49 protein-coding genes are annotated in these 57,671 nt (G+C 34.0%); all 49 read left to right on the plus strand.

Annotated features, from left to right (window positions below):
* Nucleotides 1–37 precede the first annotated feature (37 nt).
* The 49 genes from PHE88_06510 to PHE88_06750 all read left to right on the plus strand — a co-directional run bounded on the left by PHE88_06510 (nt 38) and on the right by PHE88_06750 (nt 57,607).
* Nucleotides 38–412: a GxxExxY protein gene (locus tag PHE88_06510; protein MDD5687465.1), complete on the plus strand. Its 375-nt coding sequence runs from the start codon at nt 38–40 to the stop codon at nt 410–412.
* A gap of 53 nt (nt 413–465) precedes the next feature.
* Nucleotides 466–1,611 (plus strand): DegT/DnrJ/EryC1/StrS family aminotransferase, encoded by a 1,146-nt coding sequence (locus PHE88_06515; protein ID MDD5687466.1) that lies wholly within the window; start codon nt 466–468, stop codon nt 1,609–1,611.
* A gap of 51 nt (nt 1,612–1,662) precedes the next feature.
* The gene (locus tag PHE88_06520) at nt 1,663–2,280 is read left to right on the plus strand and encodes an acyltransferase (protein ID MDD5687467.1); all 618 of its coding nucleotides are present in this window, start codon (nt 1,663–1,665) and stop codon (nt 2,278–2,280) included.
* Between the two features lie 52 nt (nt 2,281–2,332).
* A complete protein-coding gene (locus PHE88_06525; protein MDD5687468.1) occupies nt 2,333–3,139 on the plus strand; it encodes a Wzz/FepE/Etk N-terminal domain-containing protein in 807 nt (268 codons plus the stop codon).
* Between the two features lie 14 nt (nt 3,140–3,153).
* Entirely contained in the window at nt 3,154–3,906 is a 753-nt protein-coding gene (locus PHE88_06530; GenBank protein ID MDD5687469.1) for a C1 family peptidase, read from the plus strand.
* 17 nt (nt 3,907–3,923) lie between these two features.
* On the plus strand, nt 3,924–4,766 hold the full coding sequence (locus PHE88_06535) for a Wzz/FepE/Etk N-terminal domain-containing protein (GenBank protein MDD5687470.1): 843 nt from the start codon (nt 3,924–3,926) through the stop codon (nt 4,764–4,766).
* Nucleotides 4,767–4,886: 120 nt separating this feature from the next.
* The gene (locus PHE88_06540) at nt 4,887–5,474 is read left to right on the plus strand and encodes an SIS domain-containing protein (protein ID MDD5687471.1); all 588 of its coding nucleotides are present in this window, start codon (nt 4,887–4,889) and stop codon (nt 5,472–5,474) included.
* Between the two features lie 68 nt (nt 5,475–5,542).
* Nucleotides 5,543–6,544, plus strand: coding sequence for a GDP-mannose 4,6-dehydratase (locus tag PHE88_06545; protein ID MDD5687472.1), 1,002 nt, complete (start codon nt 5,543–5,545; stop codon nt 6,542–6,544).
* A gap of 38 nt (nt 6,545–6,582) precedes the next feature.
* Nucleotides 6,583–8,124, plus strand: a complete 1,542-nt coding sequence (locus PHE88_06550) for a PfkB family carbohydrate kinase (protein MDD5687473.1) — start codon at nt 6,583–6,585, stop codon at nt 8,122–8,124.
* Nucleotides 8,125–8,198: 74 nt separating this feature from the next.
* On the plus strand, nt 8,199–9,140 hold the full coding sequence (locus tag PHE88_06555) for an SDR family oxidoreductase (GenBank protein ID MDD5687474.1): 942 nt from the start codon (nt 8,199–8,201) through the stop codon (nt 9,138–9,140).
* A gap of 31 nt (nt 9,141–9,171) precedes the next feature.
* Complete coding sequence (locus tag PHE88_06560) at nt 9,172–10,143, plus strand: thiamine pyrophosphate-dependent dehydrogenase E1 component subunit alpha (GenBank protein MDD5687475.1); 972 nt, start codon at nt 9,172–9,174, stop codon at nt 10,141–10,143.
* 7 nt (nt 10,144–10,150) lie between these two features.
* Complete coding sequence (locus tag PHE88_06565; GenBank protein MDD5687476.1) at nt 10,151–11,212, plus strand: alpha-ketoacid dehydrogenase subunit beta; 1,062 nt, start codon at nt 10,151–10,153, stop codon at nt 11,210–11,212.
* 28 nt (nt 11,213–11,240) lie between these two features.
* Nucleotides 11,241–12,020: an SDR family oxidoreductase gene (locus PHE88_06570; protein MDD5687477.1), complete on the plus strand. Its 780-nt coding sequence runs from the start codon at nt 11,241–11,243 to the stop codon at nt 12,018–12,020.
* Between the two features lie 28 nt (nt 12,021–12,048).
* On the plus strand, nt 12,049–12,915 hold the full coding sequence (locus tag PHE88_06575) for an FkbM family methyltransferase (protein MDD5687478.1): 867 nt from the start codon (nt 12,049–12,051) through the stop codon (nt 12,913–12,915).
* 12 nt (nt 12,916–12,927) lie between these two features.
* Nucleotides 12,928–14,703, plus strand: coding sequence for a thiamine pyrophosphate-binding protein (locus PHE88_06580; protein MDD5687479.1), 1,776 nt, complete (start codon nt 12,928–12,930; stop codon nt 14,701–14,703).
* Nucleotides 14,703–15,704, plus strand: coding sequence for a hypothetical protein (locus tag PHE88_06585; GenBank protein MDD5687480.1), 1,002 nt, complete (start codon nt 14,703–14,705; stop codon nt 15,702–15,704). Before PHE88_06580 ends, PHE88_06585 begins: the two co-directional genes overlap by 1 nt.
* 6 nt (nt 15,705–15,710) lie before the next feature.
* Nucleotides 15,711–16,523 (plus strand): SDR family oxidoreductase, encoded by an 813-nt coding sequence (locus PHE88_06590; GenBank protein ID MDD5687481.1) that lies wholly within the window; start codon nt 15,711–15,713, stop codon nt 16,521–16,523.
* 1 nt (nt 16,524) lies between these two features.
* A complete protein-coding gene (locus PHE88_06595) occupies nt 16,525–17,472 on the plus strand; it encodes an aldo/keto reductase (GenBank protein MDD5687482.1) in 948 nt (315 codons plus the stop codon).
* A gap of 2 nt (nt 17,473–17,474) precedes the next feature.
* A complete protein-coding gene (locus PHE88_06600; GenBank protein MDD5687483.1) occupies nt 17,475–18,131 on the plus strand; it encodes a class I SAM-dependent methyltransferase in 657 nt (218 codons plus the stop codon).
* A gap of 15 nt (nt 18,132–18,146) precedes the next feature.
* On the plus strand, nt 18,147–20,234 hold the full coding sequence (locus PHE88_06605; protein MDD5687484.1) for a radical SAM protein: 2,088 nt from the start codon (nt 18,147–18,149) through the stop codon (nt 20,232–20,234).
* Nucleotides 20,231–21,280 carry a zinc-binding dehydrogenase gene (locus tag PHE88_06610; GenBank protein MDD5687485.1) on the plus strand — a complete coding sequence of 350 codons (1,050 nt, stop codon included), beginning with the start codon at nt 20,231–20,233 and terminating at the stop codon, nt 21,278–21,280. The genes PHE88_06605 and PHE88_06610 overlap by 4 nt, the downstream gene beginning before the upstream one ends.
* A complete protein-coding gene (locus tag PHE88_06615) occupies nt 21,267–22,658 on the plus strand; it encodes a hypothetical protein (GenBank protein MDD5687486.1) in 1,392 nt (463 codons plus the stop codon). Before PHE88_06610 ends, PHE88_06615 begins: the two co-directional genes overlap by 14 nt.
* A 53-nt stretch (nt 22,659–22,711) precedes the next feature.
* Nucleotides 22,712–23,929, plus strand: a complete 1,218-nt coding sequence (locus tag PHE88_06620) for a hypothetical protein (GenBank protein MDD5687487.1) — start codon at nt 22,712–22,714, stop codon at nt 23,927–23,929.
* 18 nt (nt 23,930–23,947) lie between these two features.
* A complete protein-coding gene (locus PHE88_06625; protein MDD5687488.1) occupies nt 23,948–25,105 on the plus strand; it encodes an acylneuraminate cytidylyltransferase in 1,158 nt (385 codons plus the stop codon).
* Between the two features lie 12 nt (nt 25,106–25,117).
* Nucleotides 25,118–25,798, plus strand: a complete 681-nt coding sequence (locus PHE88_06630; GenBank protein MDD5687489.1) for an SDR family oxidoreductase — start codon at nt 25,118–25,120, stop codon at nt 25,796–25,798.
* Nucleotides 25,799–25,847: 49 nt separating this feature from the next.
* Complete coding sequence (locus PHE88_06635) at nt 25,848–26,933, plus strand: SPASM domain-containing protein (protein ID MDD5687490.1); 1,086 nt, start codon at nt 25,848–25,850, stop codon at nt 26,931–26,933.
* A 19-nt stretch (nt 26,934–26,952) separates the two neighbouring features.
* A complete protein-coding gene (locus tag PHE88_06640) occupies nt 26,953–27,804 on the plus strand; it encodes an N-acetylneuraminate synthase family protein (protein ID MDD5687491.1) in 852 nt (283 codons plus the stop codon).
* A gap of 4 nt (nt 27,805–27,808) precedes the next feature.
* The gene (locus PHE88_06645) at nt 27,809–29,236 is read left to right on the plus strand and encodes a radical SAM protein (protein ID MDD5687492.1); all 1,428 of its coding nucleotides are present in this window, start codon (nt 27,809–27,811) and stop codon (nt 29,234–29,236) included.
* 45 nt (nt 29,237–29,281) lie between these two features.
* Complete coding sequence (locus tag PHE88_06650; protein ID MDD5687493.1) at nt 29,282–30,505, plus strand: class I SAM-dependent methyltransferase; 1,224 nt, start codon at nt 29,282–29,284, stop codon at nt 30,503–30,505.
* Between the two features lie 124 nt (nt 30,506–30,629).
* A complete protein-coding gene (locus PHE88_06655) occupies nt 30,630–31,004 on the plus strand; it encodes a cupin domain-containing protein (protein MDD5687494.1) in 375 nt (124 codons plus the stop codon).
* Between the two features lie 14 nt (nt 31,005–31,018).
* On the plus strand, nt 31,019–32,137 hold the full coding sequence (locus tag PHE88_06660) for a DegT/DnrJ/EryC1/StrS family aminotransferase (GenBank protein ID MDD5687495.1): 1,119 nt from the start codon (nt 31,019–31,021) through the stop codon (nt 32,135–32,137).
* Nucleotides 32,138–32,147: 10 nt separating this feature from the next.
* A complete protein-coding gene (locus tag PHE88_06665) occupies nt 32,148–32,987 on the plus strand; it encodes a class I SAM-dependent methyltransferase (protein ID MDD5687496.1) in 840 nt (279 codons plus the stop codon).
* Entirely contained in the window at nt 32,988–34,541 is a 1,554-nt protein-coding gene (locus PHE88_06670) for a CDP-glycerol glycerophosphotransferase family protein (protein ID MDD5687497.1), read from the plus strand. It begins immediately after the preceding gene.
* 1 nt (nt 34,542) lies between these two features.
* Nucleotides 34,543–35,682 (plus strand): glycosyltransferase family 1 protein, encoded by a 1,140-nt coding sequence (locus PHE88_06675; GenBank protein ID MDD5687498.1) that lies wholly within the window; start codon nt 34,543–34,545, stop codon nt 35,680–35,682.
* Nucleotides 35,657–39,490, plus strand: coding sequence for a DUF2723 domain-containing protein (locus tag PHE88_06680; GenBank protein MDD5687499.1), 3,834 nt, complete (start codon nt 35,657–35,659; stop codon nt 39,488–39,490). Before PHE88_06675 ends, PHE88_06680 begins: the two co-directional genes overlap by 26 nt.
* A gap of 21 nt (nt 39,491–39,511) precedes the next feature.
* Nucleotides 39,512–40,498 carry a glycosyltransferase family 2 protein gene (locus PHE88_06685; GenBank protein ID MDD5687500.1) on the plus strand — a complete coding sequence of 329 codons (987 nt, stop codon included), beginning with the start codon at nt 39,512–39,514 and terminating at the stop codon, nt 40,496–40,498.
* A 22-nt stretch (nt 40,499–40,520) separates the two neighbouring features.
* Nucleotides 40,521–41,516 carry a lysylphosphatidylglycerol synthase transmembrane domain-containing protein gene (locus tag PHE88_06690; protein ID MDD5687501.1) on the plus strand — a complete coding sequence of 332 codons (996 nt, stop codon included), beginning with the start codon at nt 40,521–40,523 and terminating at the stop codon, nt 41,514–41,516.
* 15 nt (nt 41,517–41,531) lie between these two features.
* Nucleotides 41,532–42,944, plus strand: a complete 1,413-nt coding sequence (locus PHE88_06695) for a radical SAM protein (protein MDD5687502.1) — start codon at nt 41,532–41,534, stop codon at nt 42,942–42,944.
* Nucleotides 42,945–42,951: 7 nt separating this feature from the next.
* Nucleotides 42,952–44,637, plus strand: coding sequence for a hypothetical protein (locus PHE88_06700; protein ID MDD5687503.1), 1,686 nt, complete (start codon nt 42,952–42,954; stop codon nt 44,635–44,637).
* Nucleotides 44,631–45,479: a class I SAM-dependent methyltransferase gene (locus PHE88_06705; protein MDD5687504.1), complete on the plus strand. Its 849-nt coding sequence runs from the start codon at nt 44,631–44,633 to the stop codon at nt 45,477–45,479. Before PHE88_06700 ends, PHE88_06705 begins: the two co-directional genes overlap by 7 nt.
* Nucleotides 45,480–45,560: 81 nt before the next feature.
* Nucleotides 45,561–47,378: a carbamoyltransferase C-terminal domain-containing protein gene (locus tag PHE88_06710; GenBank protein MDD5687505.1), complete on the plus strand. Its 1,818-nt coding sequence runs from the start codon at nt 45,561–45,563 to the stop codon at nt 47,376–47,378.
* The gene (wecB, locus tag PHE88_06715) at nt 47,375–48,502 is read left to right on the plus strand and encodes a UDP-N-acetylglucosamine 2-epimerase (non-hydrolyzing) (protein MDD5687506.1); all 1,128 of its coding nucleotides are present in this window, start codon (nt 47,375–47,377) and stop codon (nt 48,500–48,502) included. The genes PHE88_06710 and wecB (PHE88_06715) overlap by 4 nt, the downstream gene beginning before the upstream one ends.
* A 58-nt stretch (nt 48,503–48,560) precedes the next feature.
* Nucleotides 48,561–51,422 carry a DUF2723 domain-containing protein gene (locus PHE88_06720; GenBank protein MDD5687507.1) on the plus strand — a complete coding sequence of 954 codons (2,862 nt, stop codon included), beginning with the start codon at nt 48,561–48,563 and terminating at the stop codon, nt 51,420–51,422.
* Nucleotides 51,423–51,433: 11 nt separating this feature from the next.
* Entirely contained in the window at nt 51,434–52,315 is an 882-nt protein-coding gene (locus PHE88_06725) for a class I SAM-dependent methyltransferase (GenBank protein MDD5687508.1), read from the plus strand.
* A 34-nt stretch (nt 52,316–52,349) separates the two neighbouring features.
* Nucleotides 52,350–53,081, plus strand: a complete 732-nt coding sequence (locus PHE88_06730; protein MDD5687509.1) for a glycosyltransferase — start codon at nt 52,350–52,352, stop codon at nt 53,079–53,081.
* Between the two features lie 23 nt (nt 53,082–53,104).
* Complete coding sequence (locus tag PHE88_06735) at nt 53,105–54,382, plus strand: class I SAM-dependent methyltransferase (protein ID MDD5687510.1); 1,278 nt, start codon at nt 53,105–53,107, stop codon at nt 54,380–54,382.
* Complete coding sequence (locus PHE88_06740; GenBank protein ID MDD5687511.1) at nt 54,366–55,301, plus strand: sugar nucleotide-binding protein; 936 nt, start codon at nt 54,366–54,368, stop codon at nt 55,299–55,301. The genes PHE88_06735 and PHE88_06740 overlap by 17 nt, the downstream gene beginning before the upstream one ends.
* A complete protein-coding gene (gene wecB / locus PHE88_06745; GenBank protein ID MDD5687512.1) occupies nt 55,298–56,380 on the plus strand; it encodes a UDP-N-acetylglucosamine 2-epimerase (non-hydrolyzing) in 1,083 nt (360 codons plus the stop codon). Before PHE88_06740 ends, wecB (PHE88_06745) begins: the two co-directional genes overlap by 4 nt.
* Nucleotides 56,381–56,542: 162 nt before the next feature.
* Nucleotides 56,543–57,607 (plus strand): polysaccharide biosynthesis protein, encoded by a 1,065-nt coding sequence (locus PHE88_06750; GenBank protein MDD5687513.1) that lies wholly within the window; start codon nt 56,543–56,545, stop codon nt 57,605–57,607.
* Nucleotides 57,608–57,671 lie beyond the last annotated feature (64 nt).

Consider the following 57,671-nt stretch of genomic DNA (forward strand, 5'->3'; position numbering starts at 1 on the left):
ACAGAAATAGGACTAGACACCGAACTGACACGGAAATATGAGTAAGCTTTTATATGAACATGAGTCTTATATTATTCGTGGTATAGCATTTGATATTTATAAGAAATTTAGAAATAGGCATAAGGAAAAAATATATCAAAATGCTTGTTATAATGGCATTATAAATAAAAAGTTGATTGTAGAAAAGGAAAAGAGAGTTTCTGTATATTTTGATGGTAAGAAAGTTGGGACATATGTTCCGGATTTAGTTGTTGAAGACAAAATTATGATAGAATTAAAAGTAAAGCCAGTGATAACACAAGAAGATATTAAACAATTTTGGTACTATCTTAAATGTTCAAATTATAAACTTGGATTTTTAATAAACTTTGGTGCTTCCAATGGAATACAAATACTTCGTAGGGTTTATTGAAAATTCTGTGTCTGTTCTGTGTTTTAGTTCCGTGTCAGTTCAGGGGTATTTATATGAAGATACAAATGGTTGATTTAAAAGTAAATTATTTAAGCATCAAAGACGAAATTGATAGTGCGATAAAAAATATTCTGGATAAAACAAACTTTATTTTAGGTGAAGAAGTGAAAAGATTTGAAGGTGAATTCGCAAAATATTGCGGTGTAAAGTATGCAGCAGGTGTAGCCAATGGGACGGACGCGTTAAAAATTGCGGTACTTGCCTGTGGTATAAATAAAGGTGATGAAATAATTACAACACCATTTACATTTATAGCAACCAGTGAGGCAATTGTTCAGGCAGGCGGAATACCTGTTTTTGCTGATATTGATTTAGAAACTTATACTATTAATCCGAAAGAAATAGAAAAGAAAATAACAAAAAAGACAAAAGCAATTTTACCTGTTCATTTGTACGGGCATCCGTGCAATATGGAAGAAATTTTAAAAATTGCAAAAAAATATAATTTGAAAGTTATAGAAGATTGCGCTCAATCATTTTCAGCAAAATCTACACTTCCCACTTCCCACTTGCCCGCCAAGGGTTTAGTGGAGGGCTTCCCACTTGCTGGTTCTCAAGGTGATGCCGGTTGTTTCAGTTTTTTTCCAGCTAAGAATTTAGGATGTTTTGGGGATGGTGGTATGGTTATTACAAATAACGAAAAAATCTACACAAATATATTAATGCTAAGAAATCATGGCCAGCGTGAAAAATATTTAACTGAAATTAATGGGTTTAATTCACGTCTCGATACAATCCAGGCGGCAATTCTCTCGGTTAAGCTAAAATATATTGAAAAATGGACAGAAATGAGGAATGAAATCGCTCAAAAATATAATAATGCACTTAAAGAAGTAGCAATTGTGCCAATGGTATCTAAAAATTGCAGGCATTCGTTTAATTATTATAATATACGTTTTAAAGATAAAGCAACAAGAGATAAAGTAAAAAAGCATTTGTCAGAAAACGAAGTAGCTTGCCAGATTTATTATCCCCAATCACTTCACTTGCAGGAAGTATATAAAAACCTAGGATATAAAAAAGGCGATTTCCCTATATCAGAAAAAGCACAGGATGAAACTCTTTCGCTCCCAATGTATCCTGAATTAGATGATGAAAAGATTAATTACATAGTTACTAAAATAAAAGAAAAAGTTTAAACAAAGTAGTCGCTTGCCCTTGGCAAGCCAGTTAAAAGATTGGATTAATCAATGATAAATAAAATAAATAAAAAATCCATTATTTATCCCAAAGTAAAATTAGGAAAGGACTGCATTGTAGAAGAATTCGCAATAATTGGAGTACCGCCAAAGGGTTTTAAAACAGGTGAATTAGAAACAGTTATTGGTGATAATGCAGTAATCCGGTCACACACTGTTATTTATGCCGGTAATAAAATTGGAAACAATTTCCAGACAGGGAATAAAGCTAACATAAGAGAACTAAATAAAATAGGCGATAACGTGAGTATAGGTACTTTATCTGTAATTGAACATCATATCCAAATTGGAAGTGGAGTAAGAATTCACACTCAAGTATTTATACCTGAATTTACAGTGCTTGAAGACGAATGTTGGATAGGACCGAACGTAGTTTTCACTAATGCCAAATATCCAAAATCTCCAAATGTTAAAAAAGAATTGAAAGGAGCATATATTAAAAAACATGCGATAGTTGGTGCAAATAGCACCTTACTTCCCGGTATAATTGTCGGTGCACATACTCTTATTGGTGCAGGAAGTGTTGTAACTAAAAATGTACCAGACGGTGTGGTCGTGGCAGGCAATCCGGCTAAACATATTAATAAAATAGAAAATTTACCATATTAAAATGTAAAGATTTTGCCCTTGGCAAGCAAAGATTTTCAAAGGGGATGAAATTATGGAAGAGCAAGAAATTGATTTTAGGCATTATTTAAGAATATTAAAAAAGAGGTGGAAACTGATTGTATATATTACTGTTACTGGTATTATGCTTTCTGTGTTATATGTGTTAATCACCCCAAAAATTTATGAAACAGTTGCCTTAATTGAACCGGCAAAGATTCAAAAAGTACCTGTTGAAACTGCAGATTCCTTAGAATTGTTATTGAAAAATCCATTAAATCCATATCTAAAAGATATCGCGGCAAAAATGGATATACAAGAGAAAAAAGCATATAATCTCGCTAATCGGTTTTTTATAAAAAATAAATTGGATTATATATCAGTAGAAGCTAAAGGCAATACACCGGAAAATGCAAAAAAATTAGCTGATTTGATTTGTTCGTTGATTTTGAAAAGGCAGGATGATTTAATGAAGGATGCCCTGAAAATTATTAATGAAGAAATAAACAATTTAAATGAACAAAATATATTTATTAAAAATGATCTTGAACAATTGAATAAAAAAATATTAAGAAAAGAAATGACAGATGTTCTGGCACAATCATATATATATCAAGCATTGATTCAGTCAAAGGAAAGTGCTTTAACAAGGCAAACACAATTGTATGAAAGATTAAGGCAAAAAGAAATGGAATTGAAATACTATACAAAATCTGCAACTATAGTAGCAGAAGCATCTCTCCCAAGAATAAGTGTTTCATCAGAAAAAACAAGAACAATTTATGTTATAACAAGTCTATTCTTTATATTTTCTATTTTTATTGTATTCGCAATTGAATATTTTGAAAAAGAGCCGCTATAAGTGATAAATGTTATATGAATAATAATAAAAGGAAATATGGGTGGATACCTGATATTCCTGATAATAGAGATTTTCTTTATTCAAGGGTAATGAAAGTTCCAAAAACATTACCAGTCAAAGTTGACTTAAGAAAAAAATGTTCTTCTATTGAAGACCAGGGACAATTAGGAAGTTGTACTGCAAATGCTTTGGTAGGTAATTTGGAATTTTTAGATGTGCGAGACGGGAATGGTTATATTGACCAGAGCAGATTATTTATTTACTATAATGAAAGATTATTACGAGATACAGTTAATGAAGATTCAGGTGCTATGTTAAGAGATGGAATAAAATCGTTGGTAAAATGGGGTTCTTGTTCTGAAACTACATGGCCTTACAAAATAAATAATTTTACAAAAAAACCTTCTCTTAAAACATATCAGTCGGCTAAAAAACATTGTATAACTTCATATCACAGAATGAATACTATAGATGAGATGAAAGTATGTTTAGCAGACGGTTTTCCTTTTGTTTTTGGATTTGCCGTATATGAGAGTTTTCAGACACAAGAGGTCGTTCGCACGGGTATTGCAAATTTACCTGATGGAAAAGAACATATGTTAGGAGGGCATGCTGTTGTGTCGGTGGGATACGATGAAAAATTAAAAAGATTCATAGTCAGGAATTCGTGGGGTATTGAGTGGGGTATAAAAGGTTATTTTACAATGCCGTATCAATATTTGGAATCCCGTGATTTATCTGACGATTTCTGGACAATAAGAAAATAAAGAATATGAAAGAATAGATGGATAGAAAAGGAGGAGTAATGGAAGAGAAGGAAATTGATTTTATAAAGATATTTATTGACTGTCTAAAGATAATTAAGAAAAGATTTAGATTGGTTGTAGGATTTACTGCGGTATGTGCAGTTATTGCTATAATATACTCCTTTACTTTTCTGCCTGTTACATACGAGTCAACTGCAATTATTGAGCCGGCAAAAATCAACAATGTGGCAGTAGAAACCGTACAAATCGCAGAATTCTTTTTCAAGAATCCGTTAAATCCATATTTAAAAGAGATTGCATCTGAGCTTGGTATGAAAGAAAAAGAAGCATATGCCCTTTCTTTTAGATTCAAGATTATGGACAAATTGGGTTATATGCAGATAATAGGTAAAGGAAGTACACCTGAAGAAGCAAAAAAATTAACAGATATTCTTATCTCAATGATATTAAAAAGACAAGAAAAGTTAGCAAAAAACGCGTTGGAAATTTCTGAAAATGAAATGACTAACTTGAAAGAACAATTTTTATCGGTTAAAGCTGAACTTGAAAAAATTGACAAAACACTTTATCAAAAAGAGAGTGCGAGTACACAAGGGCAGGGATATGTGTTCCAGGGTTTGATTCAATTGAAGGAAAATGCGTTAAAAAGGCAGTTGGACCTTGAAGCAAGAATAAAATCAAAAGAGATGGATATGAAATATTTTACAAAGACTGCTTCAGTTGTTGCTGAGCCTACTTTACCGATTTTAAAAAGTGGTCCCTCAAAATTAATTACAGCTATTAATTATACTTTTTCTGGATTATTTTTAGCCTTAGTTTTAGCGTTTATTATTGAATTTTTCAAAAAATATCCAATATAAAAATATTGATAATAAGTTACTGCATAAAAAATTAACTTATTAATCGTGACAGGAATTGTTAGTTGAAAAATATAAGTTATTGGATTTTATTAATATTTCTCAAAATTAGGAAGGTGATTTATGGAGCGATTTATAGAAAAGTATTACAATGAACTTTCAGTATTATTTGATTCTGTTAGAGTTACAAATAGTAGAAGAAATAAATTAGGCTTTTTTAAGGGTATCGAAGTTGTCTGTAATGTCATTAAAAGACAATCTGATAAAGGCGGTAAGTTGTTTTTTATCGGTAACGGTGCAAGTGCTTCCATCTCAAGTCATATGTCTACTGATTTCTGGAAAAATGGCGGAATTCAATCGCTTGCTTTTAATGATAGTTCTCTATTAACTTGTGTTAGTAATGATTTTGGTTATAGATATGTATTTGAAAAACCGATAGAGATGTTTGCGGATAAAGGGGATGTTTTATTTGCGATTAGTAGTTCCGGTAAATCTGAGAATATAATTAGAGGAGTGAAAATGGCGTGTTCAAAAAAACTCAATATAATTACATTATCGGGATTTAATAAAAAAAATCCCCTCTGTTCTTTAGGGGATATAAATTTTTATGTGCCTTCTCCTTCATATGGTTACGTAGAAATTATACATCAGGCTATATGCCATAGTATACTTGATATGATTCTCTTGGAACGTAAATATAAAAGGAAATAAATTTAAAGTAAGTATTTATATATTGAATAGCACAATAGATGAATTAATAGGTATTGGGAGTTAGAGTGATGGCTGAAAAAATTGTTGTAATTGGTAGTAATTCTTTTTCCGGATCAAGTTTTATAGCACACTGTATATCCAAGGGACTTCAGGTATTAGGTATTAGCCGGTCAAAAGAACTAATCTATGCATTTTTACCATATAAATGGAATAATGTTGATAAACTTAACGACGCATTTAAATTTAAACAACTTGATATTAATCGTGATACTGATGCCATAACTGAAACTGTTCGTCAGTTTCGTCCGGATTACATTATAAATTTTGCTGCGCAGAGTATGGTTGCCCAGAGTTGGGAACATCCGGAACATTGGTATCAGACAAATGTAGTAGGAAATGTTAAATTACATGATAAGATAAGACATTTTGATTTTATAAAGAAATATGTCCATGTTTCTACACCGGAAGTATATGGTAGTTGCAGTGGTAAGGTAACCGAGTCAAATCCTTTTAATCCCAGTACGCCGTATGCAGCATCAAGGGCTGCCTGTGATTTACATCTTAACACTTTTTTCAAACAATATGAATTTCCAGTAGTTTTTACTCGTGCTGCAAATGTTTATGGTCCCGGACAACAACTTTATAGGATTATCCCGCGTGCGATTCTTTATATAAAGCTTAAAAAGAAAATTCCTCTTCATGGCGGGGGACATTCAGTGCGATCATTTATCCACATTAGGGATGTCGCAGATGCTACTCTTAGGATTGCTCGAAAAGGAATTTTAGGAGACAGTTATCATATATCAACTGATGTTCATATATCAATCCGGCAATTAGTTGAAATGATATGTAAAATGATGAGTGTTAAATTTAATGATATTGTTGATGTTGTTGATGAGCGGCCGGGTAAAGATGCTGCATATATTTTAGATAGTACTAAATTACATCAGGAACTGGGATGGAAAGATTGTATCAGTTTAGAAGATGGCATATGTGAAACTATAGATTGGGTAGATAATAATTATAAAGAGTTAAAAAAACAACCGTTAGAATATATTCATAAAGAATAATAATTATTTAAAGTTGCAGCAATTTAAGGGAGTAAATTATGCTTACAGGTAAGAAAAACATTCCGTTTAGCAATGCCGGGCGTATTTTTGCTAAACTTAAAAGCGAAGGTAAGAAAATTGTCCAATGTCACGGAACATTTGATCTTCTTCACCCGGGTCATATTATTCATTTTGAAGAAGCTAAAGCTTTGGGTGATATATTAGTAGTAACTGTTACTGCAGCAAAAAATGTGAATAAGGGTCCGGGCCGTCCATATTTCAATGATGAACTCAGGGTCAAATATCTGTCATCTTTAGAATGTGTTGATTATGTAGTGGTAGTTCCTTTTCCTACCGCTTGTGAAGCGATAGAATGTGTCCAGCCGCATATATATTGTAAAGGTAAAGAATATGAAAATCCAAAAATTGATGTAACCGGAAATATCTACGATGACATTAAAATGGTAGAACGATTGGGTGGACGGGTGCATTATGTGGGTTCAGTTGTATTTAGTTCGACAAAATTGCTGAATAGTCATTTTGAAGTTCACCCGCCTAAAATGAAAGAATTTTGTAAGAAGTTGGCTGCAAAATACACGCCGAACAAATTCAGGGAAATAGTAGAAAGTTTTAAGGATTTAAAAGTTTTAATTATCGGGGACGTAATATTTGACCGGTACTCTTCCGTTAAAGTGCAGGGTCTTACTTCAAAGAATCGCATTATTTCTGCAAGATTTTTATCCGAAGAAACACAGGCGGGCGGTGCTTTGGCAGTTTTCCGCCATGTGAAACAATTTACGTCTAATATTAAGTTTATCAGCTTGGTTGGCACGGAGGAATGGGTAGAGCCGGCTTTAGCCAAATATATAAGTTATGATGAAGATGAAATAATCCGTAGTCCTGATTTTATTACTGTCGTAAAACAGCGTTTTGTTGAGCCGCTTTCTGAAGGGAAAGAATTATCCAAACTATTCGCTATTAATGTGATAAATGAACAGTATTTAAGCGAAAAAATTCAAGTTTTGATTTATAACCTGATCAATGGTTGTATAAAAGATTACGATTTGATTATGGTAATGGACTTTGGCCATGGGCTCATGCAGGAGCGTATCCGCGAACTCGTTCAGGAGAAGGCGCCTTTTCTTGCCCTTAATTGTCAGACAAATAGTTATAATCACGGGTTCAATATAATTGACAAGCAATATCGTCGTGCAGATTCTTTCTCTTTAGATGAGACAGAGTTAACTTTGGCTTGTGGCCGGCGTAATATAAATTTTACTGAAGAATTAAAAAAGTTGCAGCATAAATTTTCTGCTAGTTATTGCTGGCTAACCCGCGGTGCCACAGATACGATTGGTATTAAGAAAGGGGAACCGGAATGTGAATGTATGCCTTTTGAGAAATCTATAGTTGATACCGTCGGCGCAGGAGATGCTTTTTGTTCCGTAGCCTCTTTGTCATCCGCAAAAGGTTTGTCAATAGACTTGGCTACTTTCATGGGGCAGATAGCAGGGGCACAAGCAGTTCGTATTATCGGCAATTCCGATTCAATAAAAAAGGATAAGTTTTTAAAAAGTGGGATGACTTTACTTAGTTTTTAATTGTTGTTAAAAGATATGATTATTTCATCACTCATCACACAAAACACATTACACAATTTATACGGGAGAAATATATGAACATACTTCTATTGGGTGGTTGTGGTTATGTTGGAACAGTTCTTACAAAGACTCTTCTGGATGAAGGCCATCATATTACCGTAGTAGATATAATGTGGTTTGGCAACTATCTTAAAGAGCATAAAAATCTGAGGATCATTAAAGAAGATGTACGCAATGTTGAAAAAATACCTATGAAAGGTATTGATGCTGTTATCCATTTAGCTAATGTAGCCAACGACCCCTGCAGTGAGTTGGATTCTAAACTTAGCTGGGAGGTAAATGTTTTGGCAACTATGCAACTGGTTGAGAGTGCTATTAATAATAAAGTAAAACAATTTATATATGCCAGCTCCGGAAGCGTTTATGGGGTCAAAGAAGAGCCGGAAGTGACAGAAGATCTTTCCCTGGTTCCGATTACCGATTATAATAAAACAAAAATGATTAGTGAAAGGGTGCTTATGAGTTATAAAGATAAAATTCTGGTCCAGTGTGTAAGACCTGCTACGGTTTGCGGTTATTCTCCGAGAATGAGATTAGACCTTTCTGTAAATATGCTGACTATCCAGGCTTTATCTAACGGTAAGATTACGGTTTTCGGGGGAAATCAGGTACGTCCAAATATACATATTAAAGATATGGTCGCCGTATATTTATATTTGCTCAAAATGGGAAATAAAATAGAAGGTATCTATAACGCCGGTTTTGAAAACATATCTATTTTAGATATAGCGAAGAAAGTTGTTACCTACATACCCGCGGAAATTGTTGTTAGTGAATCAAATGACCCCCGGTCTTATAGGCTTTGTTCAAAGAAATTGCTTGATACGGGATTTAAGCAAAAACACAGCGTTGATGAAGCGATAAAAGAGATTGTCCAGGAATTTAAAGCAGGTAATCTTAAAAATGAAGACAGATGGTATAATATAAAAACGATGAAAAAATTAACTAATCTATAGGACTTGACAAAATTATTTTGTCCTTAATATTATGAAAGAAAATACACAGATACTTATAGAATTATTGCAGAAGATGAAGAGAATACGCGCGGTTGAAGAAACTATTGCAAGTCGTTATTCCGAATGGAAGATGCGTTGTCCAACGCACCTTTGTTCGGGACAAGAAGCCGTAGCGGCAGCTGTCGGGCAGGTGTTGCGAAAAGACGATTTTGCCGTAAGTAGCCACAGGGCGCACGGTCATTATCTGGCAAAAGGTGGTGACCTGAACAGAATGATCGCTGAAATATACGGCAAGTCAGACGGTTGTTCATCCGGTAAGGGCGGCTCGATGCATTTGATAGATACTTCCGTAGGTTTTATGGGAAGCACAGCTATTGTAGGCGGAACAATACCGGTAGGTGTCGGGCTTGCACTTTCAATAAAACTTAAAAAAACAAATCAGGTAAGTTGCGTATTTTTTGGTGATGGATCTATCGAAGAAGGCGTATTCTATGAATCTGTAAACTTTGCTGTTCTTAAAAATCTGCCGGTACTGTTCATCTGTGAGAATAATTTTTATTCCGTTTATTCGCCGTTAAAAGTAAGGCAGCCGGAGAACAGGGCAATATATAAAATGGTTAGTGGTATAGGGTGTCGGAGCGAACATGGTGATGGCAACAACGTAGTGGATGTTTATGATAAAGTAAATACTGCAGTTGTTTCTATAAGAGATGGCGGTGGCCCGATGTTTTTCGAGTTTAAGACATATCGTTGGCGGGAACACTGCGGGCATAATTTTGATAATGACCTTGGCTACAGGACACAGGAAGAATATCTTTCGTGGAAAGAGAAAGATCCTATTAGTGCAATGGAATCTTATATGTTTAAAGAAAAATATATTACACAAAATGAAATAGATGAAATGCAATCTGAAATACAAAAAGAAATTGAAAAGGCGTTTGAATTTGCGGAAAAATCGCCTTTCCCTAATCTGGAAAGTGCACTAACGGATATCTACGCTTAGAAAAGATATGGCCAATAAAATTACTTACGCGAAAGCGATAAATGAAGCGATGGTCCAGGCAATGGAGATGGATAAATCCGTGATATGTTACGGATTAGGAGTAGATGACCCTAAGGGAATATTCGGAACGACACTTGGTCTAAAGGAAAAATTTGGACCCGAAAGAGTTTTTGATATGCCAACCGCAGAAAATGCCATGACTGGGGTAGCTATTGGTGCGTCACTAAATGGTATAAGGCCGGTAATGACACACCAAAGACTTGATTTTTTTCTCCTTGCGATGGACCAGCTAGTAAACAACGCCGCCAAATGGCATTATATGTTCGGAGGTAAACTGTCTATTCCTATAACGATAAGGCTTCTAGTAGGCAGAGGTTGGGGACAGGGTCCTACACATTCACAGAGTTTTCAATCGTGGTTTGCTCATATACCAGGGCTTAAAGTGGTTATGCCGGCTACCGCTGCAGATGCAAAAGGGTTGTTGTTATCAAGTATATTTGACAATAATCCTGTAATTTTTATAGAACACAGGTGGTTGCACAATCTTGTTGGGGAAGTCCCTGAAGGAGATTTCCGTATTCCGATAGGTAAAGCTCATAAACTTAAAACAGGTGATGATATAACAATAATATCGCTGTCTTATATGACCATAGAGGCACTGCGTGCAGTAGAATTGTTAGGTAAGCAAGGTATTTCCTGTGATTTAATCGACCTTCGTTCAATTGCTCCTATAGATTGGAATATGGTTATGAGTTCAGTTAAAAAAACAGGGAAGTTGTTGGCTTTAGATACCGGATTTGGAAGTTTTTCAGTTGCAAGCGAAATCATTGCTCGAGTCAGTATGGAATGTTTCAGCTCGCTTAAACAGGCGCCCGTGCGTATCGCTCTTCCGGATTGTCCGACACCGACAAGCCCGGCTCTGGCAAAGAATTATTATAAGCGTGCGGAAGATATAGTTAATACAACAAGAAAGATGTTAGGTTTTTCTGTGTTACCACATGAAGAATCAGACATAAATCGTAATGTCCCAATGGATATCCCGGATAAAACATTTACTGGACCATTCTGACTGCGAAAAAATATGGAGGTATTGAAATATGGATTTCGGCCTTAAAGGGAAAAAGGCATTAGTTACAGGTGCCGGCCGCGGTATTGGCCGTTCTGCGTCTTTATGTTTGGCAAGAGAAGGTGCTAATATATTTGCTGTTTCACGCACTATTTCTGATATTAAATCTCTGGTAAAAGAGATAGGAGGCGCTGGTTCCGGGCATTTCGGAATAGGTATGGATTTAGTGCAGAAAAATGCACCTGCCAAACTTGTAGACAGGTTAAAGAAATCGAATTTTTGGCCAATTGATATAATTATTCATAATATAGGAGGAACCCTTGATGTTACGGATCCTTTTTGTTCCATAGAAGAATGGCGAAAAGTCTGGCGTTTTAATATGGAGATAGCGATAGAATTAAATCTTTTGCTTATTCCGTCCATGCGCAAGAAAAAATGGGGAAGGATTATCAATATCTCTTCTATATCTTCGATGGAAAATCACGGTCCAGTTACTTATTGCTCAATAAAAGCTGCTCTGACTGCTTATACAAGAAGCATTGGACGTGTTTTGGCGCCCGATGGTATTGTTGTAACAGCTGTATTGCCGGGTGCTATTTTGACAGACAACGGATATTGGGATATAGCGCTTAAAAAACGCCCAAAACATGCTCAAAAATATCTGGCGGAACGCATGGCAATTCGTCGATTTGGCACGCCGGATGAAATAGGAAATGCAATTACATTTTTATGTTCTGAAGAGGCCTCGTTTTTTATAGGGTCAATAGTACCCATTGACGGAGGCCAGGGAAGGAGTTATTTTGGACACTAATTTGATTTATCGGGAGGCTAAAAATTCTATGAAAGTAACTAATTCAGATTCAATGCTTAAAGAAATTATCCTGGTTTTACCCTGCATCCATAATTACCATGCTCCAAGCACCGGACTATACGGGTTATTAAAAAATACGATCAGAGAAGAGGTGGAAAATTTATTTAATTCTTCGCGGGCGCAGATTAAGGGATTTGGCCCATTTGGTGGTATCGCGTTTCCATATTTTAAAATGGGGGCTATTGATTCACTTGATTTGTTTGGTATAGATGAACTTATTATATTCAGCTTCTACTGGTTAAATCGCAAGCGATATAAAAATGTAGTTGATATTGGTGCAAACATAGGTTTACATTCGATTATATTGAACAAATGCGGATATAAGGTCAAGGCCTTTGAGCCTGACCCGCGGCATTTTGATGTCCTGCAAAAAAATCTCTCGCTAAATAGTTGTGTAAGTGTAAAAGCATTTAATTGTGCGGTCTCCAGTAAGTCCGGGAAAATGGAATTTATACGAGTATTAGGTAACACAACCAGTAGCCATCTGGCCGGCTCTAAAAGAAATACATATGGTAAGATGGATAAGTTTTCGGTTAATGTCCAGGCTATCTCCGAACTTTTAAGCTGGGCGGATTTAATTAAGATTGATGCTGAAGGACATGAAAAAGAAATTCTTTTGTCTACAAAAAAAACAGATTGGGCTACGACCGATGCTTTAGTTGAAGTAGAAAGTAAGTTCAATGCCCGCGATATCTTTGATTACTTCAAAGCTTTAAAGATAAATTTATTTTCGCAAAAAAACAATTGGCAGAAGGTTAATCATTTTAGGGAAATGCCTACCGGTTACAAGGAAGGCACTCTCTTTATTAGCTCTAAAAAACAGATGCCTTGGTAATCGAATTTTAAGATGAAATTATCTGATTATATAATTGACTTTTTGGTTAAAAAAGGAATCCGTCACGTTTTTGTCGTATCCGGAGGAGCATCTTTACATTTAATACATTCAATTGAAAAAACTCCCGGAATAACATTTATATGTCCTCAGCATGAACAGGCAGGTGCTATGGCTGCAGACGGATATGCACGGGTAACCAGGAATTTAGGTGCAGCGGTTACTACAAGTGGTCCGGGTGCAACAAATTTAATTACCGGGATATGTTGCGCCTACTATGATTCTGTACCTGTAATATATATTACAGGTCAAGTATCTACATTCCGCTCAAAAGAAGGAACAGGTGTAAGACAAATTGGTTTTCAAGAAACAGATATTGTTAATATATGTAAGCCAATTACAAAATATTCTGTACAGATTAATGACCCCAAAAAGATCGGATATGAGATTGAAAAGGCTTGTTTTCTGGCAAAATCAGGCAGACCGGGTCCGGTTTTAATAGATATACCTGATAATATTCAGAGAGAACAGATTAATCCTGATACATTAGAACATTTTGTACCTGAGCAGCAAGAGTTAAAAATAAAAGATAAAACACTCAATACTTGTATTGAATTGATTAAAAATGCTAAAAGACCAATCCTGATTTTAGGGTGGGGTGTGCGTTTTGCAAAGACCGATGCAGAGGTCTTAAAAATGATAAAAACCTTGGGATTTCCGGTTGCCCCGACTTGGGCGGTTGCTGATATATTACCGGCTGACAATCCTTTGCTGATAGGGACTTTTGGTACACATGGTACTAGATATGCTAACTTTGCAGTTCAAAATGCTGACTTGATATTAGCTATTGGCACACGTCTGGATACAAAAGCGACCGGTAGTCCGGCAGATACTTTTGCTAGAGAATCTAAGAAAATAGTAGTTGATATTGACGAAAATGAACTTAATAAGTTTAAAAAATATGGATTAGATATTGATGTTCTTGTAAATGCTGATGCAGCAGATTTTATTAGTTCTATCAGCCGGAAATTATCTAAATATAAGAATAGCAATATAAGTAAATGGCTGGAAAGAATTATGTCATGGAAAAATAAATATCCAATTTGTCCACGAGAATATTATGACACTGAGGAAGTTAATCCATATGTGTTTGTAAAATCTTTATCCAAGGTTGCTAAAGAGGGAGAAGTGATTTTTATTGATACAGGGTGTTCATTGGCATGGATGATGCAAGCATTTGATTTTAAAACAAGGCAAAGGTTGTATCATGATTGGAATAACACGGCAATGGGATGGGCGCTTCCTGCGAGTATTGGAGCAAGTTTTGCTTTAGACAGTAAACAGATTATTTGTGTGACAGGAGACGGCAGTTTGCAGATGAATATCCAGGAATTAGCAACTGTAATAAGGCATAAACTTCCCATTAAAATAATTCTGATTAATAATCATGGTTATTTGATGATTCAGCAAACACAAGATCAATGGATGGATTCCCAATATTTAGCTTCAACCGTGGATGGAGGATTGGCTTTCCCGGATTTCATTAAGGTTGCTGAAGCTTATGGTTTTAGAACAGTTAATATCACTAAAAATGCCGAATTACCTGGAAGATTGAAAGATGTAATTAATTGCAACGGGCCGGTTTTTTGTAATATTGAAATTGCAGGAAAATACCGGGTTATTCCTCAAGTCAAGTTCGGCAGGCCAAACGAAGATTCAGAACCATTGTTAAATAGAAAAGAATTTTTTGAAAATATGATTATAAAACCGGCTAAGGAGTCCCTTAATTAATGTTTAAAGACGATAAAAGTCGGGTTTTAGGTATCTGGGATTTGAATATATCACCTTTAAGTTTGGGCGGTATGTTGATTTTGATTGAGGAATTGCAAACCCGATGTATTATCAATAAAATAGGCTTTGCCGATATATGTATCGTAGGTGATATCCCGGGCTTAAAGTTCCCTGATAAGATTTTTCCAGGAAAGGATTCGGTAGTATTGCTGGATAAGAAGTTAACTACCTTTTCACCGTTTTTATCCGCGATTGTAAATATGAAAGGCATAGATAAATTTTATGTGTCTTCCACATCAGAAGGGCTTCAAAATCTTATTGATTCTAACTTATATTACACCTGGCCTTTGTTCAATGAAAGACAAGGGTTAAAGTATATTTATGGAAGTACACTTTATATTCAGGATTATTTTAAAAAGTACGGTTTTATACCGCGACTTTCCTGCGAAGATCAGTCTTTAAAATGGGCGATAAGCTTTATTAAAGATCATGTGGGTTCAGATATGCCTATAGCAGTTCATTTAAAAAATAAACCAAATGAGATGGCTAATCGCAGTAATGCAGATTTTGATGTTTGGCTGAATTTTTTTAATTCCTGTTATCGTAACTATGGAGCTAAGTTTATACTTATCGGCGATGAAAAAATAGATGATAGGATGACCGGTTTGCCGAATGTTTTGGTGTCCAGGTATTTTGACAGTAATCTGTCTAGGGATTTAGCTTTAGTTCAGGTATCATTTGCTTTTATGGGTATGGCCAGCGGACCTTGCGCTATGGCTTTGTTTAACGAAGCTCCCTATGTTGTTTTTAAAAATCCTGGCCATCATAATCAGGAGATGTTGTCGGAACTTGGTAGCGCCGATAAATTTTTATTTGCCGGCCAGTTTCAAAAAATTTTAAGAAAGTTTGAAACAGAAGAAATTTTAATGGCAGAGTTTACTTGTATTTATAATGGTGTCAATCATGAAAATTGGGGAAAGCAGTTTATAGAACAGGAATAGTTAAATATGAAAAAAAAGAGATTTTCAGATAAGGTGACGGTTATTACGGGTGGGTGTCGCGGGATAGGTAAAAATATAGCCCGTGCGTTTGGTCGCGAAGAGGCAACGGTTATTATTTGCGATATAGATAAGCGCAACGGCAAAAGCGCAAAAGATGAATTATGCAAACTTGGAATAACAGCGGAATTTTTGTACGCAGATTTGGCTCGAAAAGGAGCAGCTAGGGGCATGATTCAGCAAGTTGTTGAAAAATGGGGCAGAATAGATATTTTGATTAATAATGCCCGTTCCGGAGCAAAAAAGACAAGTTTTTTGGAAGAAACAGAAGATAGCTGGGAACAGGGTATATCGGTGACTCTGAAAGCTGCTTTTTTTGCCGCTCAGGAAGCAATCCGTTCAATGTCCAAGACCGGCGGAGGTAATATTGTAAACATAGCCTCTATCGGAGCTTTATTGGTTTGTCATGAGTCAGCGGTATATCATATCGCAAAAGCAGGAATGGTGCAGATGACACATTACCTGGCGGTAAAAGCAGGCGGTTATGGAATTCGTGTTAATGCCGTATTACCAGGATTTATAGTGCAGGATGAACATCAATCCCGTTATAGAAACGCGGATAATCTTTATTATCGCGAGGTTGCGGAATTCTGTCATCCTGTAAGGCACGTGGGAAAATCTGACGATATATCTAATGCTGTATTGTTTCTTTGTATGCCCGATACGGATTTTATTTCAGGCCATTGTCTTGTAGTAGACGGCGGGGCAACATTACAGGAACAGAGCACTCTATTGTACGGGTTTAATGTGAAGAAAAAATAAAATGGAATACAGAACATTAGGTAGTTCTAATTTAGAAGTTTCCTGCTTAGGTCTCGGAGGAAATATATTCGGTCATTTTTGTGATATAAAGGAAACTGAAACGATAATAAAAACAGCTTTTGATAACGGGATAAATTTTATTGATACAGCAGATGTTTATAGTGATGGGCTCTCAGAGGAATTCATCGGCGCAGCTATACGTCACTGCAGGAAAAAATGTATTATTGCTACTAAAGTGGGGGTTACCAGTACAGGAACTTCCAGAGGGATAGGGAGAAAGAAATATATTCTTTCTAATGTGGAAGGAAGCCTAAAAAGGTTGAATACGGACTATATTGATCTTTACCAGATGCACCATTTTGATTATGATACACCCTTGAATGAAACATTAGAGGCGTTACACCTGTTGATTAAAGAAGGCAAGGTTTTATATATAGGTACTTCTAATTATTCCGGCGAGCAATTGGAGCATTCTTTGCAATTAGCTCGTACATTAAGTTATGATTCATTTTCTTCGGCCCAAAACTCCTACAATCTATTAAAGCGTGACATAGAAAATGATATACTGCCGATATGTAAAAAAGAAAATGTAGGATTAATTGTTTACGGCGCTTTAGCGCGGGGGATTTTGAGTGGAAAATATAGATTAAACCAAGATATTCCCTTAAACTCAAGAGCTATAAAAAGCGCAAGCATTAAAGCCGATATTACAAAGAGCGTCTTAGATACTGTCGAAAAGCTTATCCAATTCTCTGAATGCAGGAAAAGAAATGTTAATAGTTTAGCTCTTGCTTGGCTGTTGTGCAGGGAAGAGATTTCAAGTGTGCTTATCGGTATACGAAATGTCGCGCAATTAGAGGGTAACCTGAATGCTATTGACTGGAAATTGTCAAATACAGAACTTGCAGAGATTGATAATATCATGTGTGGTTTTAAAAAGGAGAAATAGTTATGGCTGAAATAAATCTATTAGGAACTTATCCGAAAATCAAACGTGATTACGATAAACGCATGGCGGAAAAAACTCCTGAAATCGTCAATATTGCCAAGCAATTTGGTAAAGATTTTTTTGACGGTGACAGAAGGTGTGGTTATGGCGGATATAAATATGACGGGCGGTGGAAATCAGTTGTGAAAAACATGAAAGAATATTACAATCTTAAAGACAATGTTTCTATCCTGGATATAGGATGCGGTAAAGGATTTATGCTTCATGATTTTAAAGAGTTGATACCTGAGTCGACTATAGCAGGAATTGATGTCAGTGATTACGCAATATCTAATGCCATGGCTTCAGTTAAACCTTTCCTAAAAATAGCCAATGCTGAAAAATTACCATATCCTGATAAATCTTTTGACCTGGTGGTTTCTATTAATTCAATCCATAATCTTCCTATAGAACGTCTTAAAGTTGCTTTGCGGGAGATACAACGTGTCTGTCGGGGAAATAGTTACATCACAATCGATGCATGGCATAATGATCTTGAAAAAGAAAATCTTTTTAAATGGGTTTTAACTGCAGAAACAATGATGCATGTTAATGATTGGAAAAAACTGTTTAATGAAGTTGAATATACAGGCGATTATTGGTGGTTTATTGCGGATTAACAGGAGAATATAAAAATGGATAAAAAGTTATTAGTTGTTAAACCTCCTTACTGGCATGTACCTCTAGGGATTGCGTATGTTCTTTCTTGTTTGGAACGGAATAACATACAATTTGATTTTATCGATACCACGTTCGTCGATCCTGATTATGATAAAATTCTGAAGAAAAATAATTATCTGGCGTTTGCTGTAGGAGGATTAAACGCCGATTTTGAATTTATATACACAACTATACGTAAAATCCGTTCAATTCAACCCGGCCTGCCCGTTATTCTCGGCGGCAATATTACCAAAGATATCAATCACCACATTCTTTTTGACAAAGACAAGTTGGGAATCGATTTCGGTATTGTAGGCGAAGCGGAGACATCGCTTCCGCATCTTGTAAATAGATTAAACATGGGAACCGAAGATTTCAGCGGGGTCCCCGGACTGCTTTACAAAGACAAAAAAAACGGAGAAATAATCAAAAATATTCCCGTCAGGTTAGATCTGGAAAGCGTTAATATTTTGCCGGCTTGGCATCGTATAAACATGGAACAGTACAAGCACTGCAACATCCCTTTTATGAAAAGGCAAATTGCTTTGCCCGTGGTGACCGGCAGAGGATGTGTGGGAGCATGTTCGTTTTGTTCCCCGACAGTCGGAGCGTTCAGGATGCGGCCTATTAAACATGTTATTGAAGAAATAGAATTTCTTTTTTCAACTTACGATTTCGAATTGCTTTTTATTCTCAACGAAATGTTCTACAGGACCAAAGATGAAATACTGGCTTTTTGCAATGCCTATAAAAATGTAAAATCGAGAAAACCTTGGATATGCAGCATGCGTGCGGATGTCAGTGGTATTGACGCCGACACTTTCTCCGCAATGAAAGAATCCGGGTGTGTTTTAACTTCAGCCGGTATTGAAAGCGGTTCCGACAGAGTGTTGAAAATGATGAATAAGCAAACAACGATTGAACAGGTCAAAAAATTTTACAGAGCAGCACGGACAGCAGGATTGCCGTGTGTTGGTACTTTCATGGTGGCCAATGAGGGGGAAACCGAAGAAGAGTTGAAGCAAACGATTGATATGGTAACAAAAGAAGAAATGAACTGTGATGGGATGTTATTAGATACCTATTCGGGAACAAGAATATATAAAAATGCGCTTAAAAAAGGTCTTATTAAAGATGAATGGGACCATTTAAGACAGACTTTTATTTCTCCTTATCCTTATCTTTTAGAGTGGACAGATAGAATGAGATATCTTAATATAAGCGAAATTCCCGACAACCGGTTCTGGGATGTTATTTTCAGAGAATTAAGACGTTTCCACACTTTTTTATTTAATCGGTTTCAGGCATTAGATTTCAGTTATAGACCGCTTTGGCTTCTGGGAAGCAAGGACCGGCCGATGGGTGGTGTAAAATTGAAAGGAAAATGTTCAGAATGCGGAAATATCACCGAAGCAATTTCCGAGTATAACTTGTTAGGTCAGATATACTATTGTTCTAACTGTTTTTCTCCGATTTTTTTTAATTTTTATAAATTAAACGATTTTATCGCTCATTATGAAATGTTGTGCAGTGAACTAAAGAAAGCCCGCCGGCTGGTTGTTGTAGGCACACGATTGCAGGCTATGAATATACTGAAATACGACCATTTCGGTCTGGATTACGAAAAGCTAATCGGGTTTGTTGAAATCAGGCAGAACCAATTGCCAAGCCCGGATTTCGGCAACAAGAAAAGACTGAAACTAAAAGACCTGATTAACATAAATCCGGATGTCATATTGATAGCCGATGATCTTGGATATGCGGAATTATCAATAAAAATGTTTTACTGCAAAAAAAGAATGAAAATTCCGGAAATCCTGCACATTTTTCCTGATAAAAAAAGATGGGGAATGAAACTGATCCGCTTATATGACAAGCTGGATTCCGCTGCAGGTTCTGTTAAAATAATAAGTCTGACATTCGGTTTTCTTTGTATCCGGATATTAAAACTAAAAATGGTTGTTCCTATGATGATAAGTCTTTTCAGATATTTAATTAAACATGTTTTTGGCGAGAATATTTTTTTGAAGGCCAAACATTTATATATAAGGTATTTAAAATGAAAGCAGCTATTTTATATGAATTGAACAAACCGCTGAAAATTGAAAAAATTTCGATACCCAAGCTTAATGAAGGACAGGTACTGGTTAAGGTTATTGCCAGTGGAATCTGTCATTCTCAATTGAATGAAATTAAAGGTAAGAAAGGTCCTGACAAATTTCTGCCGCATACTTTAGGGCATGAAGGAGTAGGCATAGTCAGGGAAATCGGATCGGAAGTAAAAAAAGTAAAAATCGGAGATTATGTTGTTTTAACCTGGATAAAAGGAGAGGGGTTGGATGTTCCATCGGCGCTTTATTACGGAAGCGACGGTACAAAAATCAATTCTGGCGCAATATCGACTTTTATGGAATATGCGATTATATCCGAAAACCGCCTTGTTGTGATTTCCGAGAAAGTGCCTTTCAAAGCAGCATCTTTGCTCGGTTGTGCAGTTCCGACCGGAGCTGGTATAGTAAAAAACAGCGTTGAACTGAAAAAAGAAAATTCTATTGCAATTTTTGGAATAGGTGGTATAGGTTCAAGTTCTCTTCTTTATGCAGGCGCCGTAGGCTGTCGGAAGATAATAGCAATCGATAATAATAATTCAAAACTTGATTTTGCAAAGAAACTAGGTGCAACGGATACGATAGATTCCGGTAAAGAAAACGTCGTATTGAAAATCAAAGAGATGACGGGTGCAAAAGGTGTTGATTACGCAATTGAAGCGTCAGGAGTAAAAGAAGTTATGGAAATGGCGTTTGATTCAATTAAAGATAAAGGTACTGCTGTAATAGCTGGTAATTTAAGACACGGCGACAAGATTTCTATAAATCCCTTTGACTTGATAAAAGGTAAAAAAATTGTCGGAACATGGGGCGGCGAAACAAATTCTGACCGCGATATCCCGTTATATGCAGATATGTATCTGTCCGGGAAGTTAAAGCTGGATATGCTGGTTACCCATACTTATAGTCTGGATGATATAAATTGTGCATTGGAAGACCTGGAACGCGGTAAAGTCGGCCGTGCCCTTATTGATATGAGTTATGAATGTGATTGCAATTAACATAAAATCCGCATGGACAACTTTTGAAATTAGACTTCGTTCTTTTTTAAGAAAGGTCGAAGTTGATAAAGCTGTTTTATACGGAATATTGGCAAGAATTTTTGGAATAGTCGCAGCTCCGGTAACTGCGTTATTTATTGTAGCTTTTTTTACATCTGAGCTTCAGGGATACTACTATACGTTCCGGAGCCTTCTTGCACTGCAGACTTTTATAGAATTAGGATTGGGCATAGTTATAATCCAGTTTGCAAGTCATGAATGGTCTAAGCTGAGTTTGGATGGGACAGGTCAAATTACGGGCGACGAAACGGCACTGTCCAGGTTGTCAAGTTTGGCGATTTTTTCGTTAAAATGGTACTCGATGGGAGGTTTAGTATTGACTGTAGGGTTGGGCATAAGCGGATATATCTTCTTCCTGCACTCTCCGAGTGCCGGTATTGACTGGGTAATGCCCTGGTTCAGCCTGTGTCTGCTTACCGGAGTTACTCTTTGTCTGGTTCCCGTCTGGTCGTTGCTTGAAGGTTGTAATCAAGTGTCGAACGTATATATTTACAGATTTTGGCAGGGAATATGGATGAATTTGGTTTTTTGGCTGGCTATATTTTTGCATGCGAAACTTTGGGTAGTATCAATTTCTACCATAGCGGGACTAATATGCACGGGGATATTTTTCTGGCGGGATTACCGAAGTTTTTTAAAAACCGTATTTATTTCTCATGCGATAAGCAAAAGAATCAGTTGGTTTTCAGAGATCTGGCCGATGCAGTGGCGGTTAGCTTTAGGATGCGTCTGCGGATATTTTATCTTTTATTTTTTTATTCCAGTCTTATTCAAGTATCACGGGTCTGTGATTGCGGGGCAAATGGGTATGACATGGAGTGTAGTCGGGTTTCTGCCTGCTTTCTCTTCTATATGGGTCTATCCTAAAGTTCCCCGTTTCGGAATACTGATTGCACAGAAAGAATACAAGGAGTTAGACAGACTTTTTTGGCGGATTACAAAAATAGTTATAATTATTTCATGTATCGGAGCGATATTTATCTGGCTGATAGTCTATATTCTTTATAAATTAAAACATCCTTTGGCTTATCGTATGATTCCGCCTTTGCCCACAGGATTGTTTTTATTGGCGCAGATTATGCTTGCTGTATCTATTCCGTTCTCGAGTTATCTGCGGGCACATAAAACAGAGCCGTTGCTTTATGTGGGGATTGCGAATGCAGCCCTAGTTATTTTCAGCAACCTGGTTCTTGGTAAGTTGTTTTCTGTTATGGGAATGGCTATTGGTTATTTATTGGCTAATTTAGCTGTAATTCCGTTTATTTTTATAATTTGGTACCAATGTCGAAAAAAATGGCATACTGATGGAGTTGATTGATTCCTGATAAAGGAATATTTTTAGTTAAATGTAAGTGAAAAGGATATTTCTAGATGTTCAAAAATTGCGTTAAAGTATTCAATATGATTCGTAAAGACGGTATTTGGGTAACATTAAAAACGATACGGACATATCTATATTTATTTATAGATAAACGGATTCCCTGGTATCTCAGAATCAGTTTCTATCGTAATTTAATAAGGTTAATTTTCACCTCGAATTTTCAAAAAAAACGTATTTTAGGTATTTGGGATTATAAATCACTGCCATGGTCTGTTGGAGATCCGATGGTTTTTGTTGAAAAATTAAGTATGTTGAAGATTGAGCATAAAGCAGAAGAAGTTGACATCTGTATTGTCTATGACCGTGATAATCCTATCGGTAACCGTGGAAAAAGAGTGGGTGGTCATAATATTACATCTGATAATGCGCAAGAATATATACTTGAACTTCTTCCATTGTTCAGTACATGCCCATATCTTGGCTCAGTTTATCAATTCAGCACTCGTGAAGAGTTTTATCGTTTCCTGAAAAATAATATTGAACGCTATGATATATTTCCTCCTTTGGAAAAACACTTGGATGAATCATATAATTATTTTGGCGGAGCACCCCATATAAATGAAATACAGGAATTTCACAATATTCACGGGTATATTCCGCATCTTAGGATTGGAGAAAGAGATAGTTGCTGGGCGAAATGGTTTTTTCTAAATCATCTGCCGGATAAATCTGTAGCTGTTGTAATATCCTTAAAATTGACATCACATTTCACTGAACGGAATGCTAATCCGGCTGTGTGGTTGTCATTCATTGACAAGTGTAAAACAGCTTTCCCTGAAGTTGTTTTTATTATCGTAGGATTACGGGAAGAAGTATTTGATGGTCTAAGAGAAAGGTCAAACGTGATTATCGCAAAAGATTTCGGCACATCCGTAATTGAAGACCTTGCTCTGATTCGTGCTTCTTTACTGTATATGGGGTCAGCTTCCGGAGTTGATATAATTGCGATGTTTAGCGACCACCCCTATCTAATATTCCAATTGCCGGATATACATATTTATGGGTTAAAATTAGGAGAGGATTTTTCCTTTGTAACAGATAAGCAAAAATCACTTGATAGTACAATTTCGGTAACACCCGAGCTGTTATTTAACGAGTTTAAGCAGCTCTATTTAAAACTTGACAGAGATAAATGGTTTAGTACAACTTTACAAAATGCCTGTAATAAACATGGACATCCGTCAGCCCGGGTCGAAAGTAAGAAGTGAAATTTATGGAGAAAATACATGTCTACTCAGTATAAGATTGCTGCTATAATACCTGCCCGAGGCGGGTCCAAGGGTATTCCCCGGAAAAATATTATTAATTTTGCAGGAAAACCTTTATTAGCATGGTCTGTAGAACAGGCAAAATTATCTAAATTCATATCTGATATATATGTTACATCTGATAGTAAAGAAATTTTAGAAATCGCGCATAATTATGGAGCAAAAACAATCTTGCGACCGAAAAATATTTCAGGTGACACAGCTTCTTCCGAATCTGCCTTACTGCATGCACTTAGACAAATGGAAGAAAGACCCGATTATATCGTTTTTTTACAAACCACTGCACTATTAAGAAAACCCGATGACATTGATAATGCAATAAAAAAAATCATTAAAGATAAATCCGATTCACTATTGTCGCTTACAGAAGCTTATGAGTTTATATGGAAAAAGACAGGGAATAAATTTACATCCTTGAGTTTTGATTCTAAAGATAGGAAGAGACGGCAGGATTTAAGTCCGGTATATTATGAAAACGGTTCTATTTATATTTTTAAGCCCGAAATATTGGAAAAACACGGGAATCGTCTTGGCGGTAAGGTATCTATTTATACAATGAAGTCGTGGCAAAGAGTTGATATTGATGATTACGAGACTTTAAAATTGGCTGAATTGGTATTTTTAAAAAACCTGGCGAAAAAAGTTGATAAAAATATTCTTAGTGGAATAGAATTAATTGTGTATGATTTCGATGGTGTTATGACTGATAACAAGGTTACTGTCAGCCAGTTTGGCAATGAAAGTGTCAAAGTAAATAGAGCAGATGGTCTTGCAGTTTCTAAAATAAAAAGTATGGGAATCAAACAGATGATACTCTCGACAGAGAAAAATCCTGTGGTAAAAAAACGGGCAGATAAGCTGGGTATAACTTGTTTGTACGGCAAGAATAATAAGAAAGAAGTTTTAAAAAAATATTTAGATAATAATAACATCAGCAAAGAGAAAGTGATTTTTGTCGGTAATGATATCAACGATATGGAAGTAATGGATTATGTCGGATATCCTGTAGCACCAAATGATGCACATGAACAGATAAAGAAAATCGCGAAAATTATCACTAAATCAAAAGGCGGGGATGGGGTTGTTAGGGAATTGTTGGATTTTCTTTCTAAATAAAAAGGGGGAATTTTGAAAAAAGAAAGAATGATAATAACCGGTTCCGAAGGGATAATAGGTTCTGCCGTTTCCAAGTATATGGAGAAGTTATTTGACATACAGAAACTTTCCCGGCGTTTTGGGCATGATCTTACGGACGAAAAGTTCGTAAAAAATTACTTTTCTAAAAATAAAGCTGAATATCTTGTCAATTGTTTTGCATTTAATGATCATATAAATGCATCTAAAAAAAATGAAACATTATTTGATGTAACCCTTGAAAGCATCAATAGATATTTATTGGTAAATGTATTATCTTTATTTTCTGTCTGCAGGGAATTTGCCAGGAATAATAAAGCAAAGGGGATTGTGAATATATCTTCTATTTACGGGGTTGTGTCGCCTAAAGCATCTCTTTACAAAAACACAGAAAAACATATTGGTTATTCTATGTCAAAAGCGGCTGTTATTCAGCTTACCAGACATCTTGCGACTCATCTAGCACCGAGAGTAAGAGTAAACTGTATCGTTCCCGGTGGTGTCTCGGATAATCAGAGTAGCGGATTCAAAACCAGATATAGTGCCTGTGTGCCCATGAAAAGAATGATGGAAAGAGACGAAATAAATGGTTTGATAGAATATCTATGTTCAGGTAAATCGACATATATGACGGGTTCGATTGTTAATATTGACGGTGGATGGACAGCGTGGTAAGAATATGAATATAAGGATTAGTAAAAATATTAAAAAATGAGGTGCTAAAATGTTTGATATTGATTTTTACATGAAAGTCTTTGATTTAAAACAGCGATTAATGAAAGGGGAAAAACTTGATAAGCGGTATGTCTTTGAGCAATTGGAGAATTTTAGAAACAAGGAGCCTGTTTTATATAATTTTGAGACAACTAATGCGTGTAATATGAGATGTGAAATGTGCCCTCGCACTACCAAGATGACTCGTCCTGTTGAAGCGATAAATATGGATACATTCAAAAAAATAGTAGAACAGCTCAAGCCGTTTTCGGATAATCAGTGGCAAAAATGGGAAAAATTTGTTAAAAAAAATTATGGTATTCCAAAAAACGACATGAGTGAAAACCATTTTTTTCTTTATATTATCCCTAAAGTGTTAGTTCTCCATGGATACGGCGATCCTTTGCTGGATAAAAACATGCCCGAAAAAGTAAAATTATTAAGAGAGAAAAAAATTCCTTCTTATTTTAGTTGTAATCCTGCAAATATTAATATCGAGAAATCAATAGAGATGTTTGAAGGGGGGTTGAGTTACATAAAATATTCAATTGAAAGCGTTGATGATAAACTTCATAAGGCGATTAGGGGACAAGCTTCTAATTTCAGTGATAGTTACAAAAAAATTCTTCATTTACTTGAAGTAAAAAAGAAGCAAGGATATAATACTACTATTATCATAACTATGTTAGATCTCAATAATCCAAGTCAGGATAAAGAATTTGAGAAATTGCAGGATGCTTTTAAAGGATTGGATGTTTATGTGTATTTAAAAAGTCAGGACCAGCAATGGTACCAGACAGAAAAACACGGGACTAAGTCAATCCACTGGATTGAATTTTGTCAGTTTCCATGGTCATCCATGACTATAAAATCTAATGGTGAAGCTGTGATGTGCGTTGAAGATTATAATAATGAAATCATTCTTGGTGATGCAAGAAAAGAATCACTTTATGATATTTGGAACGGGGAGAAATATCGGAAATTCAGGGAAGACCACTTTAATTTAACAGGTGGGATAAAATGTACCGGAGAATGTGATATGACTTTAATAGGTGAACTGACAAGCGCTTGTGATAAAAATGATGCGGGCGTTTAATTGCAGAAAAGGAGACGATATGTTAGATCTAAATGATTTGAAGGGGCATTACTTGATAGCGGAAGTAGGTATTAATCACAATGGGGATATGCAGATTGCCAAAAAACTGATAGACGCATCTTTTGCCTGTTCATGGAACTGTGTAAAATTTCAGAAAAGAAATCCTGATGTCTGCGTTCCCGAACATCAAAAAAATGTTATTAGAGAAACTCCATGGGGAAAGATGACTTACTTGGAGTATAGATATAAAGTAGAATTTGGGAAAAAAGAATATGATTATATTGATAAATACTGCAAGGAAAAACCTATACAATGGACAGCGTCTGTATGGGATTTAGATAGTCTTAATTTTATTAAACAATATGATGTTCCTTTTATTAAAATACCTTCGGCTAAAATTACAGATTTAGAACTTCTTGAAGCAGCAGCTAAAATATCGGTTCCTATTATTATATCTACCGGTATGTCTACTTTAGAAGAAATTGATAAAGCTGTAGATATATTAAGAAAAAACACAGCTGGTTTTGCCCTTATGCATACCAATTCAAGTTATCCGGCTAAAATAGAAGAACTTAATTTAAATTGTATTAAAACTTTAAAAGAAAAATATAAATGTGAAATCGGATATAGCGGTCATGAATATGGTTTAGAACCGACGGTTTTTGCAGCAGCTTTAGGTACAAAGATTATAGAAAGGCATGTTACTATTGACCGAACACTGTGGGGAACCGACCAGTCAGCAAGCGTGGAACCTATGGGTATGGATATGCTTTGCAAAAGAATAAGGGACATTAACCTGATTTTGGGTGATGGTGTTAAAAGGATAATGGAAAGTGAAAAATCGGTTAGAAAAAAGTTAAGAGGCGAATAAAAGCATGAAAATATTACTGGTTCAAACTCCGCATTATTATGACGGAAAATCAAGAATTCCGACGTTTTTTCCCATAGGATTAGGTTATATAGCAAGAATTCTATTGGATGCAGGATACAATGTGGAAATTTTGGATATTTATGCCCATCAATATAATGATGAAGAAGTAATTCAGAAATTGAAAGAAATTGATTTTGATGTTATTGGTATCAGCGCTATGTCTACGCAGTATAATTATACTAAACGGTTAGCATCGCAGATAAGGGCTTTGAATAAAACTAAAAAGATAATCGTAGGTGGCGCATTGGCAACCTTTAGTGCGCAGACAGTTTTAGAAAATACTGATGTAGATATTTGTATCGTTGGCGAAGGTGAGAAGACGATAGTGGACTTGCTTGAAAATTTAGAAAATCTTAGCAGAGTCAAGGGAATATGTTTTAAGGAGAACGGTAAAATAATCCAAACACCGCTTCGGGAATATATTAAAGTTTTAGATACAATTCCTTTCCCTGCCTATGATTTATTTTCAATGGAACTCTATGTGCAGCGTTCTTTCGTGATAGGTCCGAAAAGGGCGTTAAAGATGAGAACAGGGCATGTTATTTGCGGTCGTGGATGTCCGTTCAATTGTAACTATTGTTCTAAAGTGTTTAAGGGATTGCGATTGAGGAGCATAGACAACATTATTGAAGAGATTAAATATCTTAAGGAGAAATACCAAATCAGGGGTATATTTTTCAACGATGAACTGGTCATTGTCAATAAAGGAAGAGTGTATGAACTATGCGATAAGATAGCGCCTTTGAATTTGAAGTGGAATTGTCAGGGAAGAGTTAATATGGTTGATTTAAAACTCCTTAAATACATGAAGAAAGCAGGTTGTACATCGGTAGGATACGGGATAGAATCCGGCAGCCAGAGAATATTGGATGCTATGAATAAAAATGTTGACATTAAACAAGCGGAACAGGCGATAAAAGATACTGCAAAAGCCGGTTTATATTCAAATATACAGGTAATGTTTGGATATCCAGGAGAAACAAAAGAAACGGTTCAGGAAACAATAGATTTTTTCAGGCGTGCAGATAATCCCGGCGATGCGCTAAGTCCGGTTACTCCGTTGCCGGGAACACAATTGTGGTGCGATACATTAAAAAAAAGGTTGATAAAAGATGAAAAGACACTTTTAGAAAAATTAGACGGCGGTTACATGCCTGATGCCAAAGTATTAATTAATTACACCGAATTTTCTAATGAAGAATATGATTCTTTAAGAAAAAATGCAGAGAAAATAATCAAAAGAAATTATTTTGCAAGGCATCCGGTGGCAGGAAGTATAAACTATTTATTAAGAATAGTAAGTATTATGAAAATGCTGGGTTTTAAAGGGACAATAAAAAAAACAATTGAGAAACTGAGTGCTAATGCCTGATTTTTTTATAAATGTTGATAAAATTAGCCAAGTTGAGGGGGAATAATGAAGTGTAGGATATGTTACAGCAATAACTTAACAAAATTTTTAGATTTGGGTTTTACTCCACCGGCTGATGATTTTTTGGTAAAGGAAAGATTAAGGGAACTGGAAACACATTACCCTTTGGATGTTTTTATCTGCAACGATTGTTCGCTTGTGCAGCTCGGTTATACTGTTCCACCTGAAATACTTTTTCAAAATGACTATCCGTATGAATCATCAATGACCAAAGCAGGACAGAAACACTTCCATTCTTTCGCGAGTGACGTAGTTTCAAAATATAAAATACTTTCATCAGATCTTGTCGTAGATATTGGAAGTAACGTCGGTGTATTGCTCCAGGGGTTTAAGAATGAAGGCACGCAGGTTTTAGGTGTTGACCCGGCAGAAAATATATGCAAAATAGCGATAAAAGGCGGCATTGATACCATAAATAGCTTCTTCAACGAAAAATCTGTTCAGGAAATTATAAAGAAAAAAGGGAAAGCAAAGGTAATAACCGGCACGAATGTTGTTGCACATGTTGATGATATACATTCCCTGGTAAGAAACGTGGATAAATTACTTGCTGAAAAAGGTATTTTTATTGTTGAGGCACCGTACCTGGTTTGGTTACTGGATAATTTAGAGTATGATACTATTTATCACGAGCATCTGTGCTATCTTTCTGTTAAACCGTTGAATATCCTGTTTGGAAAATACGGGATGGAAATATTTGATATTGTTGAAGCGGATATACATGGCGGATCTGTCAGGTATTTTGTTTGCAGGAAAGGTGATTATAAAGTCACTGAAAATGTGAAAAAGTTAATTCTGCTGGAAAAAGAAAAAAATACCTATGATATAGACAGATTAAAAAAATTTGCAGTGGATGTAGAGAAAAACCGCGAAGAACTTACGCTAATGTTAAGAGAGTTAAAATCTAAAGGAAAACGCATAGCAGGAGTAAGTGCACCTGCAAAAGGGATGACTTTGCTGAATTATTGTAGAATAGGCACAGATGTTTTGGACTTTGTTACAGAAAAATCTACTTTGAAAATTGGCAAATATACGCCGGGAATGCATATACCTGTTTTGCCGGATTCTGAATTAGTTAAGCAAAAACCGGATTATGCACTTTTACTGGCTTGGAATTTTGCCGAAGAAATAATGAACAATTTGAAAGATTACAAAAAAGCGGGTGGCAAATTTATTATACCTATCCCGAAACCGCGCATTGTTGAGTAAATATTAATAATATAAGAACTTAGCCCGGCAAGTTAGGAAGATGTTGGCAGAGCAATTCTAGCCATTAAAATGTATATGTAGTTGCACGCCCTTGGCGTGCTTAATTTATCGTTGGAGGGAAATTATGAGGGTATTACGTAAGAAATGTGCTTTTCAGGATGTAAGGGGGAAAATTACCGATATTCTGGAGAAGGAAATTATAGAATATGTAACGATTATAACTTCTAAGAAAGGAGCCGTTAGGGGTAATCATTATCATAAGAAATCTATCCAGTATGCCTATATTCTTAGCGGGAAAATAAAACTTGTAACACAGATGCCCGGAAAGAAAGTTGAAAATAAAATTGTTAAACCCGGCGATTTAGTAATTAATATTCCTACGGAAAGGCATACCCTGGTAGCCTTAGAAAACTCGGAATTTTTAGTCCTGACCAGGGGACCTCGTGGCGGTGGCAATTATGAAAACGATACGTATAGACTTGAGAAAAAAATAGCATAATAAAGGAGTTCAAAATGTACATTCCAACTTCTAAGCCGTATTTAGATAAGGGAGAACTTGATAATGTAGTATCTGCAATGAATGATGGCGCGATTTCGGGTTTATTCGGCAAATATATTGATGAATTTGAAAATAAATTTGCCCGCTATTGTGATTGTAAATATGGTATTTCTACTAATAGCGGTACTACTGCTTTACATGTGGCAGTAGCTTCTTTGGGAATAGGGAAAGGCGATGAAGTTATAGTGGCATCTCTAACAAACATGGCGACCTTTTTTGCGGTTTTATACCAATATGCTAAACCAGTTCCGGTAGATATTGAAAAAGATACTATGAATATTGACCCCGGGTTAATTGAATCTAAAATAAACAAAAATACAAAAGCGATTATGGTTGTTCACCTGTTCGGACATCCTGTTGATATGGACCCCATAATTAAATTAGCTAAAAAATATAAATTGTATATTATTGAAGATTGTGCTGAAGCCCATGGCGCTTTGTATAAAGGCAGAAAAGTCGGTTCTTTAGGGGATATAGGTTGTTTTAGTTTTTATTCAAATAAAATTGTAACCACCGGAGAGGGTGGGATGATAACGACGAACAACGCTGAAATTGCCGCCAAATCACGTTCATTAAAATGTTTGGCTTTCGGTACAAAAAATAAATTTATGCATAAAAGTATCGGATATGGGTACCGGATGACAAATATCCAGGCGGCGATCGGTTGTGCGCAGCTTAAAAAAGTTGAAGTTATTATTGACAAAAAACGAAAAATAGCGAAATATTATAACGAGCAATTTAAAAATATCAGTGAATTGGCAATCCCCGTTGAAAAAGAATATGCAAAAAATGTTTACTGGATGTATCATGTAGTGCTTGGTAGAGATGTAAAATTGTCAAGAGAGCGGGTTATGAATAAACTAAAAGAATACGGGATAGAAACGAGGGAGTCATTTATTCCTTACAATATGCAGGAAATATTTATACGGAAAGGATGGGTTAATCACAATGAGTGTCCGAATGCTAATTATGTGGCAGGTAAGGGATTTTATATACCAAGCGGACCGATTCTGAGTAAAAAAGAATTAGAATATGTTTCCGGTAAAATAAAAAAAGTGTTATTAAATAAATAGAGCATATTGTATGGAGAATAGAGAAGAATCAAAAAGTAAGTGGAATAAATTCTGGAGCGAATCTGATAAAATTATATTAAATGGCGGGGTTAAAGATGACAGTAGTTGGTATGCACTCATTTGGAAAATGGGATATGAATACTGGAAAGAGGTGTTTGATAAATATTCTCCCGGAAAGAAAATGCTGGAGTGTGGCGCCGGTGCTGCAAAGATATCTTATTTTATGGCAAGTTCCGATTATGATTGTACGATGCTTGATAATTCAGATAAGGCATTAGATGTTGCTAAAGCAAATTTTAGAGAAGCCGGTTTCAAAGGTACTTTTGTTATAGGTAATGCAGAAGAAATGTCTTTTGAAAGTAATACTTTTGATTTAGTATACAGTGGGGGACTTCTGAATTATTTTGACAATGTCCAGCCGTTTATTAAAGAGATGGTAAGAGTACTTAAGCCCGGAGGTTTACTTTCTGCAACAATAATTTCATCAAAAAAGTTTAGTTGTCAAACGCTTGGAGATATTCAGATATTTTTATCAAGATTATTGATGAATATTGTTAAAGGCAGATTTAACGGTATCATTCAAAAAAGTAGACGGAATTTTCCATTTTACGAAAATTCTATTAAACTTGAAGAGTATAGAAGAATATTAGATGAATGTGGTATAAAAGTTATAGTTGCTGCCGGCACTAATCCTTTTCCTGCAATAGCATTGCCTAAATTTTTAAGACCGTTGTATGCTAAAATAATCAAGACATTTATACCTTTCTGGAGATGGTTTGACCGGTCAGGTTCAAAATTCGCGGAAATATGGGGTTTTGGTTATAATATATATGGAGTAAAAAAGCGGTAAATGGAAAAAAAAGAAGATAAATATTTCAATGATTCTGCGGAATTAATTAAAAGTCTTAATGAAATAAAAATAGAAGGGATTACCATAACCGAATATTTAAAGTTTAAAGAGGTTTCGTTATGGGAGTTAATGGTTCCTTTTTTAGCATGCTGCAGTTTCCCCTCGGCTTTTTCTCAGGCAAATCAAGAATTCAATATAATAAATTCCTGTAAACATCTTTTTCACAAAAAAATAAAACCTTATCTGAAATGTATCAGGGATTTTGTCAGAGATATAAATGATAAGAAAAATATGGTTGAATATGAAAACATGGATAAAAAAAAGAACGCATTGTTTTTAGTATTTGAACCTCGCCACTACAAGGAGATTTATTCTCCTTTGAAAGAAATATTAGTTAAAAGAGATATTGGTATTAGAACTATCTGTTCTAAGTACAGGGCAGCCCAGGAAAAATTTGCCAAAGAAGATACGCTCTTTATAGAAGATTTTTATAATATGGATATGGCTAATCAGGTAAAAAAAAACAATAAAGAAATATCAGTTAAATTAAAAAAAGTAAAAACAATACTGGTAAGTAAAATAAAAAATACTTACCCGGGTATCTGGAACTATTTCAGAGATGAACTAGATAGTATCTTTATCTGGGAATTTTCTTCATTAATAAAACAAATTACTATAGCTCATGAGGTTATAGATAAAATAAAGCCTGATATTATTGCCGGCGGAGATGATTGCGACCCGCGGGCAAGAATCTATTTTCTGATAGGAAGAAACAGGAAAACACCCACATTGCTTATTCAACAGGGATATGCTTCAGATAACGCTTTTGAATGGCTTTTCCTTTCGGTTGATAAAGCCGCAATTTTCGGAAATTATACTAAACAATGTCTTGAAAAAATAGGAGTTAAAAAAGAAAAACTTGTAATTTCAGGACAACCGCGGTTTGATAGTCTGGTAAAAATAACTAACGAAAGAGAAATTGTTTGTAATAAATATAACATTCAGTCAAAAAATAAAATCATATTGTTTACTTCTCAGCCAAATCATCCCGGAGCATTCAGTAGTGAAACCGTCAGAAGAAACGCAATAGAAACAGTTTATAGCTTGATTGACAATATAACTGACGCTGTTTTAATTGTGAAACCCCATCCCGATGAAAAGATGCAATATCATCGGTCTCTCAAATTAAAAAATAACACGGGAAAAATAATTCTTGTGGACAGGCGCGATAATTTATATGAACTTATTAAAGCATGCGATTTATTAATAACCTTTTTTTCTACTACAGCTATAGAAGCAATGATATCCAATAAACCTGTGCTTATTGTGAATTTGTTTAACCGTTGGACACCGTATGTGGAAAGCGGGGCAGCTTTACAGGCATGCTCAGGAAACGAAGCAGTATCTGTAATAAATGACATATTCAGCAATAATGGAATCCGGCAGGAATTAGAAAATAAAAGAAAGAAGTTTGTTGTGGAACATGCATATAATTTAGACGGGAATGCATCGGGAAGAGTTGTTGACTTAATGTTTGAAATGATGAAGAATTGATATGAATATTGCAATAAACGCTTCATATTTAGAAGGCAAAAGAACCGGTGTCGGCAGATATCTTTCCAATATTTTAAAGTATTGGTCAAAAAACTCTCCGGAAAATAATTATTACTTATATTTTAAAAGAGAAATACCAAAAGATGAATATTTGAGTGCCCCTTGTTTCATTAAAAAAATAATACATGCACCGGAATTTTTAAATAGATGGATATTTTGGGAAAATATATTTTTGTCCAGGCATATTAAAAAAAACAAAGAACTGGATATCTTTTTTTCGCCCGCTTACACGTTGCCGTTTTTTATCGGCAACATAAAAAAAGTTGTAGCTGTATTCGATATTTTTTATACGGTGCACCCGGAATGGGTACCATTAAGCAATCGTTACACATTAGGACTTATTTCAAAAATATCTTCAAAACAAGCTGATGTTGTTTTAACGGCATCTAATTTTGATAAAAACGATATTGTAAAATATTATAAAGTGCCGGAAAGTAAAGTAAAAGTCATATATCTTGCCGCAGAAGACAAATTTAAAAATATTAACAATTTAGAAAATACTAAACATGTAATTTCAAAATACGGTATAAAGGACAAATATGTTCTTTGCGTTGGGCTGATAATTAACAGGAGAGTACAGGATATAATAATCAGGGCATTTAGCAGGTTGAATAAAGAATATAAAGATGCAAGTTTGGTTATCATTGGACAAAACAAAAGTTATCCGTATATTGACATAGAAAAAGAGATTGAAAATAGCAATGCGAAAGGAAATATAAAGTGGATTCCGTATTTGCCTGAAAACGAAATGACAAGTTTTTACAGTAATGCCTCTGCTTTTATTTATATTTCTCTGTATGAAGGCGAAAGTATTCCGCTGAAAGAAGCTATGGCAGCAGGTATCCCGGTAATAACAGCATCTATTTTAGATGAAGTTGTCGGAGATGCAGGGTATATTGTAAAAAATCCTAAAGATGAGGAAGAATTAAAAACAGCAATGAAAAGTGTTCTTTCAGATAATAATCTACGAGATCAGATGATTCGGAAAGGAAAGAAACGAGCGGATATGTTTTCTTGGGAAAAATGTGCGCAGGAAACTATGGGGGTTTTAAAATATGTTTGTATCCAGAGTAAAAAATAGAATTATACATTTAAGAACATTACTTATTTTAATTTTATGCTTTCTTTTTAACTCCATATTTGCTTTGGAAAAACCTGAAACGAATAACGAGGTTAAATTAGATTTATCAGTAAATAGCGATAACTGGTTTTCAGTAGAGCCAATATCGGAAGATTGGAAAATACATGGTATATCATTGATGTTGGAAAGTCGAGATTATAAATCAAAGAATTCGCTGCAAATAAAAGTTTTTAAAATCTTACCCGCACCCGATAAATATGATTTCTCTCTTTATGAGTTAAAATCAGCAACTGTCTATCCGCGTGATTTTAGCAAAAAAAAATATTATACGATTTTTTTTAAGGATGAAAGCAAGGACGAACGTCTATCCAATAACTACGCACCATTTGACGCAAATCCTAAAGATAGATTCCTTATTAATATCATACCGGCTCAACCTGTTTCAATTTATTCTAACTTTAATTATGAAAAAACAAAACAATTGAATTTCCGAATAGTAAAGGATAATATTATTTTAGGACAAATAGGGGTTCCGGATGAAAATAAATGGAATATTCCTAATTATGGTATGCCGGATGATTGTTCTCAAGGCGACCAGGGATTTTCTATTATAGATTTTGGGAAAAAGGCAAACGAAAATAAGATGATACAAGTTGTTGAAGTTCATTGTCAGTCCGGTAATAATAAAATAAAATTAAATATCTGGCGGGAAGAAAATGATGGGTGGTTGTTGATAAAAGAATCCGAGGTATTAACGGCTGGAAAGGGTTTCAACACACTTAAACTTAAAAACCCTATTTTTATTACAAAAGGGGATTATATTGGATTTATTGCTTTAGCTGGTGAAATAAGCCGAACATTACCATATACAAGGATCGGCAAGGGTTATATTAAAGGACCTGTTAAAGTATTAAGTAAAATACAAAAAGACATGATAACAAAAGATACTGCAGGTGATTACTGGTTGCATGTTTTCTCAAATGAAGAAATTGATTATGAATTAAGTGAAGGTCTTGCTTCGGACCATATTAGATATTCTAAAGAAGGAATCAGCATAATAGATTTGGAAAAAAGAGCAACAATAGACACTAAATTAGATATATTTGAGATATATTCTCTTGTACCTGACAATAAAGTAAGGTTAAAAATATGGAGTCGTGACAATGACAATTGGTTGCTTGTTGGTGAATCTGAATTATTTACGGCTAAAGTTGGTTTAAATTCCTTTAAACTCAGTAAAGAAATTGTTGTTAAAGAAGGTGATTATTTTGGTTTTTTTACATCGTCTGGCAGCATAAGTCGTAAAATGCCTTATATAAACAGTGGCAGATATTTTGTACAAGGTGACGTAGTTGCGGCCAAAATAGAAGATAGTAAAATGAACAAAGAAGGTGAAGGTGGTTATTGGTTTAACGTAGGATTGAGCAGTGTTAAAAACCAAGATATGATTGGTAGCATATATAACAACGCATATATAAAATGGGTAACATCGCCGATGTGGGGAAATTTAGCAGGAATAATACTAAGTGACATAGAAAAGCCGTATAATTTCATCATGCCGTTTATATATCTTTTACTTTTTGAAATAATAGCAATAGCTATATTAGGATTTATGTTTTATGGCAAGAGATTAATCAGAGAAAAAGAGAAGAGGGATATATTTTCTGTAATATTGATTACAGGTTTTATAACGGCGATACTATATTTTGCCACAGTATGTACAGGTTTTCTCGGCGGCGATAATTATGAGATACAGATGGCACAGTATTTGTATAAGGATGTACATTTTCCCGGATATCCGATAATGATATTATTGGGTTACTGGTTTGGTAAGTTGATGCCTGTAGGAAATTATATGTACAAGGCGAATTTATTTGCCGTATTTTGTTCAAGTATAGGTATAAGTTTTTTTGCCGGAGCGTTATATAATTATACAAAACACAAAGCATCTTCAATATTGATTGCACTTATAATGGCGACTACTCAGACGATATGGAATTATAGTGTAGTGGCACAGGATTATTCGGTATCAATATTATTTCAATGTTTATTGTTATTTGCGATAGTAAATATACAAGAGGAACCTACATACAAGTCATATTTTAATCTGATAGTAATTGCCTTTTTAGCGCCGATAGCCCATATGACAAATGCAATAGGTTCACTTTTTATAATGGGTTTGACGACAATATGGTTTTGGAGAACCCACAGGTTTAATATTAAAAAAATACTATACATTGTTTTATCGTTAAGTACGATAATAATAATTCTTTATACACCGTTGGCTTTAATTGAGAATCCTACTAATTATGCACAAATTGTTAAATATACTGACTGGAAAAACCAGTTTGTTGAAAAAAACACAGGGTACGAAAATATAGTTATCAGTACAAATAGTTTAAAAATATTTTCTGGATATATTACAGGTAACGGTCCTGGTACAAATAGACGTTCTGGGATTATTGGTAAATTTAGTGAAAAAGGAATTTCCTATATCATTATAAAAGGTTTTTCTGGTTATTTGAGAATATTAGGATATGGATACGGATACATGCTTATCTTTATTAGTGTTTTAGGTTTACTTTTACTGTTAGTATATAAAAAAAGAAATATGATTATATGGTATTTATTATTTACATTTATTGGAAATATTATATTTAACTGCACTGAATTTTTTTATTATGAGTTTAAATATCTGGATTATGCATTAACAGCACATCAGCTTCCATCTATCATTATATTATCATTTAGTATTGTAGGTATAGTTATTTATTTTTTAAGAAATCAACTTATGAAAGAGCAAAAAGTCCGAAATAAACTACAATACTTATGGATTTTTATGAAGAAGAATAATATGAAAATATTTATGGTATTTCTTGTGGCACTGTTTTTCTGGAATACAATAAAGAATTATCGTTTATGTAATTTTCGTAGCCGCGACGATTGGGAAAAGATGATGTCTTTCTATCGCAATGAACTAATACCTGGTACTACAATAAGAACACACATGTACGAAGAACATGTTTTAGGAGTATTTCACAGACTTGACTATACGCGTCGTGATACAGGTGATGATAGATTTAGTGGTTGTTTAAGTTCACAAACAATATCTTTAAATTCGGATATAGTTTTACCGGCATTTTTGGATACAAAGAATCGTGCGAAAGAATCTTCAATGTTTTACATAACAGATAAAGAGATAGATAAATATTTTAATTTAGTTCCGATACCTACGAAATATCATTTAAGGTTTATAATGGGAGACATAGCTAATTTACAATTATATCATGGTTTCAAAGATAGGCAACTGTACTATGCGCTTCCGAAGGCAACTGCGGTCGGAGTAAATCCGGTGGGTCAGGAGATAACAACAGCGAATTTTAACAAGAATAAAAATATATTTATAAACAACTGGGAAGCGACGCCACTTGGAATACGGTCTAATTACATAGGGTGGATATCAAATATTCTTATATATAGACCTAAAAGGGAAAAAGTAAAGCAGGTTGTAATGAAGTTGATAATGACATTAAATCCTGAGAACAAGCCTGGTTGTAACATCAATAAAGTGGATTTAGCATTTTATCTGAATAATGTCGTGATAAAAGAAAGACGGGTAATGTCTGGCAAGAAAGAGGAGATAACAATTGAAATACCTGTGAGTGAATTAAGCAGGCGATACAACTTTCTTTCAATAGTACCGTTTTACAATGGTGTAAATTGCTGGTATCCGACACCTTTATATCCACTGCCAAAAGGTGAATATCCGTATCTGATTAAGAGTTTAAGAGTTGATGAAATCGAATAAACCAAATTCGGAGGCACTTCAATGGAAAATGATTCAAAAATAAGTATGACCATAATTCTGCCTATGTATAATGAGGGAGAACATATTTCTGAAAATATGAAATCAGTATTGAATATATTAAAAAAAACTTCTTATAATTGGGAACTTTTAGTTATAGACGATGGAAGTACCGATGATTCACGTCGAAAAGCTGAAGAAACCTTATCGGGTATAAAAAATGCCCGTGTGATTTCATACCAGACAAATCGTGGCCGGGGTTTTGCTCTGCGAATCGGTTTTGCAAATGCAAAAGGTGATTATATTATCACAACAGAATCTGATTTAAATTGGGGAACTGATATAATTTTCAAAATAAAAGAACGTTTAGACGTCGGCGATTTAGACATAGTTATTGCTTCCCCGTATTTAAAAGACGGTAGATTGGAGAATGTCCCGCTTAAAAGAGCTTTTTTAAGCCGTTTAGGAAATAAAATACTGTCATTATCTTTTTCAGGCAATTTAAGTATGCTGACCGGAATGACTAGAGGATATAGACGGGCAGTTATAGAATCTTTGGATTTAGATTCCGAGGGTAAAGAAATACATCTTGAAATTATTTCCAAGGCAAATGCATTAGGTTATAAAATAGGAGAAATTCCGGCTATATTAAGGTGGAAAAAATCAAAAAAAGGGGAGAAAAAAAGGAAATCCAGTTTTAACGCAAAAGAGATAATATTCAGTCATTTGCTATTTAGTTTTGGTGAATCGCCTATAATTCTTTTAGGAACTGTTAGTGCAATTTTTATAACTGCCGGTGTTATAATTGGATTATATCTTATTAATTTGTCACTTTTTCAAGGAATACCTGTGCGTGGCAGACCAATCATGCTTCTAATGGTTTTATTAATTCTTATCGGTATTCAAATACTGGTTTTTTGTTTTGTGGCTAACCAGAATAGAGATATGTATAAATATATGGTTAAATTAGAAAGTAAGATAAATAAGATTGTAAGACAAAGCAAATGTTAACAGGTGAAAAAATTGTTTAATTATGAAATATGGTATAGTAGTATCAAAAATAGTCAGATATTTTCCCAGATTTATCGGAATATTGTTAATTGTATATTTGATACGGTTTGTCAATATAACGAAAGTATTTTCACTTATTATCAATTTTAAAGTAAAATGGCTAATAATAGCAATAATCATAAATTTTATTGCGATTCTTATAAGGGCATACAGGTGGCAGAAAATATTAGAAATACAACAAATAAATATTGGATTAATAAGGTTATTCAATATATATCTTGTTTCATTTGCCTTCGGGTTGATTTCGCCTGGAAGAATCGGTGATTTCAGCAAAGCGTTATATTTAAAACAAGAAGGTTATTCTCTTTCAAAGTCTATATTAAGCAGTTTCATTGATAGGGTTTATGATATGATTTTTCTTATTATCTTTGGAATTATTTGCTTATTTATGGCTATATCGTTATTTCAAAATCAGTTAATAATTTTACTGGTCTTTTTATTGGTTATAACAATATTTATCTATATGATTTGTAAAAATTGGATGTTCTTGAAAAATGTAATAAGACGTTTTTTAAATGAGAAATTAGGTGAAATATTAAAAAATATTATCATAAAAATAAGATATGAATCATCATTATTTGGTAAAAAAAGCATTATTATATGTTTTTTTTTAACCGTCATAGCGTGGTTTTCATACTATATACAGTCATATTTTCTTTCAAAAGTTATCAATATTAATATTCCTTTTATTTATCTGGTAGTGGGAATATCAATTTCTACCGTTTTGAATTTATTACCTATAAGTATGCTGGGCATAGGAACGCGGGATGCGGTTTTTATTACTGTTTTTTCAACAGTGGCTATTAGTAAAGAACAATCCCTGGCTTTTTCTGCTTTATTTCTTTTAATGTTTATTTTAAATATACTTACAGGTGTTATAATATGGTGGTTTAAGCCTATTAATATACCAAGTCTTTTGAAAAATCTAAATTATAGTGTTGCAGAGCTGACGAAATAATTCTAAAGACAGATTATGAAAATACTGTTAATTAACCCATATTTAAGTCAGGAAATATCGTATGGTAAAAATTTTAAGCGTTTGGGCGCTGTTATGCCTCCTTTGGGGCTTTGTTATATTGCAGGTGTGCTGGAAAAAGAAGGATATCTAGTTAATATTATAGATGCCAACCTGAAATGTATGTCTAATAAAGATATACTTGATATAATTGGCAAAAATATTCCTGATATAATCGGGTTTTATGCGACAACTTTGAGTATAGATATTGTAGTGGAAACAGTCAAAGACATTAAAGAAAAATATCCTGAAATATATATTACAATTGGTGGTCCCCATATCTCCGGTTATGGAAAAGACACTCTTAAATGTAAATACTTTGATTTTGGAATAATCGGTGAGGGCGAATACAGTTTTTTAGATCTTGTAAAATGTTTGGAATCCGGAAGTAATAATTTTGATAATATTAAAGGACTTGTTTATAAAAAGAACGGGGAAATTATTCGGAATGAACCTGTCCAGCCGATAAAGAATCTTGATGAGTTACCGTTCCCTGCTCGACATCTTTTGACTGATATTAAGAATTATCATGAAAAAATCATGCTTTATAAGAAACAGCCGGTTGCCCATATTTTTACTTCACGCGGTTGTCCGTATAAATGTATATTTTGTCAGACACCGTTAGGTAAAACTGTAAGATTTCATAGTGCCGAATATGTCGCCGATGAAATAACTAAATTAGTAAATGACTTTGGTGTTAAGGAAATAAAAATAAATGATGATACTTTTAACTTAAATGAAGGCAGGATTATCAGAATATTTGATATTCTTAAAAAAAGAGGAATTGTTATACCGTGGACCTGCAATTTAAGAGTAAATACTATAAAGGATAAGAATTTTTTAAAAGATATCAAAGAACGTGGTTGTTGGATGATAAGACCTGGTCTTGAGAGTGGCAATCAAAAAGTATTGGATGTTCTTAAAAAAGGAATAACTCTTGAACAAGGAAAGCAAGTGTGTATTTGGGCAAAGGACGTTGGCTTAAAAATTCAGGCTTTTTTTGTTATTGGTAATCCATTGGATACTGAAGAAACAATTTGTGAAACAATTAATTATGCCAAATCCCTTCCCATTGATTATCCTGCATTTTCCCTGATGACTCCGTTTCCCGGCACGGAAATGTGGGAGAAAGCTAATGAATACGGGACTTTTTCATATAATAAATTTAGTGATTTAGCCTATTCACATAAAGTTACTTTCATACCTTATGGTTTGAACAAAAATAAATTACTTTACCTTTATAGAAAAGCGTATAAAGATTCATATTTAAATATAAGAATGATTTTACGGCATTTAAAAAATATTGATAGTTTTGTAGAATTTAAAAGAATGTGTTCTGCTGCTTTTAGTTTTTTTCAATTAGTTGAATAAATAATTTATGAAAAGAAAGGAAATATATCTTAAATTAGTATTAGAACAAATTCCCAGGCTTTTAGGACAGTTGGACAGGGTATTCGAGTCACCGACTTACGGGTGTTTTGACAGGCAGTATTGGAATTACCTGACCAAAGATTTTTCGTCTATAATTCCACAATATGCAACACTTAGCCTGGCTTTAATATACTACATAAGTGATGAAAATAATATATGGTTTAAAAATACGGATATAAAGCGATGGTGTATAGCAAGTATGTTGTATTGGGCAAAAATTCAGCATGATGACGGTTCTTTTGACGAAGCTTATCCATATGAACATAGCCAGCCGGGTACTGCGTTTTCTTTATATTTCATAGCTGAAGCATATGATATTTTTAAAGATGAGATGGATGATATTACAAGAAATCTGATTTTCGATAAAATGAAGAAAGCGTTAGAGTTTACGTGGAATTATAAAAAAGGTGAATTAAATATTAGTAATCACAGCGCCGGAAATATAGCGGCATTTTATAAGATGTATACTCTTGACAATGATGAAAAAAATAAAAATAGAGCTGCTGCCATGTTAACAGATTTTGTTTCCAACCAGTCAAAAGAAGGCTGGTTCCCGGAATACGGTAGTGCAGATATAGGATATTCAACAGTAACTCTTTATTTCTTAGCGAATTATTACAGGCTTAGCAATGATAAGGCTGTGTTACCGGCAATAGAACGTTTAATAGAATTTATCAGCTATTTTGTTCACCCGGATGGTTCTATCGGCGGGGAATACGGGAGCAGGGAAACTTCTTTTGTTTTACCAAGTGCTCTTGAAATTATGGCAAACGGAAATAAGTTAGCAAAAGCGATTATTTGTATGCATCATAATGCAATAATATCAATGCGGACACCTGTGCCTTCTTCTTGTGATGACGCAAATCTATTGTGTTTTTTATTTATTTCTTATTTACAGGCGTATTTATTTACAGATGATGATTCTTCTGACAACGTAAGTCTTCCGTTTCAGAGTGAAGTAGATTTTAAAAAACATTTTGAAGAATCCGGTCTTTTGATTGTTAAAACAAAAACATATTATTCGGTTGTTTCTTCAAAAAAAGGTGGTGTTTTAAAAGCTTACAATTTAAAAAATAAATCAATTGACGTTATAGATTTAGGTTGGGTTGGCAATATGGGTAAATATATTGTTTCAAGTAATAAATATAATTCGGATTTGCAGGTAAAAATGGATGAAAATAAGTTAGTAATTAGTGCTAATTTTTGTTATATAAAAATGAATAAAGTATTGACTCCGCTTAAAATGATTGTTTCACGATTTGTGTTTTATGTGATTTCACCATTAGCTTTTTTACGTACATTTATTAAAGAAATGTTAAGGAAATATTTTATTACTGATTTAAAAAAAAGCGTTTTTGTGCTACAGCGCACAATTTCTTTTCTTGATAATAAGATAACCATAAATGATATTTTGAAAGGATTTGGAAAATCTAATATAAAAGAATTACATGTATCTGAATCTTATTCTCCCATTTATGGTTATTCCAAAGGTTTATATCGATGTAATACGCGTGCTGAGCGTAAAAAAATTACGATTCAGATTAATGATGAATCAAAACCGATGGAAATTACCAGAGTATTGGATTTGGAAAATGGAGAAGTTAAAATAGAAAAAGAGGAAATCCTGTGGTGAACAAAATTACAGATTTATTGCTGTTATTAAGTTGTCCGGATGACGGACATGATATTGTGCTAATATCTGAGAACCAATTAAGTTGTTCTTATTGCAACAGAAAATACAATTTCGAAAACGGTATTCTAAAGATATTGCCTTCAAAAAAAACAGCATTACCTCCTGTATATCAAAATGAGGATTACATTAAATGGCAGTCAATATTTCCGGGAGTTTTTGAATCTCGGGGTATATTTCATAAGATAATTGATGAATCCACGCACAGGTGGATTGCCAAAATATTTAATAAGCAGAAAATAAGTGATAAAGAATGGGTTTTAGATTTAGGTTGCGGGATAGGAGACCATTTTAAGTATTTTAAAAGATTAAATAACGTAATTGGATTTGATATAAATGAAATTGCTTTGCTTAAATGCAGAGAAAAATATAAAGAAATTATTCTTTTGCAGGGAGATTTATATTCGCTTCCTTTTAAGAATGAAGTTCTGGTACATGTTATGATGTTGCATGTATTAGAGCACATGTATTATCTTGATAAGGCTTTAATCGAAACAGAAAGAATTTTAAATAAAGAAGGATTTTTATATATGGGTTTACCGTGCGAAGGCGGGTGGCTAAGAGATACCTTAAGAGCAATAACTACTTCAAAGATTAATTCTCGCAAATATAATATGGATTATGATAAAGTTTCTAAAATAGAACATTGTAACGACACATATAAACTGATAGATGTTTTAGGACAAAAGTTCACTATGTTAAAGAAAAGATTTTTCCCGTTTAATTTATTAAATTGTGTTGGTGTAAATTTAACATTATCAATGAAATTGCAAAGAAAATGTTGATGACATAAATTTCTTCAATCTTATACTGATGTTATCAAAATGTAATAACTTAACAGATATTAAGAAAGGAAGTATAAAATAATGTATATTTTAGGTCTTAATTGTGCGCATGACTCAACGGCAGGACTCATTAAAGACGGCCAGATAATAGCCGCTATAGCGGAAGAAAGGTTAACGCGGAAAAAACAGCATTTGGGTTTTCCTTATCTCGCTATTAGGGAATGTCTGAAAATAGGTAATATTAAACCCAAAGATGTTGATTTTGTAACAATTGCATTTAAGGACTATTTAAGAGGGCACCCCTTTTTTACCAATTTGATTTTAACCGGTAATAGTAATATTGATGTGGCTAATGAACTTTCTTTATTTTCTCTACTAAAAGAATTTATCAGGCAAAGTGTAAAACATGGATTATTATTTCATACAAAGAAAGTCTCCAATGAGAATGAAAATTATTCAAGGAAGGCATATGAAAACACTTTGAAAAAAATGGGTTTTCAGTGCCCGTTAATAGATGTGGAACATCATTTGGCTCACGCCGCTAGTGCTTATTATACTTCAGGATTTAATAACTGCTTATTAGTGACAATAGATGGTTCAGGGGATGGGCTAAGTGGTACAGTAAATTCAGGAAAGGACGGGCTGATTTCCCGGATTTGCGAGACACATCTTAAATTTTCTCCCGGAGTGTTTTATTCAGCAGTAACGAAGTATTTAGGATTCAAAAGACACCGGCATGAAGGAAAAATCACTGGTCTTGCAGCATACGGGAATCCTGAAATATGCTATCCTGTTATGGCTAATGCCCTTACTCTTTCTAAAGATAAAAAGTCATTTTCTACAGGGTTAAATTATAATTTTACCTTGTTTCAGAATCTTAAATGGTTTTTTAGACTTATTTGGGGTAGATATTTTAGAAGCCAAATGACCAATTTATTGTTAGATTATTTTTCAAAAAAATTAAAAAAATGCTCAAGAGAGAATATAGCTGCAGCTGCCCAGAAGAGATTGGAAGATTGTGTTGTTGAACATGTTGAAAAAATGGTTAAAGATACCGGATTAAGTAAGGTAGCATTGGCAGGTGGTGTGTTTTCTAATGTTAAATTAAATCAAAAGATATCGGAATTGCCGGTAGTTGAAGATATATTCATTCACCCTGATATGGGTGACGGGGGAACAGCCTTAGGAGGAGCGTTTGTTGTCTGGGCAGAGGAGTTACAAAAGAAAGGTTGGAAATTTATGCCTTTCAAGATACATGATGTTTATTTTGGTCCAGAGTATTCTAATGAAGAAATAAAGACGATTTTGGAAGAATTTAATTTAAAGTATAATTATTATGAAAATATAGAAGAAGTTATTGCCCGCTATATTGCAGATAAATATATTGTAGGTCGTTTTAGCGGAAGAATGGAGTATGGACCGCGTGCGCTTGGGAATAGGAGTATCCTGGTAGAGTCTACAGATGTTACGGTAAACGATTGGCTGAATAAAAGATTGTGCAGGACGGAATTTATGCCTTTTGCTCCGGTTATACTTTCTGACGAAACTAACGATTTCTTTAACAAGTTTTATAAATCAGAACATGCAGCAGATTTTATGACTATTACGTTTGATGCCACAGAAAAGTGTGTTAAACTTGCACCGGCAATTTGTCATGTAGATAAAACAGCCCGTCCGCAGGTAATTTCTCCGGATATAAATGCAAGTTATTTTAAAATAATAGAAGAATATAAAAAAATAACAGGATTACCACTATTGATAAATACAAGTTTTAATGCACATGAAGAGCCGATAATTTGCACGCCTGCAGATGCGATAAAATCTTTTTTAAGAAAAAATGTGGATATCTTGGCAATCGGTAATTATATTGTAGAAAGTAAATATAAAAGATTTATATGAATAAAAAAATTAAAATTATAAGTGTTGTTGGTGCAAGACCGAATTTTATGAAAATTGCTCCGTTATCTGCTGAATTTGCAAAAAGAGCGGATAAAATAGAGCATATTTTAGTTCATACCGGTCAGCATTATGACAGGTCAATGGATAAAATATTTTTCGAAGAGTTAAATTTGCCAAAACCTCATATTAATCTCGGGATTGGTTCGGCATCACACGCGGTTCAAACAGCAAAAATAATGATTGGTTTTGAAAAAGTATGTCTTAAATATCTTCCAGACTGGATAGTTGTAGTTGGAGATGTAAATTCTACGATGGCTTGTTCATTAGTAGCAAGTAAAATGGGAATAAAAGTAGCGCACGTTGAGGCGGGTCTCCGCAGTTTTGACATGAGTATGCCCGAGGAAATAAACCGGGTAGTAACTGATTCAATTTCTGATTTACTGTTTACACCTTCTCCTGATGCAAATGCAAATCTGCTTCGCGAGGGAATTGATAAGAAAAAAATTAAAATGGTTGGAAACATAATGATTGATACTCTAATTGCAAATTTGGACAAGGCACTGGCGCAGAAAACACACTTGAAGATGGATCTAAAGGAAAAATATTTTGTTTATGTCACACTTCATCGTCCGAATAATGTTGATAGTAAGGAAAATCTGGGAAAAATTGTAAAAGAGCTGGTTTATCTTTCAGGTAAAATACCTGTTGTATTTGCTGTCCACCCGCGTACAAAGAAAAATATGTTAAAGTTTAGTTTAATGGATAAATTGAAAAATAGTCGCAATATTATACTTGCGGAACCGCTGGGATATCACGATTCTATTTGCCTTACTAAAAATGCAAGATTTATTTTGACGGATTCCGGAGGTATTCAGGAAGAAACAACTTTTTTAAAGGTTCCTTGCCTTACAATAAGACCTTCCACGGAACGGCCTGTTACTATTACTGAAGGAACTAATAAGTTAACTAATATTGATGAATTACAGAAAAATATGAGTGATTTATTAAGTAAAATGACTCCTAAAAAGAGTAAAATTCCAAAATTTTGGGATGGCAAGACAGCAAAAAGGATTGTCGATATATTATTTATATATTATTCTGCTTTATCATTGAAAAGGCATTAGTAAAAAGATATAATTAACAATTCAGGGAAATAATATTCAAAAGGAGATTTAAGCATTCATGATTAAAAAATATTGTAAGTTGTTAAGTGTTTTGGTAGTTACAGTTGTTTTATTTCTATCTGTAAATAACTATATTACAGCAAAACCAGTCAAAAGTGATGAAGTTAAGTTAGATTTATTGGTCGGTAAAGATAATTGGTTTCTTATGGAACCTTTAACTGAAAGTTGGAAAATACATGGGATTTCCTTACTTCTTGAGAGTGATAATTATAAATCAAAAAACCCAATGGAGATAAAAGTATATCAAATATTGCAGTCAACAATTAGTTTAAATAGTCTGATAATAAATGAGGTGATGGAAGTTAAAGTTTTTCCTAAGGATCTAAATAGGAAGAGATATTATACAGTATTTTTTGGAGATCATGAATATAAAGAGAAAAAATATAAATCATTTCTCGCAGAACCAACCGATAGATTCGTTGTAAACATAAAAGTAAAACAGGCGGTGTCGATTTATTTGGCATCAGATTCAAAAGATAAATCTAATAAGGTTATAGAACAAAATAAATTACTAATAAAGAATTTTGCAAGTGTTAAAAAAGATACAGAATTAAATAATAACGCATATATAAAGTGGGTAACAGCGCCAATTTGGGGGCATATAGCTGGAACGATACTAAGTGCGATGGAGAAACCGTACAATTTTATAACACCGTTCATATATTTAATACTTTATGTAATAATAGCTATAATTATATTAGGTTTTGTCTTTTATGGTAAGAATTTATTTTTAGATATAGAGAAGTTTAACATATTTAAAGTAATATTGACGACCAATGTAATATTAGTGATGCTATATTTTGCAACAGTATGTACAGGTTTTATCGGTGGTGATAATTACGAGATACAGCTAGCTCAATACTTGTATCAGGATGTACATTTTCCCGGATATCCGATAATGATATTTTTGGGTTATTGGTTCGGTAAGTTAATGCCTGTGGGCAATTTTATGTATAAGGCGAATTTATTCGGAGTGTTTTGTTCGAGTATCGGGATAAGTTTTTTTGCAGGGGCATTATACAATTATACAAAACATAAAACATCAGCAATGTTAATAGCACTCGTAATGGCGACAACCCAGACGGTGTGGAATTACAGTGTGGTTGCGCAAGATTATTCGGTATCAATATTATTTCAATGTTTAATATTATTTGCAATAATAAATTTACAAAATGAATCTGACTATAAGTCATATTTCAATTTGATAGTTTTTGCTTTTTTAGCGCCGATAGCTCATATGACAAATGCAATGAGTTCGCTTTTTATTATGATTTTGGCGACAATATGGTATTGGAAAACACACAGATTTAATTTAAAGAAAATAGTAGACATTGTTTTATCTTTAAGCTTAGTATTTATTGTTTTATATACTCCATTGATTTTAAAGGAAAGTCCTAATTATTATGCTCGGGTTGTATTTAAAACTAAAGAAGAAATTACAATTAACAGGAACAATTTAAAAATATTTTTTGGATATATTACAGGTAATGCTCCTCAAATGAAAGCGAGTAATGGGTTTGTAAACCTTGTTAAAAATGCTGGAATTATGCCCACTATCAGATCTCATTTTCATACATATCGAAAACTATTAAATTACGGATATGGTTACTTGTATGCTATTATAGGTGGGTTGGGTCTGTTTATATTGCTGATATATAAGAAAAGTAGCATAATTACTTGGTATCTGTTGATTGCATTATTTAGTAATATATTATTTAGTTGTACTGATATATCATATCTTAAACTTCCAAAAGGTGACAATATACTAACAGGTCATCAACTCCCATCAATAATTATATTGTCTTTTAGTATCGTAGGCATAGTTATTTCTATTTTAAGAAAACGGATTATAGAAGAGCAAAAAGTCCGAAATAAACTACAATACTTATGGATTTTTGTGAAGAAGAATAATATGAAAATATTTTTGGTATTTCTTGTGACATCGATTTCCTGGAATATAATAATAAATTATCGTTTATGCGATTATCGCAGCCGCGATGATTGGGAAAAAATGATGTCTTTCTATCGCAATGAGCTAATACCGGGTACTACCGTAAGGACACATATGTACGAAGAACATGTTTTGGGGATATTTCACAGGCTTGAATATACCCGTCGTGATACAGGTGATGATAGATTTAGCGGTTGTCTAAGTTCGCAAACAATATCTTTAAATTCAGAGTATGTTTTACCGGCATTTTTAGATTCAAAGAATCGAGAAAAGGAATCTTCAATGTTTTACATAACTGATAAAGAGATTGATAAATATTTTAATTTAGTTCCTGTGTTTACAAAATATCATTTGAGGTTTATATTGGGAGATATAGCTAATTTACAATTATATCAAGGTTTTAAAGATAGGCAATTGTACTATGCGCTTCCAAAGAGAACAATGGCTGGTGTAAATCCGTCATGGCAAGAGATAACAGCAGTGAATTACAATAAATATAAAAGTATATTTATAAACAACTGGGAAGCGACACCGCTTGGAATACGGCCTAATGATATAGGGTGGGTATCAAATATTCTAATATATAAACCTAAAAGGAAAAAAATAAAGCAAGTTGTAATGCGGTTTGTGGTGACATTAAATCCGGAGAACAAACCTGGTAACATCAATAAGGTAGATATGGCATTTTATCTAAATAATGTTGTGATAAAGGAAAGACGTGTAATGTCCGGCAGGAAAGAGGAGATAAGAATAGAAGTACCAGTGAGTGAATTAAGTAGGCAATACAATTTTCTTTCAGTAGTCCCTTTTTACAATGGTGTAAATTGTTGGTATCCGACACCTTTATATCCGTTACCAAAAGGTGAATATCCATATCTAATTGAGAGTTTTAGTATAATTGAACAATAGGAGGAAGACAGATGGGTCGGTATGATGCAACTTGTAAGATATGTAACAAGAACCAAAAGTTTATTTTTGAGTATCATAAATATGTTTATTGTAGATGTGTAAATTGTGGTTTAGTTTCAACTTATCCCTTACCGGATGATATAACAATTGAAACACATTATGCAAAGAAATTTATAGAGGGTAATTATCAGTTACTTAGAGAATATTCAGATCAATATATATTTATATATAAGGGTTTTGTTAATGTTCTTGAATCTGAACTTAGGAAACATGGATTAAAACTTCCGGGTTTAAGCGTATTAGATGTGGGTTGTTTTACCGGGGAATTTTTATATCTTCTTCGTGAACGCGGAGCTGATGTTTATGGGTTGGAATTACAGACAGAAGCAGTAGAAATAGCCAATGAAAAATTATCAGGCCGTGTTTTGAAAGCAGATGTTTATGAAAATATTTTTCCAAAAAAACAATTTGATATTATAACTCTTTTAGGAGTGGTTGAACATGTGTTAGATCCGGCTAAATTACTTAATCGTTCATCCGAACTTTTAAAACCGGGTGGAATATTGCTAATACAAACTCCCAATAGTGCTTCGCTTTTTGCGAAAATTATGGGCAAATTGTGGCCGCCGTTCGCACCGGTAGAGCATATACATATATTTACAAAAAAGAGTATAAAGCTGAAATTAAAAGAACTGGGTTTTGAAAATATTTCTTTTAATATGCATATAAAAAAATTACCGGTTTCATATGTTTTCACTATGTTGCAAAATTTCGGTCCGGAGTTTTATCGTATATTTAAACCGATATATAAATGTTTGCCAAAATATATTACGGATATTTCACTGCCTTTCTTTATAGGGGAAATGATAGTAAAAGCCCATAAAAAAAGCTGAGGTATGAAATAAAGCGTTAAGAAGGTTATGTAATATGGATATAAATAAAGATAGTAAAAAAATCAGTTTTTGTATAGTTGTTCCTATGTATAATGAGGAATCAAATGCAGAAAAATGTGTAACTACTATACATGATTTTATCAGCAAGTTAAGTTATAAAACTGCGTTAATAGCTGTGAATGATGGTAGTAAAGACAAGACCGGTGATATTTTAAAAAATATATCAACTAAACTGAATAAGTTCATTATAGAGACACATGAAAAGAACAAAGGTTATGGGTCTGCTAATCTTACCGGTGCCAAACGTGCATTTAAGGAAGGCTATGATTATGCACTATTCATGGATGCTGACCTTACACAAAATGTTAGTTATATTTACCCATTTATTGAAGAAATGAATAAAGGTACTGATTTTATAAAAGCTACCAGATATGCAAAGGGCGGCGGTGTTAAGGATGTGCCTTTTAATCGATGGATAGTATCTTTAATAGGTAATAAAATTATTAAAATATTTTTTAGATTACCATTGACTGACTATACAAATGGTTTCAGAGCTGTAAAAACCTGTCTTTTATCTCAAATAGAATGTGAAGACAGAGGTTTTTCTTATTTAATTGAAGAGGTTAAAAAAATTTCTAAGATTTCAAAGAGTTATGCAGAAGTGCCTTATATTTTAACAGTCAGAGAGAGTAAATATTCTAAATCAAAATTTCAATATTCACCAAAAGTATATTATAAATATTTAAGATATTTATTTAAAAAGTAATGCTAAATTAGGGGAGTAAATCAGTGAAGAATAAAAATGTTAATTGCAGTTTTTGTAACAGCGATAATATGTCACTCATCATAGATTTCGGGGATGTTGCTCTTGCCGGGGGATTTTTAAGAGAAGACCAGTTCCCGGTTGAAAAAAAATACCCGTTACAATTATATTTTTGCAGGGAGTGTTATTCGCTCCAGGTTGTAAATAAGATATCTCCTGAAATATTATTTAAGAATTATTTTTATTTTTCATCGGCAATAGGTACTCTAAAAGAACATTTTATAAAATATGCAGAAGAAGTAACTGATAGATTTTTAGTCCCAGGTAAATCTACGGTTCTGGAAATCGGGTGTAATGATGGTGTATTGCTTAATCCTTTTTCAAAACGCGGGATAAAAACAGTTATTGGCGTAGATCCTTCGGAAAATGTGGTAAAGTCAATTAGCAATCCCCATATAATCGTAGTAAATGATTTTTTTTCTGAAAAAGTAGCTGCGAAGATATTAGGCAAATATGGTCAAGTGGATTTAATTGCTGCAAATAACGTTTTTGCTCATTTATATGACATTCATGATATTGTCAGAGGAATTAAAAAACTATTGTCAAAAGATGGTGTGTTTGTTTTTGAGGTTCATTATATTGCTAACCTTATTGACGAAATACAGTATGATATGATTTATCATGAACATTTATATTATTATTCTTTAATCGCCCTGGAAAATTTATTTAGTATATATGACATGGAAATATTTGATGTTAAAAAAATACCGATTCACGCCGGTTCCATGCGGTATTATGTCAGGAAGAAAGGCGGTCTGAAAAAAGAAAAAATCTCGGAAGATGCTATTCGTCTGAAAAAAGAAGAATTAAGGAAAAAATATGACAAAGTAGAAACTTATTTAGATTATGCGCAAAGGGTTAAAAATACAAAGACAACTTTAATAAATTTGATAAGAAAACTCAAAAAGGAAGATAAGGTAATCTATGGCTATGGTGCTTCCGGCAGAGCTAATACTGTGATACAGTATTGTGATATAGATAAGAATATGCTGGATTGTATTATTGATGATGCACCGGCTAAACAAGGGTTTTATACTCCTGGTTCACATTTTTTAATTAAATCAAGAGAGTTTATGGAATTGCACCCACCGGATTATATTCTTGTGTTTGCGTGGAGTTTTGTAAACGAGATAATTAAGAGAAATCAAAATTATTTAAATAACGGAGGGAAAATTATTATACCATTGCCGGAAGTAAAAATTATATCTTCAAAAGACGGTAAAATAAATGAAGAAAGTATCTAACAATAAGAAAAATATAAAAGTGCTGGTTTTAGGTAAAGATGGCATGCTAGGTAACATGGTTTATACTTTTTTAAAGTATAAAAAGATAGCAGTTTTTGGTACACAACCATTTGACAAAAATAAACCGTTTTACCTGAACATGAGCGGAGAAAATATAGGTAACAATTACTTCAATAATATTTCATCTGGCATAGATTATGTTGTAAATTGCATTGGTATGACAGAACTCGACAGGACCGATAGTGATAGATTCAAATTAGGGTTCTATATTAATGCAATATTCCCATATTTTTTACAGAGATTTTGTTTAGACAAAAATATTAAAATAATTCACATGTCTACTGACGGCGTTTTTAAAGGCGATAAGGATGTATACAATGAAAACTGTGAGTGTGACGGCATCGGGGAATACGCCCTTTCTAAAATAATCGGCGAGGTTTTCGCTCCCAATGTACTTAATATAAGATGTTCAATAATAGGTAACAGCATTGACGGCAACCACGGTCTTCTTGATTGGTTTTTATCTAAAAAAGAAAGTGAAACAATACAGGGATATACTAATAATATATGGAACGGTATTACAACTTTACAGTTTTCTGAGTTTGTCTATGATATTTTGCAAAAAAATATGTATAATGATGTAATAAAAAAAACAAAAGTTATACATTTTTCACCTAATCTGCCATTAAGTAAATGCGAATTACTTGCTTTATTCAAAGAAATTTATAAGAAAAATATTACCATAAACCCTGTTCAAGCAAAAGAAAATACAAAGAGAATTCTTGATTCAAAATATGGTTATTTTTACCTTGATAAGAAAGGAACAAAAAAAGATATTAGAGAAGCAATGATAGAGATGAAAAAATTTAACGAGATTGTTGGGTGTTCTTTGGGCAACAATCTCAGGAGAAAAAAATGAAGGTAATGACAGTTGTGGGCACTCGTCCCGAAATGATTAAAATGTGGTCAGTATTAAAGAAACTGGACTCCAGTAATTTTGAGCATATCATGGTACATACAAGCCAAAATTACACAAAGGAATTAAAAGATTTCTTTTTCCATGATTTGGAATTAAGGAAACCGGATTATGATATTGCAATAGATACGTCTTCATATGGCAAAGAAGTATCAGATGTTATACGCAAGAGTGATGAGTTGTTTGTTAAGGTAAAACCTGACATGTTGATAATTTTGGGAGATACCTACAGTGGTTTGTCGGTATTACCGGCGTCTCATCGCGAGATAAAAATATTCCACATGGAAGCCGGTCTGAGGGCGTGGGATAAACGGATGCCGGAACAAAGAAACAGGATTTTAATTGACCATATTTCTGATATATTATTACCGTTTAACCAGTACCACAGGGAAAATCTTATAAGAGAAGGAATACATCCTTCAAAAATATTTGTAACCGGTAATACTACTTTTGAAGTAATGAGAGCATTCCAGAGTAAAATTAAAAAAAGTGATATTTTGAAAAAATTAAGTTTGCAACCCAAAGAATATATTCCAATTACATTACATAGAAAAGAAAATGTTGATGATGCGGGTTCTTTAAGGTTTATTATAGAAGGACTTGGGCTAGTGTATAAAAAATTTAAAAAAGAAATTATTTATCCTATGCATCCCAGGACAAAAAGTAAAATAAAAAATATTACTATTCCGAAGGGAATTAGAATAATTGAGCCGTTGGGGTTCTACGATTTTAACTGTTTAAGTATGAATGCATTTTGTTTAATGGCGGATTCGGGAACAACTGCTGAAGAAGGTCTGTTTTATAAAGTTCCTTGTGTCAGCTTGAGACAAAGCACGGAAAGACCCGAAACTGTTGAAGCAGGCGCCCACATCGTTTCAGGTATAAATCCGCAGAATATAGCCGAATCAGTTGAGACAATTACCAATATGGAATGGAAGGCGAAATATGATTTTAGCGAAGAAACAAGTCCTTCTTCAGTTGTGATTAATGTATTAAGAAGCCAAATTACAAATTATTTCTAAATAATAGTTGCAAATAAAAATCTATATTGTTAAAAATAGTATGAAGAAATATATAGAGTAAAATAGTAAGTAATTTTTTAAGTTGCTTGTATTATTTAGAGTATTAGGATTCTAATGTAGCGGCAAAGCGGTAGCTTTGCTTAAGTCGTGAAGGAGAAATTTATGAGACCTTTTGAAGGCAAGCGGATTTTGGTGACAGGCGGAACCGGGTCACTTGGTAAGGTTTTGGTACACCGATTACTTGATGATAAATTGGGAAAACCCAAAAAAATAATTATTTTTTCCCGTGATGAGGCAAAACAGCATGAAATGCGTCTGGAATTCAAACATAAAAGAATTGTTACTGAAGAAATAATATATCATAACTTTGATGAGTTAGTGGAATTCCGTATCGGTGACGTTAGGGATTTTCATAGTATTTCTTCTGCTTTAAGGGATGCAGATATTGTTATTAATGCAGCAGCATTGAAACAGGTTCCTACTTGTGAATATTTCCCTTACGAAGCCGTGAAGACCAATATAACCGGTCCGGAAAATATCATACGCGCTATATGCGAACATAATTTATCGATTGAAACTGTTGTCGGAGTTTCCACAGATAAAGCGTGTAAACCGGTTAATGTTATGGGTATGTCAAAAGCTATGCAAGAAAGAGTATTCATCCAGGCAAATATGCGTTGTCCGAAAACAAGATTTGTTTGTGTCCGTTATGGTAATGTTTTAGCGTCTCGCGGTTCGGTTATCCCTTTGTTTATTGACCAGATTAAAAGAGGCAGGTCGATAACAATTACAGATAAAAATATGACAAGATTTCTTATAAACCTGAATCAGGCAGTTGATATGATTTTTGACGCTATTTGTGAAGCGAAGCGCGGGGAAACATATATACCGCGCATTCATTCGGCCAGAGTAATAGATATAGCACATGCATTGATAGGCAAACGGAAAATTAAAACTATAATTACCGGTGTCAGACCCGGAGAAAAAATGCATGAAATTTTAATTTCAGAAGAAGAATGTCATCGCACAATAGACAGGGGCAAGTATTATGCAATAAGCCCTATTTTACCGGAATTGCGTTATAAGGAAAAATTTAAACCTGCTTTTGAAAAAGAATATAGTTCCGAAGACCACGTAATAGATCTTCCGAAATTAGCTAAATTTCTCCAGCAGCATCATTTAATGGTAGAAGACATCGAAGATCAAAAAAAAGAATTATTAAGATAAAAACTAACCTATAATTTGTAAATATCCTTATAAAAACCTGTCTGAAATAAATAACTGCACTTGT

Source organism: Elusimicrobiota bacterium (genome assembly GCA_028718185.1).
GTDB lineage: Bacteria > Elusimicrobiota > UBA8919 > UBA8919 > UBA8919 > JAQUMH01.

Coding starts and splice junctions, on each gene's coding strand:
- PHE88_06680 (MDD5687499.1), top strand. CDS start 35,657: ATGTTTGTATCCAGAGTAAAAAATAGAATTATACATTTAAGAACATTA.
- PHE88_06535 (MDD5687470.1), top strand. CDS start 3,924: ATGGATAGAAAAGGAGGAGTAATGGAAGAGAAGGAAATTGATTTTATA.
- PHE88_06605 (MDD5687484.1), top strand. CDS start 18,147: ATGGATAAAAAGTTATTAGTTGTTAAACCTCCTTACTGGCATGTACCT.
- PHE88_06610 (MDD5687485.1), top strand. CDS start 20,231: ATGAAAGCAGCTATTTTATATGAATTGAACAAACCGCTGAAAATTGAA.
- PHE88_06750 (MDD5687513.1), top strand. CDS start 56,543: ATGAGACCTTTTGAAGGCAAGCGGATTTTGGTGACAGGCGGAACCGGG.
- PHE88_06580 (MDD5687479.1), top strand. CDS start 12,928: ATGAAATTATCTGATTATATAATTGACTTTTTGGTTAAAAAAGGAATC.
- PHE88_06690 (MDD5687501.1), top strand. CDS start 40,521: ATGAAATATGGTATAGTAGTATCAAAAATAGTCAGATATTTTCCCAGA.
- PHE88_06665 (MDD5687496.1), top strand. CDS start 32,148: ATGGAGAATAGAGAAGAATCAAAAAGTAAGTGGAATAAATTCTGGAGC.
- PHE88_06560 (MDD5687475.1), top strand. CDS start 9,172: ATGAAAGAAAATACACAGATACTTATAGAATTATTGCAGAAGATGAAG.
- PHE88_06675 (MDD5687498.1), top strand. CDS start 34,543: ATGAATATTGCAATAAACGCTTCATATTTAGAAGGCAAAAGAACCGGT.
- PHE88_06525 (MDD5687468.1), top strand. CDS start 2,333: ATGGAAGAGCAAGAAATTGATTTTAGGCATTATTTAAGAATATTAAAA.
- PHE88_06730 (MDD5687509.1), top strand. CDS start 52,350: ATGGATATAAATAAAGATAGTAAAAAAATCAGTTTTTGTATAGTTGTT.
- PHE88_06660 (MDD5687495.1), top strand. CDS start 31,019: ATGTACATTCCAACTTCTAAGCCGTATTTAGATAAGGGAGAACTTGAT.
- PHE88_06555 (MDD5687474.1), top strand. CDS start 8,199: ATGAACATACTTCTATTGGGTGGTTGTGGTTATGTTGGAACAGTTCTT.
- wecB (MDD5687512.1), top strand. CDS start 55,298: ATGAAGGTAATGACAGTTGTGGGCACTCGTCCCGAAATGATTAAAATG.
- PHE88_06565 (MDD5687476.1), top strand. CDS start 10,151: ATGGCCAATAAAATTACTTACGCGAAAGCGATAAATGAAGCGATGGTC.
- PHE88_06720 (MDD5687507.1), top strand. CDS start 48,561: ATGATTAAAAAATATTGTAAGTTGTTAAGTGTTTTGGTAGTTACAGTT.
- PHE88_06655 (MDD5687494.1), top strand. CDS start 30,630: ATGAGGGTATTACGTAAGAAATGTGCTTTTCAGGATGTAAGGGGGAAA.
- PHE88_06590 (MDD5687481.1), top strand. CDS start 15,711: ATGAAAAAAAAGAGATTTTCAGATAAGGTGACGGTTATTACGGGTGGG.
- PHE88_06695 (MDD5687502.1), top strand. CDS start 41,532: ATGAAAATACTGTTAATTAACCCATATTTAAGTCAGGAAATATCGTAT.
- PHE88_06595 (MDD5687482.1), top strand. CDS start 16,525: ATGGAATACAGAACATTAGGTAGTTCTAATTTAGAAGTTTCCTGCTTA.
- PHE88_06625 (MDD5687488.1), top strand. CDS start 23,948: ATGTCTACTCAGTATAAGATTGCTGCTATAATACCTGCCCGAGGCGGG.
- PHE88_06515 (MDD5687466.1), top strand. CDS start 466: ATGAAGATACAAATGGTTGATTTAAAAGTAAATTATTTAAGCATCAAA.
- PHE88_06600 (MDD5687483.1), top strand. CDS start 17,475: ATGGCTGAAATAAATCTATTAGGAACTTATCCGAAAATCAAACGTGAT.
- PHE88_06710 (MDD5687505.1), top strand. CDS start 45,561: ATGTATATTTTAGGTCTTAATTGTGCGCATGACTCAACGGCAGGACTC.
- PHE88_06740 (MDD5687511.1), top strand. CDS start 54,366: ATGAAGAAAGTATCTAACAATAAGAAAAATATAAAAGTGCTGGTTTTA.
- PHE88_06575 (MDD5687478.1), top strand. CDS start 12,049: ATGAAAGTAACTAATTCAGATTCAATGCTTAAAGAAATTATCCTGGTT.
- PHE88_06545 (MDD5687472.1), top strand. CDS start 5,543: ATGGCTGAAAAAATTGTTGTAATTGGTAGTAATTCTTTTTCCGGATCA.
- PHE88_06725 (MDD5687508.1), top strand. CDS start 51,434: ATGGGTCGGTATGATGCAACTTGTAAGATATGTAACAAGAACCAAAAG.
- PHE88_06585 (MDD5687480.1), top strand. CDS start 14,703: ATGTTTAAAGACGATAAAAGTCGGGTTTTAGGTATCTGGGATTTGAAT.
- PHE88_06645 (MDD5687492.1), top strand. CDS start 27,809: ATGAAAATATTACTGGTTCAAACTCCGCATTATTATGACGGAAAATCA.
- PHE88_06635 (MDD5687490.1), top strand. CDS start 25,848: ATGTTTGATATTGATTTTTACATGAAAGTCTTTGATTTAAAACAGCGA.
- PHE88_06670 (MDD5687497.1), top strand. CDS start 32,988: ATGGAAAAAAAAGAAGATAAATATTTCAATGATTCTGCGGAATTAATT.
- PHE88_06510 (MDD5687465.1), top strand. CDS start 38: ATGAGTAAGCTTTTATATGAACATGAGTCTTATATTATTCGTGGTATA.
- PHE88_06650 (MDD5687493.1), top strand. CDS start 29,282: ATGAAGTGTAGGATATGTTACAGCAATAACTTAACAAAATTTTTAGAT.
- PHE88_06700 (MDD5687503.1), top strand. CDS start 42,952: ATGAAAAGAAAGGAAATATATCTTAAATTAGTATTAGAACAAATTCCC.
- PHE88_06530 (MDD5687469.1), top strand. CDS start 3,154: ATGAATAATAATAAAAGGAAATATGGGTGGATACCTGATATTCCTGAT.
- PHE88_06570 (MDD5687477.1), top strand. CDS start 11,241: ATGGATTTCGGCCTTAAAGGGAAAAAGGCATTAGTTACAGGTGCCGGC.
- wecB (MDD5687506.1), top strand. CDS start 47,375: ATGAATAAAAAAATTAAAATTATAAGTGTTGTTGGTGCAAGACCGAAT.
- PHE88_06620 (MDD5687487.1), top strand. CDS start 22,712: ATGTTCAAAAATTGCGTTAAAGTATTCAATATGATTCGTAAAGACGGT.
- PHE88_06520 (MDD5687467.1), top strand. CDS start 1,663: ATGATAAATAAAATAAATAAAAAATCCATTATTTATCCCAAAGTAAAA.
- PHE88_06550 (MDD5687473.1), top strand. CDS start 6,583: ATGCTTACAGGTAAGAAAAACATTCCGTTTAGCAATGCCGGGCGTATT.
- PHE88_06685 (MDD5687500.1), top strand. CDS start 39,512: ATGGAAAATGATTCAAAAATAAGTATGACCATAATTCTGCCTATGTAT.
- PHE88_06640 (MDD5687491.1), top strand. CDS start 26,953: ATGTTAGATCTAAATGATTTGAAGGGGCATTACTTGATAGCGGAAGTA.
- PHE88_06540 (MDD5687471.1), top strand. CDS start 4,887: ATGGAGCGATTTATAGAAAAGTATTACAATGAACTTTCAGTATTATTT.